46 protein-coding genes and 6 tRNA genes (1 of these 52 only partly in view) are annotated in these 57,671 nt (G+C 60.7%); 36 read left to right on the top strand and 16 right to left on the bottom strand.

All coding sequences use genetic code 11. The annotated features are described in order from the left end of the window. The 3 genes from aceE to lpdA all read left to right on the top strand — a co-directional run. A protein-coding gene (gene aceE / locus NOM67_RS13540) for a pyruvate dehydrogenase (acetyl-transferring), homodimeric type (RefSeq protein WP_041210670.1) crosses the window boundary here: on the top strand, positions 1-2,494 show its 3' portion. It extends 167 nt beyond the left edge of the window; 2,494 of the gene's 2,661 nt are visible here — the last part of the coding sequence; the start codon falls outside the window, past its left edge; it ends in the stop codon at positions 2,492-2,494. Positions 2,495-2,613: 119 nt separating this feature from the next. Beyond that, positions 2,614-4,497 (top strand): pyruvate dehydrogenase complex dihydrolipoyllysine-residue acetyltransferase, encoded by a 1,884-nt coding sequence (gene aceF, locus NOM67_RS13535; RefSeq protein WP_255937898.1) that lies wholly within the window; start codon positions 2,614-2,616, stop codon positions 4,495-4,497. 164 nt (positions 4,498-4,661) lie between these two features. Further along, positions 4,662-6,089: a dihydrolipoyl dehydrogenase gene (gene lpdA / locus NOM67_RS13530; protein WP_033115370.1), complete on the top strand. Its 1,428-nt coding sequence runs from the start codon at positions 4,662-4,664 to the stop codon at positions 6,087-6,089. A 73-nt stretch (positions 6,090-6,162) separates the two neighbouring features. On the opposite strand, the gene NOM67_RS13525 is transcribed toward lpdA, so the two are convergent. Then, the gene (locus NOM67_RS13525; RefSeq protein WP_255938209.1) at positions 6,163-6,324 is read right to left on the bottom strand and encodes a hypothetical protein; all 162 of its coding nucleotides are present in this window, start codon (positions 6,322-6,324) and stop codon (positions 6,163-6,165) included. A gap of 127 nt (positions 6,325-6,451) precedes the next feature. Beyond that, positions 6,452-8,362, bottom strand: a complete 1,911-nt coding sequence (locus NOM67_RS13520) for a methyl-accepting chemotaxis protein (RefSeq protein WP_255937891.1) — start codon at positions 8,360-8,362, stop codon at positions 6,452-6,454. Positions 8,363-8,595: 233 nt separating this feature from the next. Here NOM67_RS13520 and NOM67_RS13515 point away from each other — a divergent pair, with 233 nt between their 5' ends. From NOM67_RS13515 to mdtD, 6 genes are all read left to right on the top strand, one after another. After that, complete coding sequence (locus NOM67_RS13515; RefSeq protein WP_255937888.1) at positions 8,596-10,848, top strand: patatin-like phospholipase family protein; 2,253 nt, start codon at positions 8,596-8,598, stop codon at positions 10,846-10,848. A gap of 229 nt (positions 10,849-11,077) precedes the next feature. Next, positions 11,078-13,675 (top strand): bifunctional aconitate hydratase 2/2-methylisocitrate dehydratase, encoded by a 2,598-nt coding sequence (gene acnB / locus NOM67_RS13510; protein ID WP_255937885.1) that lies wholly within the window; start codon positions 11,078-11,080, stop codon positions 13,673-13,675. 252 nt (positions 13,676-13,927) lie between these two features. Continuing rightward, complete coding sequence (locus NOM67_RS13505; RefSeq protein ID WP_255937883.1) at positions 13,928-15,514, top strand: EAL domain-containing protein; 1,587 nt, start codon at positions 13,928-13,930, stop codon at positions 15,512-15,514. Between the two features lie 159 nt (positions 15,515-15,673). Beyond that, positions 15,674-17,068 carry a D-arabinono-1,4-lactone oxidase gene (locus tag NOM67_RS13500; RefSeq protein WP_255937881.1) on the top strand — a complete coding sequence of 465 codons (1,395 nt, stop codon included), beginning with the start codon at positions 15,674-15,676 and terminating at the stop codon, positions 17,066-17,068. Between the two features lie 9 nt (positions 17,069-17,077). After that, positions 17,078-18,205, top strand: a complete 1,128-nt coding sequence (locus tag NOM67_RS13495) for a GTP-binding protein (protein WP_255937879.1) — start codon at positions 17,078-17,080, stop codon at positions 18,203-18,205. A 68-nt stretch (positions 18,206-18,273) separates the two neighbouring features. Continuing rightward, positions 18,274-19,686, top strand: a complete 1,413-nt coding sequence (gene mdtD / locus NOM67_RS13490) for a multidrug transporter subunit MdtD (RefSeq protein ID WP_255937877.1) — start codon at positions 18,274-18,276, stop codon at positions 19,684-19,686. Between the two features lie 59 nt (positions 19,687-19,745). Here the strand turns inward: mdtD and folK are convergent, their stop codons facing one another. Next, complete coding sequence (folK, locus tag NOM67_RS13485; protein ID WP_255937876.1) at positions 19,746-20,255, bottom strand: 2-amino-4-hydroxy-6-hydroxymethyldihydropteridine diphosphokinase; 510 nt, start codon at positions 20,253-20,255, stop codon at positions 19,746-19,748. Further along, entirely contained in the window at positions 20,255-20,626 is a 372-nt protein-coding gene (gene folB / locus NOM67_RS13480) for a dihydroneopterin aldolase (protein ID WP_005356584.1), read from the bottom strand. Before folB ends, folK begins: the two co-directional genes overlap by 1 nt. A gap of 156 nt (positions 20,627-20,782) precedes the next feature. Here folB and plsY point away from each other — a divergent pair, with 156 nt between their 5' ends. From plsY to NOM67_RS13450, 6 genes are all read left to right on the top strand, one after another. Then, positions 20,783-21,445 carry a glycerol-3-phosphate 1-O-acyltransferase PlsY gene (gene plsY, locus NOM67_RS13475; protein ID WP_041210659.1) on the top strand — a complete coding sequence of 221 codons (663 nt, stop codon included), beginning with the start codon at positions 20,783-20,785 and terminating at the stop codon, positions 21,443-21,445. A gap of 47 nt (positions 21,446-21,492) precedes the next feature. After that, a tRNA-Phe gene (locus NOM67_RS13470) sits at positions 21,493-21,568 on the top strand. Positions 21,569-21,621: 53 nt separating this feature from the next. Beyond that, positions 21,622-21,697, top strand: a tRNA-Thr gene (locus NOM67_RS13465). A gap of 3 nt (positions 21,698-21,700) precedes the next feature. Next, a tRNA-Phe gene (locus NOM67_RS13460) sits at positions 21,701-21,776 on the top strand. 8 nt (positions 21,777-21,784) lie between these two features. Then, a tRNA-Asn gene (locus tag NOM67_RS13455) sits at positions 21,785-21,860 on the top strand. 106 nt (positions 21,861-21,966) lie between these two features. Continuing rightward, positions 21,967-23,139, top strand: a complete 1,173-nt coding sequence (locus tag NOM67_RS13450) for a nucleoside recognition domain-containing protein (protein ID WP_255937875.1) — start codon at positions 21,967-21,969, stop codon at positions 23,137-23,139. Between the two features lie 368 nt (positions 23,140-23,507). Here NOM67_RS13450 and NOM67_RS13445 read toward each other — a convergent pair whose 3' ends face one another. Both NOM67_RS13445 and NOM67_RS13440 read right to left on the bottom strand, forming a co-directional pair. Further along, positions 23,508-24,053 (bottom strand): hypothetical protein, encoded by a 546-nt coding sequence (locus tag NOM67_RS13445; RefSeq protein WP_255937874.1) that lies wholly within the window; start codon positions 24,051-24,053, stop codon positions 23,508-23,510. Positions 24,054-24,211: 158 nt separating this feature from the next. Beyond that, positions 24,212-24,904 (bottom strand): B3/4 domain-containing protein, encoded by a 693-nt coding sequence (locus NOM67_RS13440; RefSeq protein WP_255937873.1) that lies wholly within the window; start codon positions 24,902-24,904, stop codon positions 24,212-24,214. A 443-nt stretch (positions 24,905-25,347) separates the two neighbouring features. On the opposite strand from NOM67_RS13440, the gene NOM67_RS13435 reads away from it, so the two are divergent. Both NOM67_RS13435 and NOM67_RS13430 read left to right on the top strand, forming a co-directional pair. After that, entirely contained in the window at positions 25,348-25,803 is a 456-nt protein-coding gene (locus tag NOM67_RS13435; RefSeq protein WP_104016512.1) for a hypothetical protein, read from the top strand. Next, positions 25,790-26,338: a GNAT family N-acetyltransferase gene (locus tag NOM67_RS13430; protein ID WP_255937872.1), complete on the top strand. Its 549-nt coding sequence runs from the start codon at positions 25,790-25,792 to the stop codon at positions 26,336-26,338. The genes NOM67_RS13435 and NOM67_RS13430 overlap by 14 nt, the downstream gene beginning before the upstream one ends. A 193-nt stretch (positions 26,339-26,531) precedes the next feature. Here the strand turns inward: NOM67_RS13430 and argH are convergent, their stop codons facing one another. The 5 genes from argH to argC all read right to left on the bottom strand — a co-directional run bounded on the left by argH (position 26,532) and on the right by argC (position 32,166). Beyond that, positions 26,532-27,917 (bottom strand): argininosuccinate lyase, encoded by a 1,386-nt coding sequence (gene argH, locus NOM67_RS13425; protein WP_255937870.1) that lies wholly within the window; start codon positions 27,915-27,917, stop codon positions 26,532-26,534. A gap of 210 nt (positions 27,918-28,127) precedes the next feature. Beyond that, positions 28,128-29,363, bottom strand: coding sequence for an argininosuccinate synthase (locus NOM67_RS13420; RefSeq protein WP_033115910.1), 1,236 nt, complete (start codon positions 29,361-29,363; stop codon positions 28,128-28,130). 56 nt (positions 29,364-29,419) lie between these two features. Further along, complete coding sequence (locus NOM67_RS13415; protein WP_162628465.1) at positions 29,420-30,331, bottom strand: ornithine carbamoyltransferase; 912 nt, start codon at positions 30,329-30,331, stop codon at positions 29,420-29,422. 25 nt (positions 30,332-30,356) lie between these two features. Then, positions 30,357-31,136: an acetylglutamate kinase gene (gene argB / locus NOM67_RS13410; RefSeq protein WP_033115912.1), complete on the bottom strand. Its 780-nt coding sequence runs from the start codon at positions 31,134-31,136 to the stop codon at positions 30,357-30,359. Between the two features lie 22 nt (positions 31,137-31,158). Beyond that, positions 31,159-32,166 (bottom strand): N-acetyl-gamma-glutamyl-phosphate reductase, encoded by a 1,008-nt coding sequence (gene argC, locus NOM67_RS13405; protein WP_071914871.1) that lies wholly within the window; start codon positions 32,164-32,166, stop codon positions 31,159-31,161. 272 nt (positions 32,167-32,438) lie between these two features. Between argC and argE the strand changes: the two genes are divergently transcribed. Further along, positions 32,439-33,584: an acetylornithine deacetylase gene (gene argE / locus NOM67_RS13400; protein WP_255937840.1), complete on the top strand. Its 1,146-nt coding sequence runs from the start codon at positions 32,439-32,441 to the stop codon at positions 33,582-33,584. Between the two features lie 229 nt (positions 33,585-33,813). Then, positions 33,814-36,447, top strand: a complete 2,634-nt coding sequence (gene ppc / locus NOM67_RS13395) for a phosphoenolpyruvate carboxylase (RefSeq protein ID WP_255937838.1) — start codon at positions 33,814-33,816, stop codon at positions 36,445-36,447. 81 nt (positions 36,448-36,528) lie between these two features. Here ppc and NOM67_RS13390 read toward each other — a convergent pair whose 3' ends face one another. Further along, positions 36,529-36,864 carry a hypothetical protein gene (locus NOM67_RS13390; protein WP_255937836.1) on the bottom strand — a complete coding sequence of 112 codons (336 nt, stop codon included), beginning with the start codon at positions 36,862-36,864 and terminating at the stop codon, positions 36,529-36,531. A gap of 191 nt (positions 36,865-37,055) precedes the next feature. On the opposite strand from NOM67_RS13390, the gene ybaK reads away from it, so the two are divergent. The 3 genes from ybaK to NOM67_RS13375 all read left to right on the top strand — a co-directional run bounded on the left by ybaK (position 37,056) and on the right by NOM67_RS13375 (position 39,355). Continuing rightward, positions 37,056-37,520 carry a Cys-tRNA(Pro) deacylase gene (gene ybaK, locus NOM67_RS13385; RefSeq protein WP_033115917.1) on the top strand — a complete coding sequence of 155 codons (465 nt, stop codon included), beginning with the start codon at positions 37,056-37,058 and terminating at the stop codon, positions 37,518-37,520. A 117-nt stretch (positions 37,521-37,637) separates the two neighbouring features. Beyond that, on the top strand, positions 37,638-38,429 hold the full coding sequence (locus tag NOM67_RS13380; RefSeq protein ID WP_255937832.1) for an ABC transporter substrate-binding protein: 792 nt from the start codon (positions 37,638-37,640) through the stop codon (positions 38,427-38,429). 11 nt (positions 38,430-38,440) lie between these two features. After that, positions 38,441-39,355: a hypothetical protein gene (locus NOM67_RS13375; RefSeq protein ID WP_255937829.1), complete on the top strand. Its 915-nt coding sequence runs from the start codon at positions 38,441-38,443 to the stop codon at positions 39,353-39,355. On the opposite strand, the gene NOM67_RS13370 is transcribed toward NOM67_RS13375, so the two are convergent. The 3 genes from NOM67_RS13370 to NOM67_RS13360 all read right to left on the bottom strand — a co-directional run bounded on the left by NOM67_RS13370 (position 39,349) and on the right by NOM67_RS13360 (position 41,569). Then, positions 39,349-40,239: a LysR family transcriptional regulator gene (locus tag NOM67_RS13370; protein WP_255937827.1), complete on the bottom strand. Its 891-nt coding sequence runs from the start codon at positions 40,237-40,239 to the stop codon at positions 39,349-39,351. The genes NOM67_RS13375 and NOM67_RS13370 overlap by 7 nt on opposite strands. A gap of 186 nt (positions 40,240-40,425) precedes the next feature. Continuing rightward, positions 40,426-41,142, bottom strand: a complete 717-nt coding sequence (locus tag NOM67_RS13365; RefSeq protein WP_255937824.1) for a GNAT family N-acetyltransferase — start codon at positions 41,140-41,142, stop codon at positions 40,426-40,428. After that, positions 41,132-41,569 carry a rhodanese-like domain-containing protein gene (locus NOM67_RS13360; protein WP_255937821.1) on the bottom strand — a complete coding sequence of 146 codons (438 nt, stop codon included), beginning with the start codon at positions 41,567-41,569 and terminating at the stop codon, positions 41,132-41,134. The genes NOM67_RS13365 and NOM67_RS13360 overlap by 11 nt, the downstream gene beginning before the upstream one ends. An 88-nt stretch (positions 41,570-41,657) precedes the next feature. Between NOM67_RS13360 and NOM67_RS13355 the strand changes: the two genes are divergently transcribed. The 6 genes from NOM67_RS13355 (at position 41,658) to cfa (ending at position 47,747) form a co-directional block, all read left to right on the top strand. Beyond that, complete coding sequence (locus NOM67_RS13355) at positions 41,658-43,082, top strand: PLP-dependent aminotransferase family protein (RefSeq protein ID WP_255937819.1); 1,425 nt, start codon at positions 41,658-41,660, stop codon at positions 43,080-43,082. Between the two features lie 99 nt (positions 43,083-43,181). Further along, positions 43,182-43,583 carry a CidA/LrgA family protein gene (locus tag NOM67_RS13350; RefSeq protein WP_041210812.1) on the top strand — a complete coding sequence of 134 codons (402 nt, stop codon included), beginning with the start codon at positions 43,182-43,184 and terminating at the stop codon, positions 43,581-43,583. Next, positions 43,576-44,265, top strand: coding sequence for an LrgB family protein (locus tag NOM67_RS13345; RefSeq protein ID WP_041210813.1), 690 nt, complete (start codon positions 43,576-43,578; stop codon positions 44,263-44,265). Before NOM67_RS13350 ends, NOM67_RS13345 begins: the two co-directional genes overlap by 8 nt. Before the next feature lie 74 nt (positions 44,266-44,339). Continuing rightward, the gene (locus NOM67_RS13340; protein WP_255937815.1) at positions 44,340-45,236 is read left to right on the top strand and encodes a hypothetical protein; all 897 of its coding nucleotides are present in this window, start codon (positions 44,340-44,342) and stop codon (positions 45,234-45,236) included. Positions 45,237-45,487: 251 nt separating this feature from the next. Next, positions 45,488-46,351 carry a patatin family protein gene (locus NOM67_RS13335; RefSeq protein WP_041210815.1) on the top strand — a complete coding sequence of 288 codons (864 nt, stop codon included), beginning with the start codon at positions 45,488-45,490 and terminating at the stop codon, positions 46,349-46,351. A gap of 247 nt (positions 46,352-46,598) precedes the next feature. Beyond that, positions 46,599-47,747: a cyclopropane fatty acyl phospholipid synthase gene (gene cfa, locus NOM67_RS13330; RefSeq protein WP_156853701.1), complete on the top strand. Its 1,149-nt coding sequence runs from the start codon at positions 46,599-46,601 to the stop codon at positions 47,745-47,747. Between the two features lie 75 nt (positions 47,748-47,822). Here the strand turns inward: cfa and mutS are convergent, their stop codons facing one another. Beyond that, complete coding sequence (gene mutS / locus NOM67_RS13325; RefSeq protein ID WP_255937809.1) at positions 47,823-50,405, bottom strand: DNA mismatch repair protein MutS; 2,583 nt, start codon at positions 50,403-50,405, stop codon at positions 47,823-47,825. Between the two features lie 217 nt (positions 50,406-50,622). Between mutS and pncC the strand changes: the two genes are divergently transcribed. The 8 genes from pncC to NOM67_RS13285 all read left to right on the top strand — a co-directional run bounded on the left by pncC (position 50,623) and on the right by NOM67_RS13285 (position 57,668). Beyond that, on the top strand, positions 50,623-51,114 hold the full coding sequence (pncC, locus tag NOM67_RS13320; protein WP_033115928.1) for a nicotinamide-nucleotide amidase: 492 nt from the start codon (positions 50,623-50,625) through the stop codon (positions 51,112-51,114). An 80-nt stretch (positions 51,115-51,194) separates the two neighbouring features. Further along, positions 51,195-52,259 carry a recombinase RecA gene (gene recA / locus NOM67_RS13315; RefSeq protein ID WP_043851986.1) on the top strand — a complete coding sequence of 355 codons (1,065 nt, stop codon included), beginning with the start codon at positions 51,195-51,197 and terminating at the stop codon, positions 52,257-52,259. Between the two features lie 44 nt (positions 52,260-52,303). Beyond that, positions 52,304-52,813 carry a regulatory protein RecX gene (locus tag NOM67_RS13310; protein WP_041210822.1) on the top strand — a complete coding sequence of 170 codons (510 nt, stop codon included), beginning with the start codon at positions 52,304-52,306 and terminating at the stop codon, positions 52,811-52,813. Between the two features lie 295 nt (positions 52,814-53,108). Further along, complete coding sequence (alaS, locus tag NOM67_RS13305; protein ID WP_255937801.1) at positions 53,109-55,733, top strand: alanine--tRNA ligase; 2,625 nt, start codon at positions 53,109-53,111, stop codon at positions 55,731-55,733. Positions 55,734-55,749: 16 nt separating this feature from the next. Beyond that, positions 55,750-56,988: an aspartate kinase gene (locus NOM67_RS13300; RefSeq protein ID WP_041210820.1), complete on the top strand. Its 1,239-nt coding sequence runs from the start codon at positions 55,750-55,752 to the stop codon at positions 56,986-56,988. 103 nt (positions 56,989-57,091) lie between these two features. Beyond that, positions 57,092-57,280: a carbon storage regulator CsrA gene (csrA, locus tag NOM67_RS13295; protein ID WP_005305164.1), complete on the top strand. Its 189-nt coding sequence runs from the start codon at positions 57,092-57,094 to the stop codon at positions 57,278-57,280. Positions 57,281-57,494: 214 nt separating this feature from the next. Further along, positions 57,495-57,587: transfer RNA gene (locus tag NOM67_RS13290), tRNA-Ser, on the top strand. A gap of 4 nt (positions 57,588-57,591) precedes the next feature. Continuing rightward, positions 57,592-57,668: transfer RNA gene (locus NOM67_RS13285), tRNA-Arg, on the top strand. The last annotated feature ends 3 nt before the right edge of the window (positions 57,669-57,671 follow it).

The raw sequence follows: 57,671 nt of genomic DNA, 5'->3' as shown, positions 1-57,671 counted from the left end.
CCGCGATTACATCAACACCATTCCGTCCAGCGAAGAGCCGGACTACCCGGGCGACCTGGAGATGGAGCGCCGCATTCGTGCCATCATCCGCTGGAACGCCATGATGATCGTGCTGCGCGCCTCCAAGAAAGACCTGGACCTGGGCGGTCACATGTCTTCCTTCGCTTCTTCTGCGACCATCTATGATGTCTGCTTCAACCACTTCTTCCGTGCTCGCAACGAGAAGGATGGTGGTGACCTGGTTTACTTCCAGGGTCACATCTCCCCGGGTATCTATGCCCGTGCCTTCGCCGAAGGTCGTCTGACCGAAGAGCAGCTGGACAACTTCCGTCAGGAAGTGGATGGCAAGGGTATCCCTTCCTACCCGCACCCGAAACTGATGCCGGACTTCTGGCAGTTCCCGACCGTATCCATGGGTCTGGGCCCCATCGCTGCCATCTATCAGGCTCGCTTCCTGAAGTACCTGACCGACCGTGGCATCAAGGATTGCTCCGAGCAGACCGTTTACGCCTTCCTGGGTGACGGCGAGATGGACGAGCCGGAAGCCAAGGGTGCCCTGACTGTTGCCGTGCGTGAAAAGCTCGACAACCTGGTGTTCGTGGTCAACTGCAACCTGCAGCGTCTGGATGGCCCGGTTGTTGGTAACGGCAAGGTTATCAACGAGCTGGAAGGCCTGTTCGCCGGCGCCGGCTGGGACGTTACCAAGGTTATCTGGGGTCGCAAGTGGGATGAGCTGCTGCGCAAGGATACCTCTGGCAAGCTGATCCAGCTGATGAACGAGACTGTGGACGGTGACTACCAGACCATGAAGTCCCGCGACGGTGCCTACATCCGCGAGAACTTCTTCAACCGTTACCCGGAAACTGCCGCGCTGGTCAAAGACATGACCGACGAGGAGATCTTCGCTCTGAACCGCGGTGGTCACGATCCTCGCAAACTGTTCGCTGCATTCAACAAAGCGACCCAGACCAAGGGCAAACCGACTGTTATCCTGGCCAAGACCATCAAGGGTTACGGCATGGGCGAAGCGGCCGAAGGCAAGAACATCGCTCACCAGGTCAAGAAGATGGAGCTGGACTCCGTGCGTCACCTGCGTGACCGCTTCAACCTGCCGGTGGCCGACGAGCAGCTGGCTGACCTGCCTTACCTGAAGATCGAAGCGGGCAGCGAAGAGCACAAATACCTGCACGCTCGTCGTGCGGCCCTGAAAGGCTACCTGCCGACCCGTCTGCGCGAGAGCACCGACAAGCTGGAAATCCCGGCGCTGGATGCCTTCGCTCCGCTGCTGGGTGAACAGGCGCGCGAAATCTCCACCACCATGGCGTTCGTGCGTTCCCTGAACGTGATGCTGAAAGACAAGTCTATCGGCAAGCGCATTGTTCCGATTCTGGCTGACGAAGCCCGTACCTTCGGTATGGAAGGTCTGTTCCGCCAGATCGGTATCTACAGCCCGCACGGTCAGCAGTACACCCCGCAAGACCGCGACATCGTCTCCTACTACAAGGAAGACAAGCAGGGTCAGGTTCTGCAAGACGGTATCAACGAGCTGGGCGCCATGTCCTCCTGGCTGGCTGCTGCTACTTCTTACAGCACCAACGACTGCCCGATGATCCCGTTCTACATCTACTACTCCATGTTCGGCTTCCAGCGGATCGGCGACATGGCGTGGGCAGCCGGTGACCAGCAAGCCCGTGGCTTCCTGCTGGGTGCAACCTCCGGTCGTACTACCCTGAACGGCGAAGGTCTGCAGCACGAAGATGGTCATAGCCACATCCTGGCTGGCACCATCCCGAACTGCATCTCCTACGACCCGTCCTACGCCTATGAAGTGGCGGTGATCGTACAGGACGGCCTGCGCCGCATGTACGGTGAGAACCCGGAGAACGTGTTCTACTACATCACCACCCTGAACGAGAACTACGCCATGCCGGCCATGCCGGAAGGCGCCGAGGAAGGCATCCGCAAGGGTATCTACAAGCTGGAATCCGTCGCCGGTGCCAAGGCGAAAGTGCAACTGCTGGGTTGCGGTTCCATCCTGGGTCACGTGCGCACTGCTGCCCAGATCCTGGCAAGCGAATATGGCGTGGGCTCCGACGTGTTCAGCGTCACCTCCTTCAACGAGCTGGCTCGTGATGGTCAGGACGCGGATCGCTGGAACATGCTGCACCCAACCGCCGAAGCTCGCGTACCGTACATCGCTCAGGTACTGGGTTCCGAAGCCACCATCGCTGCGACCGACTACATGAAGTCCTTCGCCGATCAGGTCCGCGCCTTCGTTCCGACCGAGAACTACCGCGTGCTGGGTACCGACGGTTACGGCCGTTCCGACAGCCGCGCCAACCTGCGTCGTCACTTCGAAGTGAACGAGTTCTACGTGGTGGTTGCTGCCCTGACCGAGCTGGCCAAGCGCGGCGAGATCGACAAGCAGGTTGTGGCCGATGCCATCGCCAAGTACGGCATCGATGCCGACAAGATCAACCCGCTGTACGCGTAAGTGGATCAAGGGTCGCGCCAACATGCGGCGCGACCCTGCCAGGTTTTAAAACGGTTAACGCGAGATGTGCGTGGCGGCATCAGCCAGTCACGCGGATCGACGCAAGAGGATAAAGCACAATGTCCAAACAGATTATGGTGCCGGATATCGGCGCCGATGAAGTTGAAGTCACCGAGATCATGGTGGCCGTGGGTGACAAGGTCGAGCTGGACCAGTCCATCATCGCGGTAGAAGGCGACAAGGCCTCCATGGAAGTACCGGCTCCGTCTGCCGGTATCGTCAAAGAGATCCTGATCAAGGTGGGCGACAAGGTTGCCACCGGTTCTCAGATCATGATCTTCGAAGCCGAAGGCGCAGCTGCTCCTGCAGAAGTGGCCGCTCCTGTTGCTGCTGCTCCGGCTGCCGCACCGGTCGCTGCCGCTCGCAAAGATGTCAACGTACCGGACATCGGTGGTGACGAAGTTGAAGTCACCGAGATCATGGTTGCCGTGGGCGACATGGTTGAAGCCGACCAGTCCATCATTGCCGTGGAAGGTGACAAGGCCTCCATGGAAGTGCCTGCGCCGTTCGCCGGTCGCGTGGTCGAGATCAAGGTTGCCGCTGGCGCCAAGGTTTCTACCGGCTCTTTGGTGATGGTATTTGAAGTGGCTGGCGCTGCTCCTGCCGTTGCTGCTGCACCGGCTCAGGCTGCCGCTCCTGCCGCCGCCCCGGTTGCTGCTGGCGCGAAAGACGTCAACGTACCGGATATCGGTGGCGACGAAGTCGAAGTCACCGAGATCATGGTTGCCGTGGGTGACAAGGTTGAAGCCGACCAGTCCCTGATCGCCGTGGAAGGTGACAAGGCCTCCATGGAAGTGCCTGCGCCGTTCGCCGGTGTGGTCAAAGAGATCAAGGTGAAGGCGGGTGACAAGGTCTCCACCGGTTCCCTGATCATGGTATTCGAAGTGGTTGGCGCTGCGCCTGCCGCCGCGCCGGTTGCTCAAGCTGCCGCTCCGGTCGCTGCTGCACCCGTTGCTGCTGCTCCGGCTCCGGTTGCTCAGGCTGCTGCCTCTTCCGATTTCGTTGCCAACGACGCTTACGTACACGCCTCTCCGGCGGTACGCCGTCTGGCGCGCGAGTTCGGCGTCAACCTGGCCAAGGTGAAAGCCTCCGGTCGCAAGGGCCGTATCGTCAAAGAAGACGTACAAGCCTACGTGAAGGATGCCATCAAGCGTGCCGAGTCCGCTCCTGCCTCTGCCGGCGTAGCCGGTGGCAACGGTCTGGGCGTACTGCCGTGGCCGAAAGTAGACTTCAGCAAGTTCGGTGATGTGGAAGAGGTCGAGCTGACCCGCATCCAGAAGATCTCCGGTCCGAACCTGCACCGCAACTGGGTCATGATCCCTCATGTCACCCAGTTCGACGAAGCCGATACCACCGAGCTGGAAGCGTTCCGCAAAGAGCAGAACGCGATGCTCGAGAAGCAGAAGGCTGACGTGAAGATCACCCCGCTGGTGTTCATCCTGAAAGCCGCCGCCAAGGCGCTGGAAGCTCACCCGCGCTTCTGCAGTTCCTTGTCCGAAGATGGCAGCAAGCTGATCATGAAGAAGTACATCCACATCGGTGTGGCGGTGGATACCCCCAACGGTCTGGTTGTGCCTGTGGTTCGTGATGTTAACAAGAAGGGCATCATGGAACTGTCTCGCGATCTGGCCGAGATCTCCAAGAAGGCCCGTGCCGGCAAGCTGACCGCTTCCGACATGCAGGGCGGTTGCTTCACCATCTCCAGCCTGGGTGGCATCGGCGGTACCAGCTTTACCCCGATCGTCAACGCGCCGGAAGTGGCCATCCTCGGTGTCTCCAAGTCCGAGATGAAGCCGAAGTGGAACGGCAAAGAGTTCGCTCCGCGCCTGATGCTGCCGCTGGCTCTGAGCTACGACCACCGCGTGATCGATGGTGCCGATGGAGCTCGCTTCATCACCACCATGAATGGCGTGCTGTCCGACATTCGTCGACTGGTCCTGTAAGTGAGAGGGCGGGCCCAGAGCCTGCCCTTTTTACTTCTCATTTCATTAACATGATCGTAAACTTGCCCCGTTTTTTTCACGGCTGCAGCGGCCTCTTGTTTTGCAAGGAAAAGAAGGCATAAGACTGCGCTGTCCGGGGATACAAGAACGACAAAGAGGTCATGATGAGTAAAGAAATCAAAACCCAGGTCGTAGTACTGGGTGCTGGCCCTGCCGGTTATTCCGCTGCTTTCCGTGCGGCCGATTTGGGTCTGGATACCATTATCGTCGAGCGTTACTCCACCCTGGGTGGCGTCTGCCTGAACGTGGGTTGCATTCCCTCCAAGGCCCTGCTGCACGTAGCCAAAGTGATTGAAGAAGCCAAGGCGCTGGCCGAGCACGGCATCGTCTTCGGTGCACCGCAGACCGACATCGACAAGATCCGTCTGTGGAAAGAGAAGGTTATCAACCAGCTGACCGGTGGTCTGGCTGGCATGGCCAAGATGCGTAAAGTTCAGGTTGTGAACGGCTTTGGCAAGTTCACCGGCCCGAACACCATCGAAGTTGAAGGCGCTGATGGCAAGACCACCGTGACCTTCGACAACGCCATCATCGCGGCCGGTTCCCGTCCGGTGAAGCTGCCGTTCATTCCGCACGACGACCCCCGCGTATGGGACTCTACCGATGCGCTGGAGCTGAAAACCGTTCCTGGCAAACTGCTGGTTATCGGTGGCGGCATCATCGGTCTGGAGATGGGTACCGTTTACTCCTCTCTGGGTTCCGAGATCGACGTGGTGGAATTTGCCGACCAGCTGGTTCCGGCTGCCGACAAAGATATCGTCAAGATCTACACCAAGCGCGTGGCCAAGAAGTTCAACATCATGCTGGAGACCAAGGTCACCGCAGTTGAAGCTCGTGAAGACGGCCTGTACGTCTCCTACGAAGGCAAGCACGCCCCGGCCGAGCCGGTTCGTTACGACAACGTGCTGGTTGCCGTAGGCCGTGTGCCGAACGGCAAGATGCTGGATGCCGAGAAGGCTGGCGTTGCCGTCAACGAGCGCGGTTTCATCGAGGTGGACAAGCAGCTGCGTACCAACGTGGCCCACATCCACGCCATCGGCGACATCGTTGGTCAGCCGATGCTGGCGCACAAAGGTGTGCACGAAGGTCACGTTGCCGCCGAAGTCATCGCCGGCAAGAAGCACTACTTCGACCCGAAAGTGATCCCGTCCATCGCCTACACCGAGCCGGAGATGGCATGGGTTGGTCTGACCGAGAAGGAAGCCAAGCAACAGGGCCTGAACTTCGAAGTTGCCACTTTCCCGTGGGCTGCTTCCGGTCGCGCCATCGCGTCCGACTGCTCCGACGGCATGACCAAGCTGATCTTCGACAAGGAGAGCGGCCGCGTCATCGGTGGTGCCATCGTCGGTACCAACGGTGGTGAACTGCTGGGTGAAATCGGTCTGGCCATCGAGATGGGTGCCGACGCCGAAGACATCGCACTGACCATCCACGCTCACCCGACTCTGCACGAGTCAGTGGGTCTGGCAGCCGAAGTGTTCGAAGGCTCCATCACCGACCTGCCGAACGCCAAGGCCAAGAAGAAAAAGTAATCTTCTGTCCGCTTCATGAAAAAGCCGCTCAATCGAGCGGCTTTTTGTTTTTGGTTGCACAGGGCAAAGGGAATTAGCAGCCTCCCTTCTTGGCCTGTCCCGGTGGGCAGAAAGTGCCACTGCCACCGCTGCTGCCATCCGTCACCCGGATCCGGGTATCGTCCACACTCACATCGGCGCCATGCACTCGCATCGGCCCGCTGCTGCAGAACCCCACGACTATCTGTTTGCCCATCATGCCTCCCGCTGTTGGCTCATTGCTCTATGGCTGCGTAGAGGCAGCGAAGGCTGTGCGTCACGGCATGGCACGCAGATGAGAAAGGGCGCCGTAGCGCCCTTTTTATCGTGCCTGATGGCCCCGTTTATAGCCGGAAGTTGCCAACCAGTTTATCCAGCTGGGCAGAGAGCTGCTGCAGGCTGCGGCTCGATTCGGTGAGCTGGTGGGCGATATCGGCCGTCTCCATGGTGAGCTGGTTGATATCTTCCACGTTGCGGTTGATCTCGCCGACCACGCTCGACTGCTCCTCGGTAGCGGTGGCGACCTGGATGTTCATGTCGTTGATCTGGGTGATATGGGCGGTGATATGGCCGAGCGCGGCGTTGGCTTCATCGGCCTGTGCCACCACTTCCAGACTCTGGTTGCGGCCCTGAGCCATGGCGCTGACGGCGCGGGCGCTCTGATCCTGCAGCCGGTTGATCATCTCCTGGATCTCGGCGGTAGAGGCGGCGGAGCGGTTGGCGAGGTTGCGCACCTCGTCGGCCACCACGGCGAAGCCGCGGCCCTGTTCGCCGGCGCGAGCCGCTTCGATGGCTGCGTTGAGCGCCAGCAGGTTGGTCTGCTCCGAGATACTGCGGATGGTCTCGAGGATGCTTCCGATAGAGTCGGTCTGGCTGGCCAGCGACTCGATAACACCGGCGACCTGCTCGATCTCCCCGGAGAGGCCGACGATGCCGTGGCGGGCCTGTGCCACGACGTGGGCCCCGGCATCCGCCTGATCATTGGCCTGCTTGGCGACATCCGCCGCCAGTGAGGCGTTGCCGGCAATCTCGCCCACGGTGGCCCCCATCTCGTGGATGGCGGTAGCCACCTGTACGGTGCGGTCGCGCTGGGCGGTACAGTTGTGCTGGGTCAGCTGGGCCTTGCTGGCCACCTCGTTGGCCGTGGTGGCCAGCTGGCGGGAGTTGCTGGCCACCTGCTCGATGGAGCCGTGGATCTTGGCGACGAAGTTGTTGAAGCCGGTCGCAACCTGGCTCAGCTCGTCACGGCCCTCCACCTTGAGGCGCTGGGTCAGATCGCCATCACCGCTGCCCAGCTCCTTGAACAGACGTGCCAGTTCGTTGAGCGGGCGGCTGACAGAGCCCGCCAGCAGCATACCCATGGCCCCCATGGCGAGGGCGATGACCAGCGAGATCATCAGGATCTGGTTGCGGTTCTGATCCAGCTCGGCGTAGATCTCCGCTTCCGGCACCTGGACGACCAGATACCAGTCGAGCAGCGGGATATAGCTGCTGGCCAGCACCATGGGCTCGCCATTCACTTCGGCGCTGATCACGGCAAAGGGGCGCTTGGCCAGCAGGCTGCCACTGTCGCTGCCTGCCAGCTGGCTCAAGTTGTCACGCTCTATCCGGCTGGCATCGGGGTGCAATTTCACCTTGCCGCTGCCATCGACCATAAAGACGATACCGCTATCTTCCAGCCGGAAGTTGGACACCATGGCAACCATGGCGTCGAGGGATTTGGCAAAGCCGGCCAGTCCGCGACCATTGAGCTGCTGGAAGTTGACGAACAGCTTCATCTCGCCGGTGCTCTCGCGGAAGATGCTGAGAGTCATCTCCTTCTGGCTCTTGGTGTAGTCATAGAACCAGGCATCCTGAGCCGGAGTGAGGTTGCGCAGAAAGCCATCCTGGTTGTAGTAGGCCGCGGTCTGGCGGTCGGCAAAAGAGGCGGTGACCAGCCCGTACTGGTTGGCCACATCCTTGAGCTGGTTGATGAGCAGTGGTTCTTGCTCCTTGGGCATGCCCCGATCCACCCAGTCGAGAATAAAGCGGTCGGTGGCCAGCTGTTGCGCCGCACGGGCGATACCGTTGAGATCCTGCTCGATCTCCTTGCTGATGCGCTGGGTCAGGTTGGGCAGCTCCTGCTCGAACATCCGCTTTTCGATCAGTTGCTGAGCTGCGCGCTGGCTGAAGTAGCCCACCAGCAGGCAGGAGATAACGACGGCCAGGGTGACGGTGGCCAGAATTTTCTGTTTGAGGGTCAGGGTTGCCAGCATATAAGTGCCCGAAAGATAGAGATTGACGACTCTCATATTAGCGGCAGAGAGGGGGCGCCCATGAGCCTTTCGACCCTTTATTTATGGATTGCGTTTGCGCTCACAAGGGGCTGGCGGACAAATAGATCCGGGAGAGGCTGAATTGGCCGGAATGCCGGTTGCGCTTGTGCTCCGGCTCCTTATAGTAGAGGCCATCCTTGGTGACCGGCTTCCTGAACAAGATGGAAAATATGATGCGCAGCGTTCGTGCGGGATGGACCCGACTGCTTTTGATTATGTTGGCGGCCATGCCGCTGCTGGTGCAGGCGGCCGATGGCAGCCGTCCCAAGGTGGCTTTGGTGCTCAGTGGCGGCGGTGCCAAGGGCTCGGCCCATATCGGTATCCTCAAGGTGCTGGAGCAGAAGCGTATCCCGGTCGACATCATAGTGGGCACCAGCATGGGCTCTTATGTGGCGGGCATGTACGCCATGGGGCTCAGTGCCGAGGAGGTGGAGCGTACGACGCTGGCCATCGACTGGAACAAGGGTTATCAGGACAAGGTGGGCCGTGATGAGCTCTCCCTGCGCAAGAAGCAGCAGACCGAGAAGTATCAGCTACGCACCGATATCGGCGTCAATGGCGACACCATTCAGCTGCCGGATGGTTTCTTTCAGGGCCAATCCATGGCCAGCCTGCTGCGGACTGCCACCTCCAACCTGCCGGCGCTGAAGAGCTTCGATGATCTGCCGATCCCTTATCGTGCCATGGCAACCGATATGGAGACGGTCACCCCTTACGTGCTCGATCACGGCAGTCTGGCCAAGGCGATGCAGGCTTCCATGTCCATTCCGGGGGCGCTCAAGCCGGTGGAGTGGGATGGCCGGATTCTGGCCGATGGCGGTGCGGTCAACAACATGCCGGTGGACGTGGCCAAGGCGATGGGAGCCGATGTGGTGATCGCGGTGGATATCAGTGCCAAGCTGCGTACCCGCGAGTCCCTCAAGTCCGGCCTTGCCATGATCGACCAGCTCACTACCTACATGACCCAGGTCGGCACCGACAAGCAGAAGGCGCTGCTGGGGCCCAAGGATATCCTGCTCACTCCCGAGTTTGGCGACATGGGGATCGCTGATTTCGCCCGGATGCCGGAGGGGATCAAGATAGGCGAGGCGGCGGCCGAGAAGGTGTCGCTGGAACTCGACAAGCTCTCCCTGAGCAAGGAGCGCTACAACGAGTACCGCAACCGCAAGCTGAGTCGCCGTGCCGAACGCAGCGGCTTGCCAGCCTACTACATCGACAAGGTGGAGATCATCAACAAGTCGCGCCTCTCCGACGAGACGGTGCGCGCCATGCTGGATGTGCGACCGGACAAGATCCAGACCAACGAGAGTCTGGAGGCAGGCATTCGCCGCCTCTATGCGCTGGAGTCCTTTGACCGCATCACCTACGAGGTGGATGAGCGCGATGGCGAGAACGTGCTGGTGGTCGATGCCAGCGAGAAGAACTGGGGGCCTGGTTACCTCAACTTCCAGTTCGGCTTCTCCGACGATTTCGAGAACACCTCCAACTACAACGTCGGCATGTCCTACACCCTCACCAACGTCAACAACTGGGGCGGAGAGTGGCTGACCGAGGCTTCTCTTGGTACGGCCAAACATATCAAGAGCGACTTCTATACCCCGCTGGAGCCCTCCCAGACCTTCTTTGGCGAGGCAAGCCTGGCCTATGACAAGACCCAGCGCCGTATCTTCAGCTCCGAGCCGGATACATTCAACTACCTCGACAGCGACTACTCCTTCTTCAGTTCCGATCTGGCCGTTGGCTGGAACAGCCAGCCATGGAGCCGTATCTACACGGGGCTTGAGGGGCGGGTGGGCAATATCGATCTGAAAAACTTCAAGAATACCAGTGTGGATGCCACCGCATGGGGGCCCTTCATCCGTTTTGAGCACGATACCCTGGATAGCCTCTATTTCCCCTACTCGGGCGAGAAGTGGGATATGAAGCTGGGTTATTCCCACGTCAATCTCTCCGGCGGAGAGCAGGATCAGAGCAGCCGCGACGAGGGGTGGAACTACAACTTCTCCATGATCAAGCCCTGGTCGTGGGGTCGTCACAGCCTCAACCTGATGCTGGAGGGCGGCGGTTCCAGCAGTCAGGAGGCGCTGCCGCTCTATATCCAGGATCTGGGGGGGCTGTTCCGTCTCTCCGGCTTCCAGCGCTATCAGCTGAGTGGTCGCTACAGCCTGTTTGGCGGGTTGCGCTACATCTACCGGGTGGCGGACAACGACTTCGGTGCCCTCAAGATGCCGCTCTATCTGGGCGGCTCCCTCGAGCAGGGCGGGGTGTGGGACAAGGGTGAAGATATCAGCTTTGACAGCTCCTTCACCGCCGGCTCCGTCTATGTGGGGGTCGAGAGCTTCCTTGGCCCGGTGTTCCTCGGCTACGGCATGGCGGAGGAGGGGAATGGCGTCTTCTATCTGCAATTGGGCACTACGTTCCAATAATGGATAAATGATGCGTATTTGTTAACTCTGCATCCAGGCTGGTATTTAATTTTCAAAAAATACCAGCCTGTTTAATTGGTTACGGTTTTGTGTTGAATTGGTTAACAGGGTTTGGATTTTAATTGGTCGTTAAAACTTATATAGTGGGGAGCACCCTACGGGGTGTCCCGCAAGGACGATCGCCGCGAGCGTGGGCGAACCCCAAAAAAAGACCAAAGAGGAATTAGTCGTGCTTGAAACATACCGTAAACACGTCGCAGAACGTGCTGCCGAGGGCGTGGTTGCCAAACCTCTGGACGCAGAGCAGGTCGCCGCCCTGGTCGAGCTGCTCAAGAACCCGCCCGCCGGCGAACAAGACTTTCTGAAAGAGCTGTTGTCCTCCCGAATTCCCCCCGGTGTTGATGAAGCGGCCTATGTCAAAGCCGGTTTCCTTACCGCCGTCGCCAAGGGCGAAGCCCACTCTCCCATCCTGACTGCAGCCGAAGCCGTTGAACTGCTGGGCACCATGCAGGGTGGTTACAACATTCAGCCGCTGATCGACCTGCTGGACGATGCAACCCTGGCTCCTCTTGCTGCCAAGGGCCTCTCCCACACCCTGCTGATGTTCGACTCCTTCCACGACGTGGAGGAGAAGGCCAAGGCGGGCAATGCCCACGCCAAACAGGTGATGCAATCCTGGGCCGATGCCGAATGGTTCCTCTCGCGCCCGGAGCTGGCCGAGAAGATCACCGTCACCGTGTTCAAGGTGACCGGCGAAACCAACACTGACGACCTCTCTCCTGCGCCGGACGCCTGGTCCCGCCCGGATATTCCGCTGCACGCCCTGGCGATGCTGAAAAACGCTCGTCCAGGCATCACCCCCGACAAGGATGGCGCCATTGGCCCCATCAAGACCATCGAGGCCCTGAAAGAGAAGGGGTTCCCGCTGGCCTATGTAGGCGATGTGGTCGGTACCGGCTCTTCCCGTAAATCTGCCACCAACTCGGTGCTCTGGTTTATGGGCGATGACATTCCGTTCGTGCCGAACAAGCGCGCCGGTGGCGTTGTGCTGGGTGGCAAGATTGCCCCTATCTTCTTCAACACCATGGAAGATGCCGGCGCCCTGCCCATCGAGGTGGACGTTTCCAAGCTGGAAATGGGTGACGTCATCGACATCTACCCGTTTGCCGGCAAGATCTGCAAGCACGGCACCGAGCAGGTGCTGGCGCAGTTTGAACTGAAAACCGACGTGCTGATCGACGAAGTGCGCGCCGGTGGCCGTATTCCGCTGATCATTGGTCGCGGCCTGACCGACAAGGCCCGCGAAGCGCTGGGTCTGCCGTTCTCCACCGTATTCCGCCGCCCGCAGCCGGTGGCCGATACCGGCAAAGGCTTCACTTTGGCCCAGAAGATGGTGGGCAAGGCGTGTGGCGTGAAAGGCATCCGCCCGGGTACTTACTGCGAACCCAAGATGACCACGGTCGGCTCCCAGGACACCACGGGCCCGATGACCCGCGACGAGCTCAAAGATCTGGCCTGCCTCGGCTTCTCCGCCGATCTGACCATGCAGTCCTTCTGCCACACAGCGGCCTATCCCAAGCCCATCGACGTACAGACCCATCACACCCTGCCGGACTTCATCATGAACCGCGGCGGTGTCTCTCTGCGTCCGGGTGACGGCGTCATCCACTCCTGGCTGAACCGCATGCTGCTGCCGGATACCGTGGGTACCGGTGGTGACTCCCACACCCGTTTCCCCATCGGTATCTCCTTCCCGGCGGGCTCCGGTCTGGTGGCCTTCGCCGCCGCTACCGGCGTGATGCCGCTGGATATGCCGGAATCCGTGCTGGTGCGCTTCAAGGGTGAGCTGCAACCGGGCATCACTTTGCGTGATCTGGTCCATGCTATCCCCTACGCCGCCATCCAGAAAGGGCTGCTGACCGTCGAGAAAGCGGGCAAGAAGAACATCTTCTCCGGCCGGATTCTCGAGATCGAAGGTCTGCCGACCCTGAAGGTGGAGCAGGCGTTCGAACTGGCTGATGCCAGCGCCGAGCGTTCCGCTGCCGGTTGCACTATCAAGCTGGATAAAGAGCCGATCATCGAGTATCTGAAGTCCAACATTGTGATGCTCAAGTGGATGCTCTCCGAAGGCTACGGCGACCCGCGTACCATCACCCGCCGCATCAAGGGGATGGAAGAGTGGCTGGCCAACCCGACCCTGATGGAAGCTGACAAGGATGCCGAGTACGCCGAAATCATCGAGATCGATCTGGCCACCATCAAGGAGCCAATCCTGTGTGCACCGAACGATCCGGACGACGCCCGTCTGCTGAGCGACGTGGCTGGCGACAAGATCGACGAGGTGTTCATCGGTTCCTGCATGACCAACATCGGTCACTTCCGTGCCGCCGGCAAACTGCTCGAGAAGTATCAGGGCGAGCTGCCGACCCGCATGTGGATCGCGCCGCCCACCAAGATGGACAAGGATCAGCTGACCGAAGAGGGCTACTACGGCATCTTTGGTCGCGTCGGTGCCCGCATCGAGATCCCGGGCTGCTCCCTGTGCATGGGCAACCAGGCGCGGGTAGCGGAAGGTGCCTCGGTGGTCTCCACCTCCACCCGTAACTTCCCGAACCGTCTGGGTAAAGGTGCCAACGTCTATCTGGCCTCTGCGGAGCTGGCAGCCGTTGCCGCCATCCTCGGCAAGATCCCGACCGTGGCGGAGTACCTGCAATACGCCAAGGCGCTCGATGCCACGGCGGCTGACACCTACCGCTATCTCAACTTCAACGAGATCGCCTCCTACACCAAGAAGGCCGATGCGGTGATCCTGCAGCAGGCGGTCTAACGCATCACTGCACAGCTGTAACGAGAAATGCCGCGTAATACGCGGCATTTCTATTTTGCAGCTTTCTATTATTGAGCCTCTTTCGAGGCTTGTTGCTGCGGGCTGTGATCCAACCACAGTTTTCGCTGTTCGTTTTATAAGTGCTTTGCGTTATGTTGTTTGGTTATGACCAGTCGGGAGATCCCTGCGTTGGTCGGTATGATATGGATGTCTGCCTGCGGGCGGCTCTGACCAACTGTGGCGTGGCTCTCTATGTTTCTATTCCGGATCGATCTCTCCCGAACCAGGCTGCGTGTTGGCAGTGCTCTGTTGGTATTTTCCCTGCCGCTGCTGGTGGGTAGCTGGATCATTCACAGTATCTATGTTCAGGATCTGAGATCTGACTCTCGCGATTCGGCGCACAAGGCGAAGCTGCTGCTGGAGGAGATGCTGGACAGGGCCGAGGAGGCCAACCGGGAGGTGTTGCCATTGGTCAATGCTCCCTGTGCCAAGAACCTGCTGATCCTGAGAAAGACGGTTGCGCTCGAACCGTTTCTGCGGTCGGTCAATCTGGTGCGCGACGGGGTGATCAACTGTACCTCCCTGTTTGGCGAGGCCAATGATGCAGATGACAGCACTATCTACACCGGGCGCAAGCTGCTTTTGATGAGCGGCAACCGGGTACGCAAGAATCACCCGCTGCTGGTTGTGCGTCTCGAACAGGGTTCTGATGCGGCCCTGAGTGCCATCGACAGTACCCAGCTCAGCTTCATGCTCTCCCTGAGTGGCAAGCCGAGCGAGCTGTTCTTGCAGGTCGGTTCGGCCTGGCTCAGCGAGTCGGGCCGCTATCTCGAACGCCTGCCCAGATTGCACCACAGCACCAGCCTTGAACTCTCCTCCCAGCGTTACCCCTTCACCATCTATGCCGGTTATACCATGCCACTCTACTGGCGTTCGCTGTGGGAAGCTCGCCAGACGGCGCTGTTGTCGCTGGTTGGCGCATCCCTGTTGCTCTCCCTGCTGGTGTGGTGGGTGCTGGGGCGGCCGGGGTCGCCGACGGATGAGCTGCGTCGGGCACTGCGGGCGAAAGAGTTCGTCCCCTATCTGCAGCCGCTGGTGGCCAGCGACACCCGGCGGATGATGGGGGCCGAGGTGCTGATGCGCTGGAACCATGCCACCGAAGGGGTGATCCGCCCCGATCTCTTTATTCCTCAGGCGGAGGAGTCGGGGCTGATCGTCCCCATGACCAGCCAGATGATGCGCAACGTGGCAGCTCAGCTGAGCTGGGTGCAACGCTCTTTGCCCGATGGTTTTCATATCAGTTTCAATATCAGCGCCGCTCACTGTCACGACTTTGCCCTGCTGCAGGAGTGTCGGCTGTTCCTCGATCACTTTGCCCCCGGCAAGGTGGTACTGGTGCTGGAGCTGACCGAGCGTGAGCTGCTGGTGGCGGATCCCAAGACCCTCTCCCTGTTCCGTCAGCTGGACGAGATGGGGGTCAAGCTGGCCATCGACGATTTCGGGACTGGCCACTCCAGCCTGATCTATCTGCAGCAGTTCCATGTCGACTACCTCAAGATCGACCAGTCCTTTATCGCCCGTATCGGCACCGAGTCGCTCTCGGAGCATATCGTGGACAACGTGATCGATCTGGCGACTCGCCTCGGGTTGGCGCTGGTGGCGGAAGGGGTAGAAACCAGCAGGCAGGCTGACTACCTCAGAAGCAAGGGGGTCGATTATCTGCAGGGCTTCCTGTTTGCCCGTCCCATGCCGCTGCGCCAGTTCTGCGAGGAGCTGTTGCCAAAGGAGCAGGAAGAGTCGGCCACCGCGCTGGCGGGCGATATCCCGGGTACCGTCTGAGAGACTCGCCGACCAGTACCAAATGATTCCGATAATGTGGCGATAGCGGGAATGAGGCCAATTCCACCAGATTGGCAGGGTCTTGTTTTCCATGCCTTGGCGCCCGCTTTTCGGTAGAATCGTCGCTCATTTTGACGTCAGCAAGAGATGAGGCGCGGTATGACGGTTCAGTTCCAGGCATTTCACAGCATCAAGGCGATTGGTAATCGGGAGGTGCTGTTCAACTGGTCGAGAACCAATCCCCTCGGGGCGCTGGATCAGGTATGGCGCCCGAAAACCCGCGATGAGCTACAGGCGCTGCTGCGGGAACACCCCGAGCGCAAGCTGCGTCTTATCGGCTCCGGCCTCTCTTTTGAGCCCATTCATAGCGTCTACGCCGAGGGCAGTCAGGCACTGCTGGTGGACTTGCACCACCTGCGCGGTCAGCTGGCCAAAACCGCCGATACCGTGACCTATCAGGCGGGGACGCCGCTCGATATCGTCTACGGCGATCTCATCGCTATGGAGCGGATGCTGCCGGCTTCCCCCGGGGTTATCGGCATCCAGACCCTGGGCGGTGCGCTCAGCACTGGCACCCATGGTCAGGGGCTGCATCAGTCAGCCCTGTGCGATGCGGTAGAGGCGATGGCGGTGATGCTGGCCAATGGCGACATCATCCGGGTTGATCGCTCCGACCCGCGTTTCGGCGCCTTCGTGATGGGGATGGGGATGCTCGGCATCCTGCTCGACGTCACCCTGCGCACTGTCCCGAATCGCATCATGCGCTGCACCAAGTTCACCACCGATTACCCCTTCCTCCTGGAGCACAACGAGCGGCTCAACCGCGAGCACGGCTTCGTGAAAAGCTGGTGGTTTGCCTGGACTGGCGAGAGCCACATCTGGCTGGTGGATCCCGCCTCCGATGAGGAGGTGGCCCGCTACCGCGCCGGTGGCAGCGAGCCGCTGCTGCTGGATGGCGATATCGACGCCCGCATGAACGCCACCATAGATGCCACCCTGCAGAAGATGGCGAAAGATACCAAGGATGAGGCGCTGGCCGGTGAGCACTTCGAGACGGTGCGCCGCTTCAAGGATGCCTCCGATCTGGTGGGCAACGTCTACCAGATCCTCTGCAAGGGGATCCCGGCGCCCCAGATCAATTGCGAGGTGGCGGTGCCGCTGCATCGCATGAACGAGGCGCTGGAGACTCTGCAAGCGTGGCAGCAGGCAAATCCCGGCGTGTTGCACTACCCCTTTATCCTGCGCTGCACCGGCCCTTCCGAGGCGTGGCTCAGTGCCGCTTACGGCCAGCCGGTCTGCTGGATCGGTTTCCTGGTCTATCTGGCGGCGGACGGCACCTTCGTCAACGGCTCCATGGAGCAGATGCGCGAGCTGCAGCAACTGCTGGTGCCGCTCGGCGGCATCCCCCATTTCGGCAAGCATCTGGCGATGGATCTGTATGACTTCCCGGCCCTGCTGCCACGCTGGAACGACTTCGTGGCCTTGCAGCGTGAACTCGACCCCCACGGCCGCTTTGAAAACCGCTGGCTCAGTGACCTGTTTGCCAACCGGTAAGGATCTGACATGACCGATATGCAAGATACCCGTATCCCAGTGACCCTGCTGACCGGCTTTCTCGGCAGCGGCAAGACAACTCTGCTCAACCACTGGGTCAAGCAGCCGGAGCTCGGCGAGTGCGCGGTGCTGATCAACGAGTTCGGCTCGGTCGGGCTGGATCACCATCTGGTGCAACAGGTGGATGAGCAGGTGATGCTGCTCGACTCCGGCTGCATCTGCTGCTCGGTGCAGGGCTCTCTGGTGGAGGCGCTGCAGGGGCTGTTTATGAAGGCCATTCAGCGCAAGATCAAACCGTTCAAGCGGCTGATTATCGAGACCACTGGCCTCGCCGATCCGGCCCCCGTGCTGTTCACGTTGAGGGAAGAGGGTTTTATCGCCCAGCGCTACCGCTTCGATGGCACCGTCACTGTGGTGGATGCCGGTCATATCGAGCAGCAGCTGGCAGCCCAGTATGAGGCGGTGAAACAGGTGGCGTTGGCGGATCTGCTGGTGGTGAGCAAGGGCGATCTGGTGGATGGCGAGCAGCTGGCGCGGGTCGAAACCCAGCTGGTGGCCCTCAATCCGGCGGCGCCGCTCCAGCTGGTGACCAATGGCGAGCTTTCGCCCAAGGTGCTGGAGAAGCTGGGCGCCTACAACGAGGCGGCCGGGCGCGATGTGCGCCAGCTGCTGGCATGGCTGCGCACCGAAGCCCCCAGGCAGGGGCTGGCGTCACCGATGCAACCCAAGATGCAGCCGTTCACCGCCAAGGTGGGCACAGCTGCGCCCACCCACTTCGAGCACGGCAACATCGAAAGTTTCTCTTTGCGCATCGGCGAGCCGCTCAAGCCCTCTCGCCTGCTGGCTGCGATCGATGCGGTGCAGGCCCAATACGGCGATGCTCTGTTGCGGCTCAAGGGGATCTTGCAGCTGGAAGGGGAGAGCCAACCGGTGGTGATCCACGGCGTCCACGGTCAGCTCTATCCGCTGCAGGCTCTGGGGGAGTGGCCGGAGGGCAAGGCCCAGTCCCGACTGGTGTTTATCGTGAAAAGTCAGGACAAGGCGGGGATAGAGCGGTTGTTCCTTGATACGCTCAAGGCTCCCGAGCCCAGCCTCGAAGAGCAGCTCAAGGCCATGCTTGGCCAGCCGGATGCCTGATGTCTGACATGACCCGCCCGTAACAACGAGAGCGGGTCTTTTTATTCCTGAAGTGGAGGTGGTCTGTTATGGCGGAAGTTTCACTCGGGGTGACCCCGGCCCAGCGCAAGTGGCTGCCCATGCTGGCGGCTGTCGGCTTTTTCATGCAGTCGCTGGATGGCACCATTCTCAATACCGCTCTGCCCAGCATGGCCGAGACGCTGGGGGAGAGCCCGCTGCAGATGCAGTCGGTGGTGATCGCCTACATGTTGACGGTGGCCCTGCTCATCCCGGCCTCCGGCTGGCTGGCGGACAGGTTCGGTACCCGTCGCATCTATCTGGCGGCAATCTCGTTGTTCACTCTCGGTTCGCTGGCTTGTGCCGCCTCCGGCTCGCTCTCGATGCTGGTGGCTGCCCGGGTGCTGCAGGGGATTGGTGGCGCGCTGCTGATGCCGGTCGGGCGATTGGCGGTGCTGCGGGTCTATGACAAGCGGGAGCTGCTGCGGGTGATGTCGTTCGTCACTATTCCGGGGCTGCTTGGCCCGCTGATGGGGCCAGCGCTCGGTGGCTGGCTGGTCGAGGTAGCGAGCTGGCACTGGGTCTTTCTGATTAACCTGCCGGTGGGAGTGATCGGCTTTATGGCGAGCTGGTACTTCATGCCCGATCTGCGTCAGGCGACCGCCCGTTTTGACTGGCAGGGCTTCGTGCTGTTCAGCCTCGGCATGGTGCTGGTATCGGTCGGTTTGCAGGGGTTGGGGGAGCACAGCATCTCCACCGGCTGGGCGCTGTTTGCGTTGATCTTCGGGCTGGCGGCGATGGCGAGCTACTGGCTTTATGCCGCCAGTGCGGAGCAGCCGCTCTTCAGCCTGAACCTGTTCAAGACCGCCACCTTCGCCATCGGTGTCTGGGGCAACCTGTTTGCCCGACTTGGCAGCGGTGCCATGCCGTTCCTCACCCCGCTCTTTCTGCAACTGGGGCTCGGCTTCTCCCCGAGCAAGGCGGGGATGACCATGATCCCGACGGTGCTTGGCGCCATGTTGACCAAGACGCTGGTGAACAAACTCATCCCCAGGGTGGGCTATCGCCGCATCCTGATTGGCAACACCCTGCTGCTCGGCGCCATGATTGCCAGCTTCTACTTTATCGACAACCAGCTTCCCTATGGCGTGCTGCTGGGCTGGCTGGCGATCTTCGGCGCCATCAACTCGCTGCAGTTCTCCGCCATGAACACTCTCACGCTGCAAGATCTCAGCCCGACCCTGGCCAGTAGCGGCAACGGCCTGCTCTCGGTGGTGATGCAGCTCTCCATGAGTTTGGGGGTAGCGATTGCCGCCAGCTTGCTGGGGCTCTTCTCGGCGGGCACCTCAGCGGCCAACGGCCAGTGGCTGGCAGGGTTCCACCTTACCTACCTCTGTGTCGGCCTGCTCTCCATGCTGGCGGCGCTGATCTTCGCCCAACTGGCGCGAGACGGGGGCACGACTTCGGCGCAGGTCAGAGGATAAGAAAGAACAGGATAAGACGTCACATCAACGAAAAGGGCACCGCGAGGTGCCCTTGTCGATCAGTGGTGCTGCAGCTCCCGCGCTTCCCAGTGAAAGGGAATGGGACTGAGTTGCTGGGAGGCCTTGTCGTAGCACTCCCACAGCTCGTACATGGTGCGGCCATCGATGGGGTGGCGTAGTCCGGGCGCCAGCTCGGCCAGCGGCCAGAGCACGAAGGCGTTGGTGAGGATCTCGCCGCGCGGCAGCACCAGCGGCGTCTCACAGACCAGATCGCCGTAGAGCAGCAGGTCGAGATCCAGAGTGCGCGGGGCGAACTTCTTGGCATCCGGCTCGCGGCCGTGGGCGAACTCCATCTCGCGCAGCAGCTGGCAGACGGTAACCAGAGGCAGGTCGGTCTCGGCTGCGGCAACAAGGTTGTAGAAGGGACGGCCATTGAAGCCCACCGCTTCACTCTCGAATACCCGGGAGACCCGCAGCTCGCCGAAGGCAGCGTGCAATGCATCGAGCCCTGCGCGGATATGGCGCTCTCGCTCGATGTTGGAACCAAGGCTGATATAGATAGTGGTCATCAGTTGCTGCTCGCCGCCGGGGTGCGGTGGCGCAGGATCTCGACGCCGACACCGGCGGCATTGGGTACGGCGCCCGGCTTGGTGAGGGTCACCTTGACCCACTGCACCCGCTCGTCGGCGAGTACCAGCATGGCGACCTGCTCGGCCATGGTCTCGACCAGCTCGACTACCTTGCCGGTGACATGCTCGCAGATTTTGTTGGAGAGGTCGGCATAATCCAGTGCCAGATTGATGTCGTCGGTTGCGGCGGCGGGGCGGTTGTCGAACCCCATCTCGAGGTCAAAACGGAGCTTCTGGCGAATGCCTTTCTCCCACTCATATACACCTATGGTGGTCAAAACCTCGAGTCCGCGAATAAACACCTTGTCCATGACTGTACTTCTTCTTTACTCTTGATGGGCTGTGATGACAGCGCAGGGATGCTGGCCGGGCAACAGGCTTGCCGAGGCGCTCTGGGTGGGCATGGGCCCATGCCAGCGTTGTGGCCCGCATCATACCCCATTCATATCGTGGTAAAAACGACCAAGATGACGGCCCTGACGATTTTGATGATTATTCTGGCCTACCTGGGTGGTTCACTATCCAGTGCTGTGCTGGTCTCCCGCTGCAGCGGTCTGCCCGACCCGCGGGATCATGGTTCCCACAACCCCGGCGCCACCAATGTGCTGCGCCTCGGTGGCCGACTGGCAGCGCTGGTGGTGCTGCTGCTCGATGTGCTCAAGGGAACGGCGCCTGTCTATCTCGCCTGGTATCTGCAAATAAAGCCGGTCTACCTCGGCTTTATCGGGGTGGCCGCCTGTCTTGGCCACATGTACCCCATCTTCTTTCATTTTCGCGGTGGCAAGGGGGTGGCGACGGCGCTGGGCACCATGATGCCGCTCGGCTTCACCATGGGGGGCGCTGTCATCGGCACCTGGCTGCTGGTGTTGCTGGCAAGTGGCTACTCTTCGCTGGCCTCCATCATTACCGTGCTGCTTACGCCACTCTTCACCTACCTGCTCAAACCCGAATACACTCTCCCAGTCTCGCTGCTCTCCTGCCTTATCCTGATCCGCCATCACGAGAACATCTCCCGCCTGCTCAAGGGGGAAGAACCCAGAGTCTGGCGGCGAAAAGGGTGTGCCTGTGGCGAGGAAGTGGGAAAAACGGGTGATGTTGAGCAAAAAAGAGACGAACGAGACAAAAAGTAAAATTTCCCGTTGACCATCCGCCTTAAAATCCGTTTAATAGCGCCCACGCCCAGATAGCTCAGTCGGTAGAGCAGGGGATTGAAAATCCCCGTGTCGGCGGTTCGATTCCGTCTCTGGGCACCAAATTTTGGTGCCATGAAATAAAAAATTTGTTCATGCACAATGGTTTAAAGTGTGCCGGCTTAGCTCAGTAGGTAGAGCAACTGACTTGTAATCAGTAGGTCACCAGTTCGATTCCGGTAGCCGGCACCATTTGCCCAGATAGCTCAGTCGGTAGAGCAGGGGATTGAAAATCCCCGTGTCGGCGGTTCGATTCCGTCTCTGGGCACCACTAATAATTCCTCCTTAGCTCAGTCGGTAGAGCGACGGACTGTTAATCCGCAGGTCGCTGGTTCGAGCCCAGCAGGAGGAGCCAAACCGAAAAGCCCTTGTCGCAAGACAAGGGCTTTTTTTCTTTGGTTCAATACCGCTTTTTTACCATAACAACAATCACACACGCACAGAATGACGGCAGGATAGATATGGAAAATCAAGTAGTTATAGACTCAAAGGGGCGACTGGCCACCATCCGCGAGTGGCTTGAGCCCGTGCTGGTGCTGCTGATCCTGGGCAGCCTGTTTGGCTATCTCGGCAGCCAGATGGGCCTCTCCGCCATGGTCAACACCCTGTTCAATACCGCCCACCAGCTGCTACTCAATACCGTGCTCTTCATCATGGGGATCACCGTGCTTTCCGGCGCCCTGAGCCAGCTGCTGAGCGAATTCGGGGTGATCCGCCTGCTGGAGGTGCTGCTGGCACCCCTGATGAAGCCGGTGTTCCGCTTGCCGGGGCGCACTGCGCTGGCGGCGCTGATGACCTTCTTCTCCGATAACCCGGCGGTGATCAGCCTCGCCAAGGACAGCCGCTTTCGCAAGGGCTTCACTCCATGGCAACTGGTGTCTCTGACCAACTTTGGTACCGCCTTCGGTATGGGCCTGATCGTGGTGACCTTTATGGCCACCCTGCAGCTGCCGGGCGGGGAGTCTACCGCCAGCGCGGCGCTGATCGGTCTGCTCGGCGCTCTGGTTGGCTCGGTGGTATCTACTCGGCTGATGCAGCGGATGATCCGCCCGCTGGTGGGCGAGGTGCTGGACGATGAGCCGACTGATGCCAGGGGGCACAAGGTCGGGGTCAGCAAAGAGGTGGCGCCGGGCTGGCTGCGGATCCTCAACTCGTTGCTCGATGGCGGCAAATCCGGTGTGGAGCTGGGAATGGCGGTGATCCCGGGGGTGCTGATCATCAGCACCTTCGTCATGCTGCTGACCTTCGGCCCGGGGGAGAAGGGCTATACCGGCGAAGCGTTCCAGGGGGTTGCCCTGCTGCCGGTGCTGGCTGCCAAGGTAAGCTGGCTGTTTGACCTGCTGTTTGGCTTCCAGCAGCCGGAGCTGGTCGCTTTCCCGGCTACCTCGCTCGGTGCGGTCGGTGCCGCCATGTCGCTGGTGCCCCCCTTTATTGCCAAGGGGTGGATCACCGGCAACGAGGTCGCGGTGTTTACCGCCATGGGGATGTGCTGGAGCGGCTTTTTGAGTACCCACACCGCCATGCTCGATGCTCTCGGCTATCGCTATCTCACCTCCCGCGCCATTGTCGCCCATACGGTCGGCGGCCTGTGCGCCGGGGTGGCAGCGCACCAGCTTTATATGCTGCTGGGCTGAGTCGGGTTCAGACACGGATATTAAAAGAGGCCCTTAGGGGCCTCTTTTAATTTGTGGCCGTTAGTTATCGTGTCATTAGTCGCACCGGTCTATATCCGGTCTGTGCGGCCAAGGTAGTTTTGTTGAGTACTGCGTCACAAAGATGAGGAGATCGGTGACCCGTCAACAGGACATTTCTCCGGTCTTTACCGCTGAGAGCATTGGCTATGGTTAGACCGGAGAGGGCAATCAGAGGGAATGGCAGACAAGAGCGCGAGCAGATGGCAACCCTGATGCCAGAAGTCACCGAAGCAGAGTTGTCCCAATATGCTTAGCGGTGGTTTGGGGGATATCCGGTCGGGTGTAAGGCTCGGCTCCCTTTTCAGCCTTTACAGAATGGCATAACTGTAATGTGTCTCTTCGATGGCACAAATGGCTGTAGTCGCTGATGGACACTCCACACCCCATTCGAGAGCTTTATTATCAATAATTACCTCAAGTTGTTCACTATCAGGGCCCGGAGTCAGAAAGAGTCCTAGCCCCCAGTAAGATCGTAAATCCAGCTCAGAGGCTTTCATTTTTCCCAACTTTTCGAAGTCAGCCATCATGTTGTGGATACACGATTTGGCAGCAGGATGGATCTTCATTTCCAATGCCATGTAGCGCTCCTGCCGCCATCCCTTTTTCCTGATGATGAAATCAGGGCGAATCGTCAGTCGGTCTTTTTCTTTGCGTTTGTCAACGGAGAGAGCGACCTCACGACCCCAATCAGGCTCACTAGCATGTCCGGCCAAGAATGTAGAAAATTCAATTTGTAGCCAAGTTTCCCAACCAGAAATGTCATGCTCGTAGATTATGTTGAGTCTGTTTTGGATCTCTTTCTGGGAGAAAAATTCAGATATCAGTGAGGATAGGTAATCAAAGTCAGCCTTCATCTTAGTCTGCTCGGTAGCATGTGAGTATTTGACATTAACAGTAGGGAGCTAAACCGTCAGCAACTTGGCTCACAATCTTACTTACGGGAGTGGATGCGCACAGGGCCAGCTATGGGTCATATTTCGCTGATTTTTATGTCTCTACAGGTGAGACTCGCCTATTCGTTATGGCCGATCAGGCTCTGCGTGATCACCGCCTCCGGCATCATCTCCCGCAGCCCGGCGATCAGTTTTTCCCCCGCCTCATGCAGTGCAGCCAGCGGCATCTCGGGCAGGCTCTCCAGAATGAACCACATCTGGCCCGAATCGATACTCAATCTGGTGCGCACACCCTGCCGCCAGTTCCAGCGCCGACAGGTGACCCCCTTGTCATCCCGCCAGACCACCTCGCCGGGCTCCACCGGTTCGTGGGTCGGCTCGCCTCCCTTCATGGTATCGAACAGCTCGCTGCCATCGGCCACCATCAGTTGCGGCAGCCCTTCATAGGCGAGCAGGTTTTCGCCCCCCACCGGAATGGCGTAGCGGATGCTGATGGCGTTGTAGAGATCGACCACGGGATCGATGGCCGGCAGGTTGCCGTCGCGGGTGACCCGCTTTCTCAGAGCCTCGGCGGAACAGGGAGTCCGCTGCGGCTTGGCACCAAACTTTCTGAACAGCTCACCCCAGGCGGCGAGATGCGCCTCTGCCCACGGCACATCGGCGGTCAGCATGGCGCTGCAGGCTTTATCAAGGGCGCGCGCCCCCACGTTCGGGTCGACCACGGCGGCGGCCTGCACCGTGATGCTCAAAGCGCGAAAGCCGGGAGCCAACTGGCTGACTTCGGGGGAGATATGGGGGGTGAGCAGGGACATAGCGACTCCATAAATGAAAAAGGCAGGGAGAAGGCGGCTGCCGGCCAGCATAGCGGTGACGGCAAGTCCGGTTTGAGAGCCATCTTGCGCGAACATCTTAGATAAGAAAATTTACATGATCTTAATAGCCATAAGCTTCATGAATGAAAAGTGACGTGTTCGAGGGGATGACGGGCATGTACCGGCATATAGCGAAGAGGATCCCTGCCGCCTCCGGTTTGCTGCGGCAATCCCCCTTTGCCGCTTCGATCTGCAGCGGCAGCCGCTGGCCGCCCGGCTCTCTTGTTATGACTTCAGTTGCAATGCCCGAACACAAGGCGGCGATTCAAATCACTCGGTGGCTCAATGGGTTGGTTTTGCCCTGCGCTGTGCACTAAATTCTGGCCCCGCTTATGCACTCCTCCTGGCAACACCATCAAGGGTCGTTGTCGCGGAGAGATATCATGATCAGCAGCCTGCTTCCCCTTGCCTCGATCGCCCTCAAGCTGGGCAGCCAGCTGCTTGGCAGCAGTAGCAAACCCCAGCCCGTGCAGCCTGCCGTACAGGAGGAGCACCTTGCCCCGACCGTCCAGAGCCTGTTCCAGCGACTTGGTATCAAGGATGCCGACAGCGAGCAGAACCGCTCGGCCATCAACCACTTTATGGGGGAGCTGATGCAGACTCTGGGGCAGGAGAATGGTGGCCAATCCCTTCCCGCAGCCATCGACAGCGCCCGCAACCAGCTGGCGAGCGGTACCCAGAGTACACGCCTCGATGCGCTGCAAAGCGAGCTCGATACCCTCAAGGATTCCCTCGGTGCCAGCCATCTCAACCTCGATCAGCTGCTCGGCGCCTTTAAACAGACCCTGCCCAATGGCAAGGGAGATGGGGTTGGCAAGCTGCTAAATGCCAGTGCGTGAGTTAAAAACAGCTATAAAGAATGCGATAATTCCAGCGGGAGTTTTAGTTATCAAACCAAATGTAGTAATGCTGAGCAGGTGCGCTGATATGACTGTTAACCGAAGATGTGTAGAGATAAGGAAATATAAAGCTGGTGATGAAACTCGATTATTTAGCGTTTTCTTGTCGGCAGTGCACAATATAGCCTCATGCGACTATACCGCTAAACAGATTCAAGCGTGGGCTCCTGATGATATATCTCCAGAACTGTGGGCTGACCACATAAGGGCTTTGAAGCCTTTTGTAGCCGAAATTGATGGTGACATTGCCGGGTATGCAGATATTCAGCCAAATGGTTATATTGATCATTTCTTTGTAGCTGGACATTACGCTAGACAGGGGGTGGGAACCAAGTTGATGACGCGTATTCATGAAAGCGCCAAGGAGCAAGGTATTTTCGAATTAACGGCTGATGTAAGCAAAACCGCTGAGCCTTTTTTTCATATCATGGTTTTCAGGTGGAAGAGCGGAGATATCCTGTTCGTCGTGGTGTGACATTACAAAATGCATTGATGCGGAAAAAATTATTACCAACAGGCTAGTTTGGTGAAACTGAAAAGCAACAGCGAAATCTGTTGTTCAATCTAATTTCTCCATTACTTATCCTGAATTGAATTCGTTATTTACCATAAAAATGGCAACCATTGGTTGCCATTGTTGTTCAATGTCAGGTAACGAGCATCGTGGCTTAACCCGCCCGCTTGCTCAGCCAGGCTTCGGCGGTGGTGAGGGCTGCCTCTATCTGCTCGCGAGCGACGCCTCCCTTGGCAACCCGCTTGGCCAGGGTCGCTTCCAGCTCCAGATTGGGGTAGACGTCGAACTCGATCACCGGGCTGAAGCGCTGGAACTCGCCGATGGAGAGCTCCTCCAGCGGGCGGCCCACGCTGATGGCAAAGACCACGGTTTCGCCGACGATATGGTGCGCTTCACGGAATGGAATCCCCTTGGCCACCAGATAGTCCGCCAGCTCGGTGGCGTTGGCGTAGCCGCCTTGCGCCGCCGCCATGGTGCGCTCGCCGTTGACCTTCAGATCGATCAGCACCAGCGCCGCCATGTCGAGGCAGTCGTGCCAGGTGTCGAGGGCATCGAACAGCCCCTCCTTGTCTTCCTGCATGTCCTTGTTGTAGGCCAGCGGCAGCGCCTTGAGGCTCATCAGCATGCCCATCTGGGCGCCGACCACCCGGCCAGTCTTGCCACGAATAAGCTCCAGCGCATCCGGGTTCTTCTTCTGCGGCATTAGCGACGAGCCGGAGGTGACCGCATCGGAGAGCTCGACAAAACCCGCCTCGCCGGTGTTGTAGAAGATGAGATCTTCGGCAAAGCGCGACAGGTGGGTCATGGAGAGGGACGCCACGTGCATCAGCTCCACCACGTGATCCCGATCGGAGACCGAATCCAGACTGTTGCGGGTGGCACCGGCAAAGCCCATGTCGAGCGCCAAGGCTTCGCGGTCGATGGCATAGGCAGTGCCCGCCAGCGCGCCGCAGCCGAGGGGGCTGGTGTCGAGGCGCTTGAGGGCATCCTGCAGGCGGGAGTAGTCCCGCTCCAGCATCTCCACATAGGCCAGCGCCCAGTGGGCGTAGGTGACCGGCTGGGCCCGCTGCAGGTGGGTGTAACCGGGCAACACGGCCGCCTGATTGGCACGGGCGGAGGCGACCAGCCCCTGTTGCAGGGCGGTGATGGATCCGAGCAGCAGCTCGCCCTGGGCCTTGCACCAGAGTTTCAGGTCGGTGGCGACCTGATCGTTGCGCGAGCGGCCGGTGTGCAGCTTCTTGCCCAAATCGCCGACGGCGGCAATGAGCTGGCTCTCGACCCAGGAGTGGATATCTTCGGCATCCGAGCTCAGGATCTGCCGGGGATCCTGCTGCACCGAGGCGAGCAGCACCTCCATCGCCTGTTGCAGTTTGCCCTGCTCATCGGCGGTCAATACGCCCACCTTCACCAGCGCTTTGGCCCAGGCCATGGAGCCCTGAATATCCTGCTCCGCCAGCCGGTAATCGAACCGCAGCGAATCGTTGAACTGCTTGAACCGGCTATCGGCTCCCTGACTGAAGCGTCCACCCCAAAGTGCCATACTGCTCTCCTTGAATGCGTTGTCGGCGGCGCCCTGGCCGCCGAACTTGAAATCGTGCCCTGTTTTTCTGCGAGCCTGTTATCTCACAGAAGCGGCCGGGGCGCTGCCGCTCTTGTCACACCACCGATGATGGCTCAGGGGCCATGCCCTCTGCCTATAGAAGAGGGGGCCATGCCCCCTCTTCGGTACCAGCGGATTAACTCCAGTGGCTTAACCGTGGGTATGATCACCACCGATCGCCTGATGTTGCTCCTTCATGGCGCGGATCCGGCTGGCCAGGGTGTAGAGACGGATAAAGCCTTCGGCATGGCTCTGGTCATACACTTCGTCGGCGCCAAAGGTGGCGAAGTCTTCGGAGTAGAGGCTGTTCGGCGACTTCTTCTGCACCGCGGTGACCTGACCCTTGTACATCTTCAGCACCACTTCACCGTCCAGATCTTCGGCGATGGCGTTGGCAGAGGCGAGGATCGCCTTGCACAGCGGGGTGAACCAGCGACCGTCATAGACCAGATGGGAGAACTCGGCACCCAGCTTCTCCCGCCAGGCGCGGGTCGGGCGATCCAGTACCAGCTCTTCCACCGCGCGCAGCGCGGCGACCATCACGGTACCGCCCGGGGTCTCGTAGCAGCCGCGGGACTTCATCCCCACCATCCGGTTTTCGGTGATGTCGATGCGGCCCACACCGTGCTTGCCGGCACGTTCGTTCAGGGTCATCAGGATCTGGTGCGGGCTGAGCGGCTGGTCGTCAACGGCCACTACTTCACCCTGCGCCACGGTCAGCTTGACGTACTCCGGCTGATCCGGTGCCTGCTCGGCCGGTACGGTCCACTGCCAGACCGCTTCGGAGGGCTCGTTCCAGGTGCTCTCCAGCTCGCCACCCTCGGTGGAGATGTGCCAGGCGTTGGCATCGCGGCTGTAGATCTTCTTCAGGGTCGCCTTGCAGGGGATGTTGCGGGTCTCCAGATAGGAGAGCAGATCTTCCCGGGAGCGCATGTCCCAGATCCGCCACGGGGCGATCACTTTCAGCTGGGGCGCCAGCGCGGCAACCGCACCTTCGAAACGCACCTGATCGTTACCCTTGCCGGTGCAACCGTGGGAGATGGCATCGGCCCCTTCCGCCAGTGCGGCCTCGACCATCGCCTTGGCGATCACCGGACGGGCCATGGAGGTGCCCAGCAGATAGGTGCCTTCATAGACGGCGCCGGTCTTCAGGGTCGGATAGACGTACTCTTTGACGAACTCTTCGCGCAGATCCTTGATGATGCACTTGGTAGCGCCGGAGGCGATGGCTTTTTGCTCGATCCCTTCCAGATCGTCGCGCTCCTGACCGACGTCGGCCACGAAGGCGATGATTTCGGCATCATAGTGCTCTTTGAGCCAGGGAATGATGGCCGAGGTATCCAGTCCACCCGAGTAAGCCAGTACGATCTTGTTGATTCCGCTCATTTTACTTCTCTCCATGATGATTCGATAAAGGGTCGTGATTCAGGTTGATTGCCGCGTTACTTGTTGCCGAGAAGGGTCAGCAACACGGCGTTCTGGATATGCATCCGGTTTTCGGCCTCGTCCATGATGAGGGAGGCGGGGCCATCCATCACCTGCGAGGTGATCTCCAGCTCGCGGTGGGCCGGCTGGCAGTGCAGCACATGTGCAATGCCGGTGCGGTCGAGCAGAGCCTGGTTGATCTGGTAAGGCATAAAGAGGTCTTTGACCTGCTCCATCGGGGTGTTGTCACCCATGGAGACCCAGGTGTCGGTGTAGGCCACGTCGAACCCTTCGATATCCGCCACGTCATCGCTGATGTGGATGGTCGCTCCCGACTTGGCCGCCAGTGCCTGCGCCTGCAGGAAGATCTGGGTATCCGGGCCGTGGCCTTTCGGGCAGATGAGGGTCACGTCGGTGCCCAGGGTCGCCCCCAGCAGCAGCAGAGAGTGGCTGACGTTGTTGCCATCACCGAGGTAGGCAAGCTTCACCTTCGACAGGTCGTCGTAGTGCTCGGCAATGGTCATAAAGTCGGCCAGCCCCTGACAGGGGTGGTAGAGGTTGCACAGGCTGTTCACCACCGGCACTGTGCCGTGCGCTGCCAGCTCGACCAGGGTCTGGTGATCGAACACCCGGGCGACGATGGCATCACACCAGCGCGACAGGTTGGCGGCGAAATCTTTCACCGACTCCCGCTTGCCCAGCGCGCCGTTCTGCTGATCCAGATAGACGCTGTGGCCGCCCAGTTTGGCGATGCCGATGTCGAAGGTGACCCGGGTGCGCAGGGAGGGCTTCTCGAACAGGGTGACCACGCTCTTGCCGGCCAGCGCCTGGCTGTACTTCTTCGGGTCGGCTTTCACTGCTTTGCCCAGCGCAATCAGCGCTTCAATCTGGGCTTTGTTCAGATCACTGTCTTTCAGAAGATGTTGCATCGGATATTCCTTGTTCCGGTGGAGATCAAATGGCTACCTGGGTGCCGACCGCGCCGCCAGCCAGCAGCTTGAGCAGCTGATCCGGGTAACGCCAGCTGGCGACACAGACCGGCTTGCCGAGGGTCTGGGCGGCGTGCAGGGCCGCTTCTACCTTGACCGCCATGCCATCGCGGATCACCCCTTTCTCCATCAGATCCAGCGCGGTCAGCTTGTCGAGCTGGGGCACCAGCTTGCCCTTGCCATCGAGGATGCCGCTCACATCGGAGAGCATCACCAGATCTGCACCAAGCGCCTCGGCAATGGCGGTGGCCGCCTGATCCGCGTTGACGTTCATCAGTTGCCCCTCGGCTGTGATACCGATGGAGCTCACCACCGGCAGGAAGCCCTGACCGAGGATGCCCGCTACCAGTGCCGGGTTGCCCGGCTTGCACTCGCCGACTGCACCGAGATCCGGGTCGAGCTGGGTCACCTGACAGAGGCCGCCATCTGCCAGACAGAGCCCCACCGCCGGAATGCCAGTGGCGATCGCCTTGGCCATCATCTGCTTGTTGGCAGTGCCCGCCAGCGCCCCGGCAATAAAGGGGATTTGCTCGAACGGGGTCACCCGCAGGCCGTTCTTCTTGGTAGAGGTGAGACCCAGCCCCTTGAGCAGGTCATCTACCAGACAGCCACCGCCGTGCACCAGCACCAGCGGACGGTGCTGATCGTCGAGAAAAGTTTTGAGGGTAGCGAACAGGGCGGTCAGCGCCTCGTCGTTCTCGATAAGGGCGCCGCCCAGCTTGATTACCAACGTCTGTTTGTCCATGTTCGAGATCCTTCCTAAGTCCTTAAATCAGGCCGGTGGCCGGTTCAAATCCGAATTTGATATTTATGCACTGAATGGCTTGCGAGGCTGCGCCCTTGAGCAGGTTGTCGATGGCAGAGACCACCACCAGCATGTTGCCCTGCTGTTGCCAGGCGATATCGCAGTAAGGGGTGTTTGCCACACCGCGAATAGAGGGCATCTGGCCGGTGAGGCGCACCAGCGGCTTGCCTTCATAAGCCTTGAGGAAGGCCTGATCCACTTGCGTGGGGGTTACGCCGTCCGCCAGCTGCACATAGATGGTGGCCAGAATGCCGCGCACATAGTTGCCAAGGTGGGGCTGGAACAGCACCTCCTTGCCGAGGTGATGGCTGATCTCCGGCTGGTGTCTGTGATTGAAGGTGCCGTAGGGATTGAGGCTCACTTCGCAGAAGCTGGTGTTGATGGCGGCCTTGCGCCCGGCGCCGGAGACCCCGGAGACGGCGTTGATGATGGGCTGCCACCCCTTGGCAATCAGGCCATCCTGCTGCAGCGGCTTGAGGGCGCACAGCGATGCGGTCGGGTAGCAACCCGGCACGGCGATCAGCTGGGCGCTGGCGATGGCATCGGCATTCCACTCGGCCAGACCGTAGGCGGCCTGATCCAGCCACTGTTCGCTCTGGTGGGTGAAGCCGTAGAAGCTGTCGTAAAAGCCCTGATCCTTGACCCGGAAGGCACCGGAGAGATCGAACACCGGCAGCCCCTTGGCGAGAAACTTGGGGGCGAGCTCGGCGCTCACCTCGTGGGCGGTGGCTAGCAGCACCAGATCGGCCTGGGTCAGGATCCGGGTCATGCCATCCTCGTCCAGTGGCAGCAGCGGCTGATCGAGGGCGCCGACCCATTGGGGATGCAGGGATGAGAAGCGCTTGTGGGCATCCTGACTGCCGGCGGAGACATAGAGGCCGAACAGCTTGAGTTGTGGATGGTTCTGTACCAGTGCGGCCAGTTCGGCTCCCGCGTAGCCACTGGCACCGACGATAACGGTGTTGAGCATGTTTGAATATTCCAAATCAGAGTTCGAGATTCACAGCGTGGTGCTGCGGTACACAAGGGTGTTCGATCGCCCCTGTGCACAAGTGCGGAGGGGCAATTCAGGCGGGTGTGTGTCGTCGGTTATAGATCAGGTGACAGAACATTAACTTTCCCTTACAACTAGAAGCCTTTGTTGGCGAGCTGCTTATCCTGGCAAAAAGGCAGAATATTCATGCATTCGCATTGCATTTGTATTTTCTAACAGAAACGTTTTGGGGAAGCAAGGAGGAGCTGATGGCCAATCTGGATTTTTTTTCACTCTACAAGAATATTATTGCGATCCCCTCTATCAGCAGCACGGATCCCAAGTGGGATCAGAGCAACGAGGCGGTGATCCGGTTGCTGGCTGACTGGTTCGGTCAGCTCGGTTTTCAGTGCGAGGTAACTGCGCTCCCCGAGCTGCCGGGCAAGTTCAATCTGGTGGCGACGATCGGTCAGGGGGAGGGCGGTCTGCTGCTGGCGGGTCACACAGATACGGTGCCGTTCGATGAGAGGGGCTGGAGCAAGGATCCCTTCAAGGTGACCGAAGAGGGCAACCGCCTGTATGGCCTCGGCACCATCGATATGAAAGGCTTCTTCGCCTTTATCGTGGAGGCGCTCAAGGAGATCGATCTCACCAAGCTGGCCAAGCCCTTGCGCATTCTCGCCACTGCCGATGAAGAGACCACCATGGCGGGGGCCCGCGCCATTGCTGCGGCAGCCGAGCTGAAACCCGACTACGCGGTGATTGGCGAGCCGACCGGGCTGGTGCCTGTGGTGGCCCACAAGGGGCATATGTCGGAGGCGATCCGTATTACCGGCAAGAGCGGTCACAGCTCGGATCCCGCCAACGGTGTCAACGCCATGGAGATCATGCACAAGGCGATGGGGCAGGTACTGCGGTTGCAGCAGGATCTGAAAGATCGCTACGCCGACCACCGCTTTGCCGTGCCGCAGCCGACCCTGAACCTCGGTTACATTCAGGGCGGTGACAGCCCGAACCGCATCTGCGGCTGCTGCGAGCTGCACATCGACTTGCGACCTACTCCGCAGGTGGGGCCAGACGAGCTGATGGGGATGCTCAAAGAGGCTCTCTCTCCCATCGAGATTCACCAGCCCGGTTGCCTGCATCTGCAGCACCTGCACGAACCCATTCCCGCCTACGCCTGCGCCGATGACTCTGTGCTGGTACGTGAGGCCGAGAAGGCGAGCGGCCGCGCGGCCGAGTCGGTCAACTACTGCACCGAGGCCCCTTTTATCCAGCAGCTTGGCTGCGAGACCATAGTGATGGGGCCCGGCCATATCACCCAGGCGCACCAGCCTGACGAGTATCTGGATCTCTCCTTCGTCAAGCCCACCACTGCGGTATTGCAGCATCTGGTTCGTCGCTTCTGCCTCTGAAAAGGGCTGCAAAGGGGGTCAAAGCTGTAAGTAAGTTACATAACAAGCCGGTGCAGGAGTGGTGAGGGAAATACATCTTCTGAATCGGCCTGTTATTTGACCTTGCGCAGACAATCTGGGTAGATTGTCACCCTAAGATGACGGAGCATATGTTGTAATCGCACAACAATAAGTGAGGTCGTCTCGCACCCCGGATGGGTGTCAGGCACCAACAAGATAAGGATGTGGAATGAACGAAAAGTACGCCGCACTACGCGCCAACGTAGGCATGCTGGGTCAGCTGCTGGGCAAGTCCATCAAGGACCATCAGGGTCAGGCCTTCCTCGACAAGATCGAAACCATTCGCCAACTGGCCAAATCTTCCCGCAAAGGCAATGAGGCAGACCGGGAACGTCTGCTTGATACCCTGCGCACCCTGAGCGATGACGAGCTGCTGCCGGTGGCCCGCGCCTTCAGCCAGTTCCTCAATCTGGCCAACGTGGCCGAACAGTTCCACACCATCTCCCGTCGCTGCGAAGAGCAGGTCTGCACTCCGGATCCGCTGGAGCAGATGTTCGACAAACTGAAAGCCTCCAACCTGTCGCAAGAGGCCATCATTCAGGCCGTGCGCGAGCTGGATATCGATCTGGTGCTGACCGCTCACCCGACCGAGGTGACCCGTCGTACCCTGATCCACAAGCATGTGCAGCTCAACGATTGCCTAGAGGCGCTGGAGCTCTCTGACCTGCTGCCCCGCGAGCGGGACAAGATCCTCAATCGCATCGAGCAGCTCATCAATCAGGCATGGCACACCAACGAGATCCGCGAACAGCGCCCGACTCCGGTCGACGAGGCCAAGTGGGGCTTCGCTGTGGTGGAGAACAGCCTGTGGCCGGCCATCCCCGAATTCATGCGCAATCTGGACGAGCGTCTGCAGCACCATCTGGGTGTGCGACTGCCGCTGGATGCCGCACCGGTCAAGTTCACCTCCTGGATGGGCGGTGACCGTGACGGCAACCCCTTCGTCACCGCCAAGGTGACTGCCGAAGTGCTGGAGCTGGGTCGCTGGATGGCGGTGAGCCTCTTCTACAAGGACATCCGCGAGCTCACCTCCGAGCTCTCCATGTCCGACTGCACCGACGCCGTGCGCGAGCGGGTTGGCGATCACCCCGAGCCCTACCGCGCGCTGGTGCGCGAGCTGCGCGAACAGCTGCGCGAAACTCAGGAGTACCTGACCGCCAAGGTGCAGGGACAGGCGAGCGAGAGCCGGGATCTGGTCAAGACCACCGCCCAGCTGCGCGAGCCGCTGGAGCTCTGCTACCACTCCCTGCACGCCTGCGGCATGGGCAACATTGCTGATGGCATGCTGCTGGATGTGCTGCGCAAGATCGCCTGCTTCGGCATCCATCTGGTCAAGCTCGATATCCGTCAGGATGGCGAGCGCCACGGTCAGGTTTTCTCCGAGCTGACCCGCTATCTGGGGCTGGGGGATTACGCCGAGTGGAGCGAGGATGACAAGCAGGCCTTCCTGCTCAACGAACTCAACTCCCGCCGTCCGCTTATCCCCAACGACTGGGAGCCGAGCGACGAGACCCGCGAAACCATCGAGACCTGCCGGGTGATTGCCCAGCACGATCCCGATGCGTTCGGTATCTACATCATCTCCATGGCTGGTGCGCCGTCCGACGTACTGGCGGTGCAGCTGTTGCTCAAAGAAGCTGGCTGCAAGTTCCGCATGCCGGTCGCCCCGCTGTTCGAGACTCAGGAAGACCTGATGGCAGGCACCGCCGTGATGGAGCGTTTACTGTCGGTGGACTGGTATCGCGGCTATATCCAGGGACGTCAGTACGTGATGATCGGTTACTCCGACTCCGCCAAGGACGCGGGCATGATGGCCGCCGGCTGGGCTCAGTACGCCGCCATGGAGTCACTGGTGGCGCTGGCAGAGGCCAACAATCTGCGCCTCACCCTGTTCCATGGCCGCGGCGGTACCGTCGGTCGTGGCGGTGCGCCGGCTCAGCAGGCCATCCTGTCACAACCGCCGGGATCCCTGCGCGGTGGCCTGCGCGTCACCGAACAGGGCGAGATGATCCGCTTCAAGTTCGGCCTGCCGAAAGTGGCGATCAAGAGCCTCGAGCTATACACCAGCGCCGTGCTGGAAGGGAACCTGCTGCCGCCGCCCAAGCCGAAAGCGTGCTGGCGTGAAGTGGTGGAACAGCTGGCGACCATCTCCTGCGATCACTACCGCAGTATCGTGCGCGGCCACCCGGACTTCGTCCCCTACTTCCGTGCCGCCACCCCAGAGATGGAGCTTGGCAAACTGCCGCTCGGCTCCCGTCCCTCCAAGCGCAAGCCCAACGGCGGCGTCGAGAGTCTGCGCGCCATTCCGTGGATCTTCGCCTGGACCCAGAACCGCCTGATGCTGCCGGCCTGGCTCGGTGCCCACAAGGCGCTGCAACTGGCGATCGACGATGGCAAGCTGGCCGTGCTGGAGGAGATGAGCGCCCAGTGGCCCTTCTTCCGCACCCGTCTCGAGATGCTGGAGATGGTGTTCCTGAAAGCGGACGTCTGGCTCGCCGAGTACTATGACACCCGTCTGGTGCCGCAGGAGCTGTGGGGCCTTGGCAAACAGCTGCGTCAGGAGCTCGCCGAATCCATCGAAGTGGTGCTGAAGCTGAGCCCGCGCGGGGATCTGCTGGAGGATCAGCCCTGGATCAAGGAGTCCATCAAGCTGCGCAACCCCTACACCGACCCGCTCAACGTGCTGCAGGCCGAGCTGCTCAACCGCTCCCGCAACCACCCGGAGACCCTGCACCCCGAGTTGGACAAGGCGCTGATGGTCACCATCGCCGGTATCGCCGCAGGTATGCGCAACACCGGTTGATCGCTGATTTCTACAATCACAGAGACAAAGGGCGCCCATCAGGCGCCCTTTCTGTTTCTGGTGTTCTCTTGGTCGGCTCGATTACTGGCTCTGCTGCAGTGCCTGTTTCAGGCAGAGGGTGTCGAGATCGTCTGCGCTGGTTTTCAGGCGAGCGGTGAGCGCGGCGTGCCCTGCCGGGGTGGCCAACTGGCGAGTGAGCTGCAGTCGCTCGGCCCTGAGATCGGTCAGATGCTGCTCAAGGTCGAACCCCTCGGGCCTTGCCTGAGAGTTTGGGAGCGTCTCCTCCGTGCAGAGTCTGATCAGGGTATCCACCTTGCTCTGGTACTCCTCTGCATCGGGCTGGTGAGCGCAGCCGGTGAGGAGCAGAGGGAGGACGAGCAGGGATATTCCCGTCGGTAGCCAGCGTGATCGGGTCATATAACCTCGTTGCCTATGGTGAGGGCGAATATCGGTGAAATCGGGGGGTGAGGATAGCATGGGGCGCTGTTGGAAAGGCACTGTCAGGAGGGGCGATACGCCCCAAATTGCCCTTACGACTTGCATCACCCTATTGTGAGGCGCAGACTGTTTGGCCTTGTTTTTATGTGATTCGATTCAAGGCAACCATCATGACTCCTGCCATCAACCTGCTGAAGAAGCTCAAGATCCCCCACAAGCTCTACCCCTACGAGTGCGAAGCCCACGACGATTTCGGCAAGCATGCCGCGACCCAGCTCGGGCTGCCGGAGGCACAGGTATTCAAGACCCTGATCGCCCACCACGACAAACAGGCGGTGGTGGCCATCGTGCCCTCATCCGGCATGTGCAGCCTGAAGCAGCTGGCCAAGGCGACCGGCCTCAAGAAGGTGGAGATGATGAAACCGGCGGAGGCGGAGAAGCTGACTGGCTACAAGGTGGGCGGCATCAGTCCGCTGGCCCAGAAGAAGCTGCTGCCCACCGTGCTCGACGAGTCGGCCATGCAATTTGACGAGATCCTGGTGAGCGGTGGCAAGCGCGGCCTCTCGGTCGGTGTGGCGCCGCAGGATATGCTGACCTTGATGAAGTGGATTGCCGCTCCCATCGGCGAAGAGTAATCGGTGAAGAGTCTGCGACGAAGAGTGATGCCCCGCACGGCCTGACGCTGCCGCCACGGCACGGTAGCGGGCTGGCTGGTATAGTGGAAGGAGACTGGCTGCCAAGGATATGGCCCCATGCGAGCATCTGTCAGATCCCTGCTGTGCGCTGTGCTGCTTCTCCCCGCCACGGGTAGTGCTACCCCTGCCTTTACCCTGCACTCCTGTTTTGAAAACAGCGACTCCTACCCCTGGCTGCTGCAGTCGGGGGAGGGGATCGTTCAGTATCACCTCAAGCTGGTGGCAGAGCGCCTTGGCATCGAAATCCTGATGACTCCACTCCCCTGGAAGCGCTGTCTCTCGCTGGTGAGCAGCGGCCAGATGGATGCCGCCTTCAAGATGAGCTATAGCGCGGAGCGGGCGAGCAAGATAGGCAGTTACCCGATGCGCGGTGACAAGCCGGATCCCGACAAGCGCTTGCTCATCGAAAGCTACAGCCTCTATCAGCTCAAGGGGGGCAAGAGCCAGTGGGATGGCACCACCCTTAGGGTCAAGGGGATAGTGGCGGCCCAGTCCGGTTTTTCCATCGTCGAGTTCCTGCAGGGGGCGGGAGTCGAGGTAGATGACTCGAGTCGGGATCCGCTCATCATATTGAAAAAGCTGGTGATGGATCGGGCCGCCGCCACCGCCTTGCAGACCGAAGTGGCCGACAGCCTGCTGGCGGCCCATCCTGACCTGCAAGGGCAGATCGAGCGGCTCGCTCCGGTGCTGGTGGAGAAGCCCTACTATCTGGTCTTCTCCCACGCCTTCCGCCAGAGCCATCCGCATGAGAGCCAGCATGTGTGGGATGCCATCGAGGCGGTGCGCAACTCGCCCGCCTATCAGCACTATGTGGCCAGTTTCAGACAGACCCACCGGGCAGGGGACTAGGGATGATAGCGATGAGCCATGGAACGGCAGAGCGGTTTGCAGGACGGTCGCTGGCGCTGCTGGTGGCCAGCCTGCTGGTGCTGCTCCCGCTGGCGGTCGAGGCGGTAACCCGCTTTACCTATATCAGTCCCGAGAGCGAACGGGATCCGCGCACCACCTACGATCGGGAGCTGCTGCGCCTCGCCCTCGACAAGACGCGCGACCAGTTTGGCGACTATGTGATGGAGGCCGCGCCTCCCATGACCAAGGCCCGCGAGCGGGTCAGCATGCAGCTCGACAGCTTCCCCAATCTCTTTGCCATGGACAGTTACAGCAGCACCCGCGAGGGGCTGGGGCTGGCCTATGCCCGCTTCCCGGTGCATCTGGGGATCGTCAGCTACCGCATCTGTTTTGTCAGTCCGCAGCAGCAGGCGGCAGTCAGGCAGGTGACCGATCTTGCAGGCCTGCGCCGCTTCACCTTCGGTCAGGGCAAGGGGTGGCTCGATGTGGATATCCTGCGCCACGCCGGGCTGGAGGTGATGGAGGTGGATGGCTACGAGAAGCTGTTCAAGATGGTGGCGCGCGGCCGTTTCGATCTCTTCTGTCGCGGGGTGAGCGAGCTGCGCAGCGAACTGCTCACCCACGACGAGGTGGAGGGGCTCAAGGTCGACGATGCCCTGATGATCTACTACCCGCTGCCCCGGGTTTTCTATACCAATGCCAACAACCGCGAGGCGCTCAAACGGGTCGAGCAGGGGCTGCAAATCGCCTGGCAGGATGGCTCGCTGCAGGTGCTGTGGCGCAAGAGCTTCGGCCCAGCCATCGCCTTTGCCCACCCCCAACAGCGGCGGCTGATCAAGCTGGAGAACCCCTTCCTCAAGGGGATCAGCTTCGATTACCGCCCCTATTTCTACAATCCGCTCACCGATCGCTTCGGCGATCAGTGAGGCTCCCGCCACTTGCGGCAGAGCTCCAGCCAGGCCTCGGCGGTGTGCGACAGATAGCGCTCGCGCGGCCAGATCACCCCGAGTCGCCAGCTCAGCTCGAGCTCAAGTGGTCGCAACACCAGGCCGTCTGGTATGAGCCGATTGCAGACCGGCTCCGGCAGAAAGGCGATCCCCATGCCGCTGCGCACCATGGCGGTGAGAAAATCCCACTGACTGCTGCGCGCCGCCACCTGCGGCACAAAGCCAGCTTCCTGACACGCCTGCTCCAGCCGTTCGCTCAGGGTGAATGCCAGAGTCTGGGTATAGAGCAGGAAGGGCTCATCCTGTAGGGATTCCAGTCGCAGTGGTGCATCGCCGTGCCAGCGTGGCTGGTCCGGCAGTACTACCCGGATCGGGTATTGATCCAGATCTAGCGCGTTGAGGGCGCCTCCCTCCTTGGTCGGCAGCATGGTGATAGCGATATCCAGCTCCCCCTCCAGCACCGCCTGTTCGATCAGGCGGCCGCCATACTCCACCAGCGTCAGCTCCACCTTGGGGTAGCTGGTGCGGTAGGCGCGAATGAGATCAGCGTAGAGGTGACCCACCATGGGGGGAATGCCGAGGGTGAGGCGGCCATGCTGCAGGCTATGCAGATCCGCCAGCTCCGCCTCCAGCTGCTGCATCTCGGCCAGAATGGTCTGGGCCCGCTGGAACAGCACCTGCCCGCTGTCGGTCAGGGTAAAGCGACGCCCCTCCCGGTTGAGCAGAGGCTGGCCCAGCTCCTCCTCGATATTGCGGATCATCTTGCTGATGGTGGGCTGGGTGACGAACAGCTTCTCCGAGGCGCGGGTGAAGCTCTGCTCCCGAACCAGTTCGACAAAGTAGCGCAGGGCGCGAATATCCATGGGCTCTCCCGGGATAACAAGGGCTCTAATCATGCCAATATGGCATGAAATGATTCATTCTAATTCATTTCATGAAGGATCTGAGCCTCTCAACGGGGTGAGGCGTGCTGCGAGCAGGGGATAAACAGGCTGGCCGATCGGATGGCTGGAAAAACGTGGGCGGCCAGGGTGGCCGCCCGTATGTATTCAGTTGCCGCGCAGGGCGGCGGTGAGGGCCGAGAGGGAGAGACGCTGGCGCCCGCTCTGGTCGAAGTTGGCATCGTCCAGCCAGCGGCCAAGGGTCGCCTGCAGGGCTGGCCACTCGCTGTCGATCACCGAGAACCAGGCGGTATCGCGCGAGCGCCCCTTGTCGACCCGGGCCTGCCGGAAGATCCCCTCGAAGGTGAAACCGAGCCGCAGCGCCGCCTGCCGGGAGGGGAGGTTGAGGGCGTTGCACTTCCACTCGTAACGGCGATAGCCGAGGGCGAAGGCGCGCGCCATCATCAGCGCCATGGCGGCGGTGGCGAGCCGGGTGCGGCGCATCGCCGGGGCGAAGTGGAGCCAGCCCACCTCGATGCTGCCAGCGAGAGGGTCGATGCGCAGAAAGCTGGCGAGCCCGAGGGCGCGCCCGCTGGCGGCATCGACGATGGCGTAGAACTGGGGATCCCGCCCCGCCGCCATACGCGCCAGCCATCCCTGCCACTCGGTGCGGCTCGGGAAGGGGCCGCTGGTGAGGTAGGTCCAAAGGCTCCCGTCATCCTTGCCGAAGGCTTGCCAGAGGCTCGCTTCGTGGCGGGCCGGATCGAGTGGCTCGCAGCGACAGCCCCACCCCTCAAGCAGTTGCGCTTCGGGGAAACGGGCGCCATCCCAGCCGGCGACCAGCGGCCCGAGCGGTTGGCCAAACTCGTTGATCTCAGCAACCACAGCGCACCTCCTCGTTGGCCAGCTGGCCCGGCTCGTCGCCGAGCGCGACAGCAAAGCCATCCCGCTGCCACCAGTGGAGGCCGCCGATCAGCTCTTTGACCCGAAAACCGAGGCGCGCCAGCTTGCAGGCTCCCTGAGTCGATCCGTTGCAGCCGATGCCGTCGCAGTAGCAGACGTAGATGGCATCGCGATCGAGCCCGGCCACCCGCTCGGGCACCATCTCCCGGTGCGGCAGGGAGATGGCCCCAGGAATGTGGCCGGCGGCGTAGTGCGCTGGCGAGCGGGTGTCGATGACGACGATGCCGGCCGTTGCCGCCATCAGGTCGGCGGCCAGATCGGCGGCATCGGTGCGGCAGGCAAGCTGCACTTCGAAGAAGAGGGCGGCCTGCTCGGGCGAGAGCAGGCCGGTGGAACGAACGTGACTCATGATTAACTCCTTGTCTGATGGCAGAGCTCTACTCTAGCGGCATAATGGTTCATACGGATGTACCAATTCTGCTGGATGGAGTAGACCAATGAGCGCCTTGCCGACCCTGTTTGCCGAGAACGATGCCAGCCTGCCGGTTCAGGAGCGACTGGTGCGCACGGTGCGCGATGCCATCCTCGCCGGTCACCTGCCGCAGGGCAGCCGCCTGCCGCCGAGCCGGGTGCTGGCGCGGGATCTCTCCCTGTCGCGCGGCACGGTCGAACAGGCTTATGGCCGGCTGGAGGCGGAGGGCTACCTGACCCGCCGGGTCGGCGTGGGCAGCTTCGTGGCGCTGGCGGTGGTGCCCGCGCCGCGCAGTGGCCAGCGTGGTGGCGCCCCCCTGTCCAGGCGCGGGGCGGCAATCCTCGCCAGCGGCGCCTGTCAGGAGGAGACAGGCACCCCGCACAGTTTTGCCAGCGGTCAGGGCGACACGCTCGCCTTTCCCCGCGAGCTGTGGGGGCGACTGTTGCAGCAGCAGTGGCGCCGGCATGGGCCGCGCCTGATGCAGTATGGCGATCCCGCCGGTCTGCCCGCCCTGCGCCAGGCCATTGCCGCCTATCTGGTGCAGTCGCGCGGACTGGTCTGCCACCCGGAGCAGGTGCTGCTGCTCACCAGCTCCCAGCAGGGGATCCAGCTCGCCGCCCAGCTGCTGCTCGACCCCGGTGATACGGTCTGGCTGGAGGAGCCGGGTTACCTCGGCGCGCGCAATGCGATGCAGGCCGCCGGGGCGCACCTCCACCCGGTGCCGGTGGATGAGGAGGGGCTCAACCCGGCGGGCGATCATCCGGCGCCGCGCCTCATCTACACCACCCCTTCCCACCAGTATCCCCTCGGCATGGCGATGAGCCTGCCCCGGCGCATGGCGCTGCTGGCCCGCGCCGAGCGGGAGCAGGCCTGGATCCTGGAGGATGACTACGACGGCGAGTTTCAGTACGACCAGCGGCCGCTCCCCTCGCTGCAGGGGCTGGATCGCAGCGGCCGGGTCATCTATGTGGGTACCTTCAGCAAGGTGCTGTTCGGTTCGCTGCGCCTTGCCTATCTGGTGCTGCCACCGGCGCTGCTGGAGCCTTTCGCCCGCGCGCGCGCCGCGTTCGACGGTCACAGTAACCAGCTGTTGCAGGCGGTGACCGCCGAGTTTCTGCAGGGGGGCTACTTTGCCAGCCATCTGCGCCAGATGCGGCTGCTTTACCGCAGCCGGCGGGATCTGCTGCTGGCTCAGCTGGCCGAACAGTGCCCCCAGTTGACCCCCATCCACACCGGTGCCGGATTGCAGTGCACCGCGCTGTTGCCTCCCGGCGGCGAGGCGCGCTGGACAAACATGGCCAACCGGCAGAGGTTGGGATTGCGACCTCTGCGCCCCTTCTATCTGGGAGAGGCGGATCGGGAGGGGTGGCTGCTCGGTTATGCCGGCCTCGATAACGGCACCCTGCGCCAGCTCTGCCGCGACCTTGGCCGCGTACTGCGGGAGGGGTGATGCATTCCTTTCAGGCATGAAGTTGATAATTTAAATTCATTTCTGGAAGGTTTTGCCTCTCTCTATACTGTGAACCAGTTCACAGAAAGACCCTTAATCATGAAATCCCTTGCCCTGCGCTGGTTACAGACTCCCTTCCAGATTGTATTGCTGGCAGCCATCTGGCTGCTGGCCGATACCGCGGTTCGAACCCTCCACCTGCCGCTGCCCGCCAACCTCACCGGCATGCTGTTGCTGCTGGCCTGCATCCTGCTCGGAGTGGTCAAGGCTGAATGGTTCAGTGCCGGTGCGCGCTGGTTGCTGGCCGAGATGCTGCTCTTCTTCGTCCCTGCCGTAGTGGCGGTGGTCAACTATCAGGAGCTGCTGCTGCAAGAGGGGTGGCGCATCATGGTGGTGCTGCTGGTGAGCACCACCCTGGTACTCGGCACCACTGCGCTGGTGGTGGATCGGGTTTACCGCCTCGAACTGAAACTGGCCCGCCGGAGTCGCCGTCATGTCTGATACCCTGCTCGGGCTGATCTGTTTCGCCCTTACCCTGCTCTTCTACTACGCCAGCAAATGGCTCTACGGCAAAAAGCGGATCCTGCCGCTGATGCCGCTGCTGCTGGCTCCGACCCTGCTGGTGGCCGTGGTGCTGCTGTTCCACATCCCCTATCAGGACTACATGGCGGAATCCCACTGGCTGCTCTGGCTGCTGGGCCCGGCGACCGTCGCCTTCGCGGTGCCGGTCTACGAGAACCGCCAGCTCATTCGTCGCCACTGGCTGTCGCTGTCGGTGGGGGTGGTCGCCTCGGTCATCATGGCGGTGGGGAGTACCGTGCTGCTGGCCCGCTGGCTCGATCTCTCCGACATGCTGCAGCGCAGTCTGGCGATGCGCTCCATCACGACGCCGTTTGCGGTGGAGGCGACCCGCGCCATCGGCGGTCAGAGCGATCTCACGGCGCTGTTTGTGGTGCTGACCGGCGTCATCGGCATGGCGGTGGGGGAGAGCGTGCTCACCGTGCTGGCCATCCGCAGCCGTCTCGGCAAGGGGGCGGGGTTTGGCGCCTCGGCCCACGGCGCCGGCACCGCCAAGGCCTATCAGATGGGTAACGAAGAGGGGGTGGTCTCCAGCATGGTGATGATGATTGCCGGCATGGTGACCGTGCTGCTGGCGCCCCTGCTGGGCCGAATGTTCTGGTAGGCTGAGCTTCCCTTTACAAGGCTGCTCGTCCCGGCACTACACTCTAGTGAGCGTGTTTTCCCGGGATGAGCAGTATGACCTTTCATCGCCTCGCGTCCTTCTTGCTGCTGTGCAGCCTCTCACTTCTTGCCGCCCCCCTGCGGGCGAGCGACGTCTTTACCCATATCAGCCCGGAGAGTGACCGGGATCAGCGCACCATCTATTTTCGCGAGCTGCTGCAGCTGGCGCTGGAAAAAACCCGCGACAGCTTCGGTGACTACGAGCTGCGGGCGGCGCCGCCGATGAACCGGATCCGGCTGCGGCAGGTGCTGCAGACCAACCTCTACCCCAACTTCTTTGCCGTCGATACGCCGCAGCCCGATAGCGGTGAGGCCCTCGACTATGTCCGCTTTCCGGTGGAACTCGGCATCCTCGGCTATCGCATCTGCTTCGTCAGCCCGCAGCAGGCGAAGGCGATTGCCGGTGTGACCCGCTTCGAGCAGCTCAAGCAGTACCAGAACGTGCAGGGGCGCGGCTGGCAGGATGCCGCCATTTTGCGGGCGGCCGGTCTGCAGGTGCAGGAGGTGGACAGCTACGAGCGGCTGTTCAAGCTGGTGGCTCGCGGGCGGGCCGATCTCTTCTGCCGCGGCGCCAACGAGCTCTTCACCGAGCTGGAGCAGCACCGGGATCTGCCCGGCCTCACCGTGGAGCAGCATATCGCCCTACACTACCCATTCCTCCATCTCTTTTACACCTTCAAGGAGAATCAGGCGGGGATCCGGCGCATTCAGGCCGGGCTCAAGCTGGCGTGGCAGGATGGCTCGCTGCAGCGACTCTGGCTGCACAACTTCAAACCCTCCCTCGATCAGGCCAGGCTCCATGAGCGGCAGCTGTTCGAGCTGCCCAACCCCTTGCTCAAGGGGATCGACTTTGATTACGACGCCTACCACTACGATCCGGTGACTGGGCGTTTCGGCCCCGGCTTGCCCTGAGTTAGGCGAGAACACGGCCAGCCCTGCGGCTGGCCTTTTTGCGGCGCAAATCATTCCAAAGTGGCATGATGTTTATTATTTAAATTCATTTTTAGAATGATTTTTTGCTGCATATACTGGCTTCGCTTCACGGTATCGGCGCAGCGACACTGTCCGAACCGTCCAGTTCAGGCGTCTTGGTGTCCGACATGAAGGCGTCCATCACCGATCGGGGCATGCCCCGGATTTGTTACCGCTGACGGAGCCTTCACATGTTCTCTTCTGCTACCAACGCGCTCATTGTCGAAGGGGGCGCCATGCGCGGCATCTTCGCCAGTGGCGTGCTCGATGCCTTCGTGGAAAGCCACCACTACCCGTTCGATTTCGTCATGGGCGTCTCGGCCGGGGCGACCAATCTGGTCTCTTACCTGAGCGAGCAGCCACGCCGCAGCCATCACATCATCACCGAGCTGGCCTGCAGCAGCGACTTTCTCGACCCGCTGCGCTTCGTCAAGGGGGGCGATCTGGTGGATATCAGCTGGCTCTGGCGAACCAGTCGTTACCGTTTTCCCCTCGATCTCGACACCTTCTCCGCCTGCCGCATTCCCTTCTATGCGGTGACCACCGATGTGGCGACCGGTGAAGCCGTCTACCTGCCTGTGCGCCCCGACAACATGGACGAGGTGCTGACCGCCACCTGCGCCCTGCCGGTGGTGCAGCACGAGACTCCCTCTGTCGATGGCCGTCCCATGGCGGATGGCGGCATCAGCGACTCCATCCCGGTGATCGAGGCCTATCGACGCGGGGCACGGCGGATGACGGTGGTGCTCTCCGAGCCGCGCGGTTATCGCAAGAAGCCGGCCCGCTTCTGCTGGATGGTGAAGGCGCTGCTCAAGACCCAGCCTGCACTGGCACAGGCGATGCTGGCACGGGATGTGGCCTACAACCGCGCCCTCGACTTTATCGAAACGCCGCCCGCCGATTGCGAGATCGAGGTGATCGCGCCACCGGCCGGTTTTCCGGTCTCCCGCTTTACCCGCGATCAGCTCAAGCTGGAGTCCGGCTATCTGCAGGGCTACTGGCAAGGGCGCCAGAGTCTGCTGCGGGCGGCTGGCGAGGTGATGGCAGTCGCCTGAGGGCCAAACATTGATTGGATGAGTCTGGCAGTATCAAAGGTCGGTTCATTCCTCTATTTGCGTTGTAGCTGTTGATCCGCCATCGGCATGACTTGCTAGCCGGCAGCAACCAGGTGACATATAGATTCATCCCATTATTTGATGGTTGATGACGGGGCATCCTTTTCCCTTATTTTCACCGATGTTGTTTTTGGTCGCTATTTATATGCCGGGGAGGATTATCTGAAAATTGAAAAGGAATATTGTTATGGCAACCCAAGAGTTGGAATTGTGCGTAGCTGAAAGCCACTATTACAATATTGTCGCAGAGCTGCTTGAATATGCCGGTGTGACGATTAATGGCCCCCAGCCATATGATATCAAAATAAATAATCACCTCTTTTTCTCCCGGGTTATCAAAGAGGGGTCGTTGGGACTGGGTGAGAGCTACATGGATGGCTGGTGGGATTGCCCACGGCTTGACATGCTGTTCCATCGCCTGCTGGTGGCCGGAGTTGAAGAGCGTGTTCCGCGTCACCTCTCCGACATTGCTTATGTACTCACCAGCCGACTGGTGAACAGGCAGAGTCGCAGACGTGCCTGGCAGGTCGGGCGGGAGCATTATGATCTTGGCAACGATCTGTTTGAGCTGATGCTGGACCCCTATATGCAGTACTCCTGTGGTTACTGGGCCAGAGCCGATAATCTGGAGCAGGCGCAGAGCGATAAACTGCACCTGATTTGCGAAAAGCTGCGGCTGCAAAAGGGGATGCGGCTGCTGGATATCGGATGTGGCTGGGGTGGACTGGCTCGTTTTGCTGCCGAGCATTATGGGGTGTCGGTGGTCGGTGTGACCATCTCGGCGGAGCAGCAGGCGCTGGCACAGGAGAACTGTTCCGGGTTGCCGGTCGAGATCCGTCTGCAGGATTATCGCGATCTCAACGAGCAATTTGACCGGATTGTATCGGTAGGGATGTTTGAACACGTCGGGCCGAAAAACTATGCGACCTATTTTGAGGTGGTCGCCAATAATCTGGTAGAAGATGGCCTTTTCCTATTGCATTCCATCGGTTCAAATAAAACTGATTTGAATGTGGACAAGTGGATTGATAAATATATTTTTCCGAATGGTTGTCTCCCCTCGATATTGCAAATAGCCCAGAGCAGTGAAAAACAATTTGTCATGGAAGATTGGCATAATTTCGGTGCCGATTATGATCGCACCCTGATGGCATGGCTGACTCGTTTCAATGCGGCCTGGCCGAAATTGAAGTCGCATTACAACGAGCGATTCTACCGGATGTTCACCTATTACCTGAATGCTTGTGCCGGAGCATTCCGGGCGCGGGATATTCAGCTCTGGCAGGTGCTGTTCAGCCCCAAAGGGGTGACCGGCGGGATCCGTGTGCCCCGTTAGGGCGTGGGGCGCTGGTGCGAATGAAAAGGGGAACCTCGCGGTTCCCCTTTTATCTTTCTGATCGGCAGGCGCTGGTTACAGCATCTGCTTGAGGCGATAGAGCAGATCCAGCGCCTGCCGCGGGGTGAGCTCGTCGGGGCGCACCGCTTCCAGCTCATCGACTACCGGATGGCTCTGGGGCGCTATGGCCACCGGGGCCGGGCGGGTTTCACCGGCGGCTACCGGGGTGGCGCTCTCCAGCTCATGCAGTTTGTGACGGGCCTGCTGGATCACCGATTTCGGCACCCCCGCCAGTGCGGCAACTTGCAGACCGTAGGAGCGGCTGGCCGCCCCTTCCTGCACCGCGTGCATAAAGGCGATGGTGTCGCCGTGCTCCACCGCATCGAGGTGGACGTTGGCCAGCCCGCTCATCAGCTCCGGCAGGCGGGTCAGCTCGAAGTAGTGGGTGGCAAACAGGGTGTAGGCGCCGATCTTGCTCGCCAGCTGCTCGGCGCAGGCCCACGCCAGCGAGAGACCGTCGTAGGTGCTGGTGCCGCGGCCGATCTCGTCCATCAGCACCAGACTGCGGGCGGTGGCGTTGTTGAGGATATTGGCGGTCTCGGTCATCTCGACCATAAAGGTGGATCTTCCTGAGGCCAGATCATCCGAGGCTCCGATGCGGGTGAAGATGCGGTCGATGGGGCCGATGCGGGCACTGTCGGCCGGGACGAAGGCGCCGATATGGGCCAGCAGCACGATCAGCGCGGTCTGGCGCATGTAGGTCGATTTACCGCCCATGTTGGGGCCGGTGATGATCAGCATCCGCCGCTCCCGCTCCAGCCGGATCGGGTTGGCGATGAAGGGGTCGGTCATCACCTGCTCCACCACCGGATGGCGGCCCGCCTCGATGAGGATCTGATCTTCGTCGATGAGGGTGGGGCAGCGATAGTCGAGGGTCTCGGCCCGCTCGGCCAGGTTGGCCAGCACGTCCAGCTCCGCCAGCGCAGCAGCAGACTCCTGCAGATCGCCCAGATGCGGCAGCAGGGCATCGAGCAGCTCTTCGTAGAGCCGTTTCTCCAGCGCCAGCGCCTGCGCCTGGGCAGTGAGCACCCGATCCTCGTACTTCTTCAGCTCGTCGATAATGTAGCGTTCGTTGTTCTTGAGGGTCTGGCGGCGGATGTAGTGGGCCGGCACCAGATGGCTGTTGGCGCGGCTCACCTCGATATAGAAGCCGTGCACCTTGTTGTAACCCACCTTGAGGGTGTTGATGCCGGTCAGCAGCTTTTCCCGCTCCTCGATGCGGGCGAGGCTGGCGGTGGCGCCGTTGGCCAGATCCCGCAGCTCGTCCAGCTCGGCGTTGAACCCTTCACGGATCACGCCGCCATCGCGGATCAGCACCGGCGGCACTTCCATCACGGCGCGCTCCAGCAGATCGAAGAGCTCGGGGAAGGTGCTGGCCCGCTCGCGCAACTGCTGCACCGCTTCGTGCTCGCTCTCCGCCAGCAGGCGCTGCAGTTCGGGCAGCTGGGCGAAAGCCTGCCGCAGCCGGGTGAGATCGCGCGGACGGGCCGAGCGCAGGGCCAGACGCGCCAGCACCCGCTCCACATCGCCGACCTGACGCAGCAGACCACCCAACTCGTCATAGAGGTTCTGCTCGATCAGCTCCTTGATGGTGCTCTGGCGACCTTTCAGGATCACCCGATCGCGGATCGGCTGGTGGATCCAGCGCTTGAGCAGCCGGCTGCCCATGGGGGTGGCGGTGCAATCGAGCACGGCGGAGAGGGTGTTGTCGTGACCGCCGGCCAGATTCTGGGTCAGCTCCAGATTGCGGCGGGTGGCGGCATCCATGATGACCGCGTGATCCGGCTGCTCGAGGCGCACGCTGCGAATGTGGGGCAGGGCGGTGCGCTGGGTGTCCTTGACGTACTGCATCAGGCAGCCGGCGGCGCACAGGGCGGTCTCGCTCTGTTCGACGCCAAAGCCCACCAGATCCTGGGTACCGAACTGTTGGCACAACAGCTTGCGGGCGGTGCCAAGTTCGAACTCCCACTCCGGGCGCCGGCGCAGACCGCGGCGACCCTCGACGTGGTGCAGGAAGGCGAAGGATTCGGGGTAGAGCAGCTCCGCCGGATTGGTGCGCTGCAGCTCCGCCAGCAGGGTCTCTTCCTTCTCGAACTGGTTGATGAAGAAGCGACCGGAGCCGATGTCCATGGTGCCGTAACCGAAGCGACGGCCATCGTGATAGACGGCGGCGATCAGGTTGTCCTGCCGCTCGCTGAGCAGCGCCTCGTCGGAGACGGTGCCCGGGGTGATGATGCGAATGACCTTGCGCTCCACCGGCCCCTTGCTGGTGGCGGGGTCTCCCACCTGCTCACAGATGGCGGCAGATTCGCCGAGCTGCACCAGCTTGGCCAGATAACCCTCGATGGCGTGATAGGGCACGCCCGCCATCGGGATGGGGCTGCCGGCCGACTGGCCGCGCTTGGTCAGGGAGATGTCGAGCAGCTGGGAGGCCTTGCGGGCATCGTCATAGAACAACTCGTAGAAGTCGCCCATCCGGTAGAACAGCAGGATCTCCGGGTTCTCGGCCTTGAGGGTCAGATACTGCTGCATCATGGGCGTGTGGGCGCTGAGATTGGCGCTTGGCGCGGCGCCAGTAGCTTGGTGTTGTGCGGTCATGTTCTATTCCAGAAGGGGCCTCTGCGGGCCCGGGTCTGCGGTGATGAGCCTTGAGCTTGATGGCGCCATTCTACACATAAGCGCCGCGCCGGGGGAGGTTGGCTCACACCACCATTTGGTTGATGCGAGTCATCTGCCTTGTGACAATCAGCTCAGTTGCGAGGGGCTGCGGCGGGATCGCATAATGTGCCCTTTCCACGAATCAGAAGGAGCTGTGATGAAACTGGACGCAGAGATAGAGCACCTCGCCATCGAGCTGGGGCGGGCCCTTGGTCAACGGGGCTGGCTGGCGGCGACCGCCGAATCCTGTACCGGCGGTGGGGTGGCTACGGCCATCACCGACATCGCGGGTAGCTCCGGCTGGTTCGATCGCGGCTTTGTCACCTACACCAACGAGGCCAAACAGCAGATGCTGGGAGTGAGCCGCGAGAGCCTTGAGCGGCACGGCGCGGTGAGCGAGGCGGTGGTGCTGGAGATGGCCCGCGGCGCGCTGGCGCACTCGTCTGCCTCCATCAGCGTTGCCATCAGCGGTATCGCCGGCCCCGGCGGTGCGACCGAGGGCAAGCCGGTCGGCACCGTCTGGTTCGCCTGGGCCGACAGCAATGGCCGCCACCACTCCCTGCTGGCCCGCTTCGACGGGGATCGCCGGCAGGTGCGCCAGCAGGCGGTGAGACAGGCCTTGTCGGGTCTGTTGGCCCTGCTCAGATAAATTGGGCTTGATACTGTATGAATAGACAGTATACTTAGCCCAACTTCATTTTTTATTCACGATTTCCAGCGGAGATTGGCATGGATCAGAACAAACAGAAGGCACTGGCGGCTGCGCTGGGTCAGATTGAAAAGCAGTTCGGCAAAGGCTCCATCATGCGTCTGGGCGACAGCAAGACCATGGATATCGAAGCCATCTCCACCGGCTCCCTCTCTCTGGACGTGGCGCTGGGGATCGGTGGTCTGCCGTGCGGTCGTATCGTCGAGATCTACGGCCCGGAATCTTCCGGTAAAACCACCCTCACCCTGCAGGTGATCGCCGAAGCCCAGAAGAAGGGCAAGACCTGTGCCTTCGTCGATGCGGAGCACGCGCTGGATCCCATCTATGCCGCCAAGCTGGGCGTCAACGTCGACGACCTGCTCATCTCCCAGCCGGATACCGGTGAACAGGCGCTGGAGATCTGCGACATGCTGGTTCGCTCCAACGCCGTTGACGTCATCATCGTCGACTCCGTGGCGGCCCTGACTCCGAAAGCGGAAATCGAAGGCGAGATGGGTGACTCCCACGTTGGCCTGCAGGCCCGTCTGATGTCCCAGGCGCTGCGCAAGCTGACCGCCAACATCAAGAACGCCAACTGCCTGTGCATCTTCATCAACCAGATCCGGATGAAGATCGGCGTCATGTTCGGCAGCCCGGAGACCACTACCGGTGGTAACGCGCTCAAGTTCTACGCCTCAGTGCGTCTGGATATCCGTCGTACCGGCGCCATCAAGGAAGGTGACGAAGTGGTCGGTAACGAGACCCGCGTCAAGGTAGTGAAGAACAAGGTGGCTCCTCCCTTCAAGCAGGCCGAATTCCAGATCTTCTACGGTGCCGGTATCTCCAAAGAGGGCGAGCTGGTGGATCTGGGCGTCAAGCACAAGCTGATCGACAAGGCGGGTGCCTGGTACAGCTACAACGGCGAGAAGATTGGTCAGGGCAAGGCCAACGTGATGAAGCTGTTCGCCGAGAACAAGGCGCTGGCTGGCGAAGTGGAAGCCAAACTGCGCGAGCTGCTGCTCTCCGGTGCCGTACCTGTCGATGACAAGGCTGCATCGGTTGAGGCAGAAGAGTTCGATGCCGAAAGCGAACAAGAGTTCGAATAAGGAACAAAGGAAGGCCGGGTAGATACCCGGCCTTGTTATTTATGATGGTTGATGAATCCGTGACCGAACCGCTCGAGCCCGCCGAGCCGACCTTTGCCGAGCAGCTGGCCGCTGCCCGCGGCTATGCCATGCGCAGTCTGGCCCGCCGCGAGAGTGCCGAATCGGAGCTGGCCAGACGCCTGCGCCAGCAGGGCTATCAGGAAGAGGTGATCGAGGCGGTGGTCGACTACTGCCGCGGTTATAACTGGGTCAATGACGAACGTTATGGTGCCATGGCGGTGCGGGCCGGAGCCGCCAAGGGACATGGCCCGCTCAAAATCCGTTTCGACCTGCGCCGCAAGGGGCTGGACGATGGCCAGATCGATGCCGCCTTCGAGCAGCCGGAGCTGGACTGGTTCGAGCTTGCCTTCGAACTGCTGGAGCGACGGGCAAAAATTGCCGATCTGGCCGATTTCAAGCTGCGGATGAAGTGGCTCAAATATCTGCTGGGGCGCGGCTTTACCCAGGATCAGGCCCGTTATGCTATCTCGGCACTGCAGGAGCGGGAGGAGTAACGCCACTGCGTGGCAACCGTCGTTTTACCTCTCCTTGTTGCAGGTTTTTCCTGCCGGCTCAGTAGCTTGCGAGCGCAATCCCGAAAAAGCCGCCTTTTGTTCAGCTCATCCCTCTTTATGCGCTGCTTTTTTGCCTCTCGACAGTGAAAAAAGCCACTGTGGGCAGTGGCGCTCTTTTCTGGCCCGTTTATGTGCGCTTTTTCGCCCGTGGCGGCCCTGTCCGTTTTACTTTACCCCGCAGAAAACTTACATTAATGCGGTTAAAAGTCCGTATTCGAATCAAGCAGGATTTTCCATGTATATGTCCACGTCAGAGATTCGCGCTGCGTTTCTCGAGTATTTCCGTTCCCAGGGGCACCAGGTTGTCTCCTCCAGCTCGCTGGTACCGCATAACGACCCGACCCTGTTGTTTACCAACGCGGGTATGAACCAGTTCAAGGACGTGTTCCTTGGCGCAGACAAGCGTGCCTACAATCGCGCGACGACTTCCCAGCGTTGCGTGCGTGCCGGTGGTAAGCACAACGATCTGGAAAACGTCGGCTATACCGCTCGTCACCACACCTTCTTCGAAATGCTGGGCAACTTCAGCTTCGGTGACTACTTCAAACAGGATGCCATCAAGTTTGCATGGGGCTTCCTGACCGAGGTGCTGCAGCTGCCGAAAGATCGCCTGCTGGTGACCGTCTACGCGACTGACGATGAAGCTTTCGATATCTGGGAAAAAGAGGTCGGTGTCCCGGCCGATCGCATCGTGCGCATCGGTGACAACAAAGGGGCCCCTTACGCTTCCGACAACTTCTGGGCGATGGGCGATACCGGCCCGTGCGGTCCCTGCACCGAGATCTTCTATGACCACGGCGATCACATCTGGGGTGGCCGTCCCGGCTCACCGGAAGAGGATGGCGACCGTTTCATCGAGATCTGGAACGTGGTGTTCATGCAGTTCAACCGTCAGGCTGACGGCACCATGGAGCCGCTGCCGCGTCCGTCCGTGGATACCGGCATGGGGCTGGAGCGTATCTCCGCCATCATGCAGGGTGTCCACTCCAACTATGAAATCGACATCTTCCAGGCGCTGATCAAGAAAGCGGCCGAGATTGTCGGCACTACCGATCTGAGCAACCAGTCCCTGCGCGTCATCGCTGACCACATCCGCTCCTGCGCCTTCCTGGTGGCAGATGGCGTGATGCCGTCCAACGAAGGCCGTGGCTATGTGCTGCGCCGCATCATCCGCCGCGCCGTGCGTCACGGTCGCAAGCTGGGCGCTACCGATGTCTTCTTCTACAAACTGGCTGCCGAGCTTGCAGTGCAGATGAAGGATGTCGCTGCCGAGCTGATCGCCCAGCTGCCGCTGGTCGAGCGCGTGCTGCGCATCGAAGAGGAGCAGTTCGTCCGCACTCTGGATCGCGGTCTGCTGCTGCTGGAAGACGCTCTGGCCAACCTGGGCGATGCCAAGGTTATTCCGGGCGAAGTGGTGTTCAAGCTCTATGACACTTACGGCTTCCCGGCCGACCTGACTGCCGACGTGGTGCGCGAGCGCGAGATCGGCATCGACGAAGAGGGCTTCAAGGCCGAGATGGAGAAGCAGCGTGCTCGTGCCAAGGAAGCGTCCAGCTTCGGCGTGAACTACAACGAGATGCTCAAGCTCGACTTCGAGACCCCCTTCACCGGTTACAAGACCCTGAGCGAGCGCACTCGCGTGGTCGGCATCTACAAGGGTGTGGAAGAGGTGAGCGGTCTTATCGCCGGTGACGAAGCTGTCATCGTGCTGGAGGAGACCCCCTTCTACGCCGAGTCCGGCGGCCAGATTGGCGACAGCGGTACCCTGAAAGTGGACGACGGCATCTTTGCCGTGACCGACACCCTGAAAGCGGGCAAGGCGATCATCCACAAGGGCTACATGGAGCTGGGCACCCTGGAGAAAGGGGCTGAGGTCGAGGCCGTGGTGGATACTGACCGTCGTCAGGCCATCGCCCTGAACCACTCCGTGACTCACCTGCTGCACGCAGCTCTGCGTCAGGCTCTGGGCGAGCATGTCACCCAGAAAGGTTCTCTGGTAGGGGCCGAGCGCATGCGTTTCGACTTCTCCCACTTCGAGGGGCTGACCATGGCGACCATTCGCCGGGTCGAGGAGCTGGTCAACAACCAGATCCGCGCCAACCACGAAATCACCACCCAGCTGATGGATCTGGAAGCGGCCAAGTCCGCCGGTGCCATGGCGCTGTTTGGTGAGAAATATGAAGACGACGTGCGTGTCGTGCGCATGGGCGACTACTCCACCGAGCTGTGTGGCGGTACTCACGCCAAGCGCACCGGTGATATCGGCTTCTTCAAGATCATCGCCGAGAGCGGTATCGCTGCTGGCGTGCGCCGTATCGAAGCTGTGACCGGCAAAGCGGCCATCGACTTCATGCATCAGGTTGGCGAGCAGATCGAAGAGGCTGCTGCCCTGGTGAAAGGTGACCAGTTCTGCATCGCCGACAAGGTTCGCCAGATGCTGGACAAGGCCAAGATGATGGAGCGCGAGCTGGAGCAGCTCAAGGCCAAGCTGGCCGCTCAGGCCGGTAACGACCTGCTGGGTCAGGTGATCGAGATCAACGGTCAGAAGGTGCTGGTTGCAGCGCTGGAAGGGGCCGATCCGAAATCCCTGCGCGGCATGCTGGACGAGCTGAAAAACCAGATGAAGTCCGGTGTTGTGTTGCTGGCAACCTGTGCCGATGGCAAGGTCAACCTGATTGCGGGCGTCACCAACGACCTGACCGGCAAGGTCAAGGCCGGTGAGCTGGTCAATCTGGTTGCCCAGCAGGTGGGTGGCAAGGGCGGTGGCCGTCCGGACATGGCACAGGCGGGTGGTACCCAGCCTGAGGCGGTGCCGGCAGCGCTGCAATCCGTTCACTCCTGGCTGGAAGAGCGCCTGTAATCGGGCGAGGTGATCTGTGGCACTCTATGTACAGAAGTACGGCGGCACCTCGGTCGGCACACTGGAGCGGATCGAGGCGGTAGCTGAGCGGGTCGAGCAGACCCGCGCCCAGGGACACGACGTGGTGGTGGTTGTCTCCGCCATGTCGGGCGAAACCAACCGGTTGCTGGGCATGGCCCAGCAACTGGATCCTGATGCCAACCGGCGCGAGATGGATGTACTGGTCTCCACCGGTGAGCAGGTCACCATAGCGCTGCTGGCCATCGCGTTGAACAAACGCGGTTGCCCGGCGGTCTCGATGACTGGCGATCAGGTACGGATTCATACCGATTCCGCCTATGGCAAGGCGCGCATCACCCACATCGACACCGAGCTGGTTCATGCTGAACTGGCTGCAGGCAAGGTGGTGGTGATCGCCGGTTTCCAGGGCCGTGACGAGCATAACGCCATCACGACGCTGGGCCGCGGCGGTTCGGATACCACGGCAGTTGCCGTGGCGGCGGCCATCAAGGCCGATGAGTGCCAGATCTTTACCGATGTGGATGGGGTATACACCACGGATCCGCGCATCGAGCCCAAGGCTCGTCGTCTCGACACCATCACCTTCGAGGAGATGCTGGAGATGGCCAGTCTCGGCGCCAAGGTGCTGCAGATCCGCTCGGTGGAGTTTGCGGGCAAGTACCGCGTCCCGCTGCGGGTGCTGTCGAGCTTTGTCGACGGAGAGGGAACCTTAATCACATATGGAGGTGAGAGGATGGAAGCTCCCCTGGTATCCGGGATCGCTTTTAACCGCAACGAGGCCAGCCTGACCATTCTGGGTGTGCCGGACAGACCGACCGTGGCTGCGCAGATCCTGAACCCGATCAGCGACGCCAACATTGATGTCGACATGATTGTGCAAAATACCCTGGGAGATGGCACCGCCGACTTCACCTTCACGGTGAATCGTGACGACTACCGCCGTGCCCGTGCGCTGCTGGAGGAGACTGCGACCGAGTTGGGCGCCTCCTGCGTGCAGGGGAATGGCGAGATTGCCAAGGTCTCCATTGTCGGTGTCGGCATGTGGAACCATCCCGGTGTTGCGCGCACCATGTTCAAGGTATTGGGCGAGGAGGGGATCAACATGCAGTTGATTTCTACCTCTGAAATCAAAATCTCGGTGGTGATTGACGAGAAGTATCTGGAGCTGGCGGTGCGGGCCCTGCACGCCGCTTTTGGATTGGATCAAGCGCCCCAAGAGCAGCCTTTGGGCTAACAATCGCTGATTGATTTAGTTTCAACCATTTACCATATCGGTATCTTTGTAAGATAATGTCGCATATCGATATAAAAACAAAACAGGATACAGGAGCAAGCGAATGCTTATTTTGACTCGTCGTGTAGGGGAAACCCTGATGATTGGTGATGAAGTGACTGTCACCGTACTGGGCGTTAAAGGCAACCAGGTTCGTATCGGTGTTAACGCGCCGAAAGAGGTCTCCGTACACCGCGAAGAGATCTACCAGCGCATCCAGGCTGAGAAAGTACCGGGTCAATCCGGCTTCTAAGCGGCTTTAATGGCTGTGACAAGGCGACACCTCATGTGTCGCCTTTTGTTTTTTAAGGCCAGGCAAAACCGCGCTGCAAGGTGCAAAAGAGCGGGATAAGTGTCGATATTGTTTGAATATTCCACGCTTTGGCCAAATGCTGAGCGAACACGCTTTTTTCTCCAAAAAAGTGTTTGACTAAAAATCCCTGTGAAGTATTATCAGCCCCGCAAACGGAGAGGTGGCCGAGAGGCTGAAGGCGCTCCCCTGCTAAGGGAGTATGCGGCTTATACCCGCATCGGGGGTTCGAATCCCCCCTTCTCCGCCATTTTGCGCCCGTAGCTCAGCTGGATAGAGTACCTGGCTACGAACCAGGTGGTCAGAGGTTCGAATCCTCTCGGGCGCACCATAT

Source organism: Aeromonas sp. SG16, from assembly GCF_024436135.1.
GTDB lineage: Bacteria > Pseudomonadota > Gammaproteobacteria > Enterobacterales > Aeromonadaceae > Aeromonas > Aeromonas jandaei.
The sequence above is the reverse complement of the archived record's forward strand: the minus strand, read 5'-3'. Positions and strand labels throughout refer to the sequence as shown.

Excerpts from the sequence above, each read along its gene's own strand:
- aceF (WP_255937898.1), top strand. The coding sequence starts at position 2,614 with ATGTCCAAACAGATTATGGTGCCGGATATCGGCGCCGATGAAGTTGAA.
- lpdA (WP_033115370.1), top strand. The coding sequence starts at position 4,662 with ATGAGTAAAGAAATCAAAACCCAGGTCGTAGTACTGGGTGCTGGCCCT.
- NOM67_RS13525 (WP_255938209.1), bottom strand. The coding sequence starts at position 6,324 with ATGGGCAAACAGATAGTCGTGGGGTTCTGCAGCAGCGGGCCGATGCGA.
- NOM67_RS13520 (WP_255937891.1), bottom strand. The coding sequence starts at position 8,362 with ATGCTGGCAACCCTGACCCTCAAACAGAAAATTCTGGCCACCGTCACC.
- NOM67_RS13515 (WP_255937888.1), top strand. The coding sequence starts at position 8,596 with ATGCGCAGCGTTCGTGCGGGATGGACCCGACTGCTTTTGATTATGTTG.
- NOM67_RS13505 (WP_255937883.1), top strand. The coding sequence starts at position 13,928 with ATGTTTCTATTCCGGATCGATCTCTCCCGAACCAGGCTGCGTGTTGGC.
- NOM67_RS13500 (WP_255937881.1), top strand. The coding sequence starts at position 15,674 with ATGACGGTTCAGTTCCAGGCATTTCACAGCATCAAGGCGATTGGTAAT.
- NOM67_RS13495 (WP_255937879.1), top strand. The coding sequence starts at position 17,078 with ATGACCGATATGCAAGATACCCGTATCCCAGTGACCCTGCTGACCGGC.
- mdtD (WP_255937877.1), top strand. The coding sequence starts at position 18,274 with ATGGCGGAAGTTTCACTCGGGGTGACCCCGGCCCAGCGCAAGTGGCTG.
- folK (WP_255937876.1), bottom strand. The coding sequence starts at position 20,255 with ATGACCACTATCTATATCAGCCTTGGTTCCAACATCGAGCGAGAGCGC.
- folB (WP_005356584.1), bottom strand. The coding sequence starts at position 20,626 with ATGGACAAGGTGTTTATTCGCGGACTCGAGGTTTTGACCACCATAGGT.
- plsY (WP_041210659.1), top strand. The coding sequence starts at position 20,783 with ATGACGGCCCTGACGATTTTGATGATTATTCTGGCCTACCTGGGTGGT.
- NOM67_RS13450 (WP_255937875.1), top strand. The coding sequence starts at position 21,967 with ATGGAAAATCAAGTAGTTATAGACTCAAAGGGGCGACTGGCCACCATC.
- NOM67_RS13445 (WP_255937874.1), bottom strand. The coding sequence starts at position 24,053 with ATGAAGGCTGACTTTGATTACCTATCCTCACTGATATCTGAATTTTTC.
- NOM67_RS13440 (WP_255937873.1), bottom strand. The coding sequence starts at position 24,904 with ATGTCCCTGCTCACCCCCCATATCTCCCCCGAAGTCAGCCAGTTGGCT.
- NOM67_RS13435 (WP_104016512.1), top strand. The coding sequence starts at position 25,348 with ATGATCAGCAGCCTGCTTCCCCTTGCCTCGATCGCCCTCAAGCTGGGC.
- NOM67_RS13430 (WP_255937872.1), top strand. The coding sequence starts at position 25,790 with ATGCCAGTGCGTGAGTTAAAAACAGCTATAAAGAATGCGATAATTCCA.
- argH (WP_255937870.1), bottom strand. The coding sequence starts at position 27,917 with ATGGCACTTTGGGGTGGACGCTTCAGTCAGGGAGCCGATAGCCGGTTC.
- NOM67_RS13420 (WP_033115910.1), bottom strand. The coding sequence starts at position 29,363 with ATGAGCGGAATCAACAAGATCGTACTGGCTTACTCGGGTGGACTGGAT.
- NOM67_RS13415 (WP_162628465.1), bottom strand. The coding sequence starts at position 30,331 with ATGCAACATCTTCTGAAAGACAGTGATCTGAACAAAGCCCAGATTGAA.
- argB (WP_033115912.1), bottom strand. The coding sequence starts at position 31,136 with ATGGACAAACAGACGTTGGTAATCAAGCTGGGCGGCGCCCTTATCGAG.
- argC (WP_071914871.1), bottom strand. The coding sequence starts at position 32,166 with ATGCTCAACACCGTTATCGTCGGTGCCAGTGGCTACGCGGGAGCCGAA.
- argE (WP_255937840.1), top strand. The coding sequence starts at position 32,439 with ATGGCCAATCTGGATTTTTTTTCACTCTACAAGAATATTATTGCGATC.
- ppc (WP_255937838.1), top strand. The coding sequence starts at position 33,814 with ATGAACGAAAAGTACGCCGCACTACGCGCCAACGTAGGCATGCTGGGT.
- NOM67_RS13390 (WP_255937836.1), bottom strand. The coding sequence starts at position 36,864 with ATGACCCGATCACGCTGGCTACCGACGGGAATATCCCTGCTCGTCCTC.
- ybaK (WP_033115917.1), top strand. The coding sequence starts at position 37,056 with ATGACTCCTGCCATCAACCTGCTGAAGAAGCTCAAGATCCCCCACAAG.
- NOM67_RS13380 (WP_255937832.1), top strand. The coding sequence starts at position 37,638 with ATGCGAGCATCTGTCAGATCCCTGCTGTGCGCTGTGCTGCTTCTCCCC.
- NOM67_RS13375 (WP_255937829.1), top strand. The coding sequence starts at position 38,441 with ATGAGCCATGGAACGGCAGAGCGGTTTGCAGGACGGTCGCTGGCGCTG.
- NOM67_RS13370 (WP_255937827.1), bottom strand. The coding sequence starts at position 40,239 with ATGGATATTCGCGCCCTGCGCTACTTTGTCGAACTGGTTCGGGAGCAG.
- NOM67_RS13360 (WP_255937821.1), bottom strand. The coding sequence starts at position 41,569 with ATGAGTCACGTTCGTTCCACCGGCCTGCTCTCGCCCGAGCAGGCCGCC.
- NOM67_RS13355 (WP_255937819.1), top strand. The coding sequence starts at position 41,658 with ATGAGCGCCTTGCCGACCCTGTTTGCCGAGAACGATGCCAGCCTGCCG.
- NOM67_RS13350 (WP_041210812.1), top strand. The coding sequence starts at position 43,182 with ATGAAATCCCTTGCCCTGCGCTGGTTACAGACTCCCTTCCAGATTGTA.
- NOM67_RS13345 (WP_041210813.1), top strand. The coding sequence starts at position 43,576 with ATGTCTGATACCCTGCTCGGGCTGATCTGTTTCGCCCTTACCCTGCTC.
- NOM67_RS13340 (WP_255937815.1), top strand. The coding sequence starts at position 44,340 with ATGACCTTTCATCGCCTCGCGTCCTTCTTGCTGCTGTGCAGCCTCTCA.
- NOM67_RS13335 (WP_041210815.1), top strand. The coding sequence starts at position 45,488 with ATGTTCTCTTCTGCTACCAACGCGCTCATTGTCGAAGGGGGCGCCATG.
- cfa (WP_156853701.1), top strand. The coding sequence starts at position 46,599 with ATGGCAACCCAAGAGTTGGAATTGTGCGTAGCTGAAAGCCACTATTAC.
- mutS (WP_255937809.1), bottom strand. The coding sequence starts at position 50,405 with ATGACCGCACAACACCAAGCTACTGGCGCCGCGCCAAGCGCCAATCTC.
- pncC (WP_033115928.1), top strand. The coding sequence starts at position 50,623 with ATGAAACTGGACGCAGAGATAGAGCACCTCGCCATCGAGCTGGGGCGG.
- recA (WP_043851986.1), top strand. The coding sequence starts at position 51,195 with ATGGATCAGAACAAACAGAAGGCACTGGCGGCTGCGCTGGGTCAGATT.
- NOM67_RS13310 (WP_041210822.1), top strand. The coding sequence starts at position 52,304 with ATGGTTGATGAATCCGTGACCGAACCGCTCGAGCCCGCCGAGCCGACC.
- alaS (WP_255937801.1), top strand. The coding sequence starts at position 53,109 with ATGTATATGTCCACGTCAGAGATTCGCGCTGCGTTTCTCGAGTATTTC.
- csrA (WP_005305164.1), top strand. The coding sequence starts at position 57,092 with ATGCTTATTTTGACTCGTCGTGTAGGGGAAACCCTGATGATTGGTGAT.